We start from the raw sequence: 57,406 nt of genomic DNA, 5'->3' as shown, positions 1-57,406 counted from the left end.
GGCGCGGCCTCTTCCAGAACGCCGCCGCCGACCCCGCCAAGGCCGCGGCCGCGGTCGGCACCCCCGCGAACAAGGCCGTCGCGCGGGGCGTCGCCGAGCACGCGGTCACCCTCGTCCGCAACGACGGCGGCGTGCTGCCCCTCAAGGGCAGGAAGGTCGCCGTGTCCGGGCCTGACAGCGGCCGGCTCCAGGCGGCCCTGCGCCGCCAGGGCGTCGCGGTCACGGCGCCAGGCTCGGCCGACGTCACCGTGCTGACCACCGTGAACGCGGGGGCGGCGACCGCGTCCCGGATCCGGGCGCTCGGCTCCAGGCCGGTGGTCGTCGCCGCGCTCGGCCGCCCCTACGACCTCGACTCGGCGGGCGGCGCGAAGGCGGCGCTCGCCACCTACTCCTCCAGCCGGGTCTCGGTGGAGGCGCTGGCCAGGGTGCTGAGCGGAGCGGTGAAGCCCACCGGCAGGCTGCCGGTTCCGGCGGGCGGGAAGCCCGCCGGGCACGGGCTGGGCTACCGGTAGGGGCCGCCGCCCGGCACCGGCGAGGCGTTGGACGCGAGGACCGCTCTGCTGGGAGGATCGGGCCGCCTTCGCGCTTCCAGGAGGTCCCCGTGCGCGTCCGATCGTCCCTCGCCGCCCTGGCGCTGCTCCCGCTGCTGGCGGCCTGCGGGGGCGGCGGCGAGGTCACGATGCCGCCGCTCACCCCCGAGCCCGGCGACTCCCGGCCCGCCCAAGCCTCGACCGCCGCGCCTCCGCGGCAGACGCTCCCGGCGCGGCTGGCGCTCTACAAGTACCTGCGCGGGATCTCGGTGGGCGACGCCAGGGCGTGCGCGTACCTGGCGCCCGCCTACGAGCGGCGCGTGTTCGGCGGGCCCGGCCGGTGCCGTTCGGGGCTCGGCCGGGCCCGCGCGAAGCTGCGCCCGCAGGATCTCGCGGCGCTGCGCGGCGTGACCGTCCCGACCTGCGAGGCCGGGCCGGGCGCCGGGGAGTGCACCGTCCGGTTCGAGCACCTGCGGTGGAAGACCGCGCCCGCCCGTCCCGGCGGACTGCTCGCCGCGAGCTTCGTCCTGCGGGGACGCGGGAGCCGCTGGCTCGTGGCGGGCTGACCGCGGGTCAGAGCCCGAGGTCCGCCAGTCCGGGCAGGTGGGCGCGGGCCGCCTCCCTGGCCTGCTCGGCGGTGCGCGCGGCACGGGCCGCCGCGGCCGCCGCGCGGCACTCCTCCAGCGTGTGCCGCACGAGCGCCGCCCGCACCAGCGGGAGGGACGGCGCGCTCATCGACAGCGACGTCACGCCGAGGCCCACCAGCACGCAGGCCAGCGCCGGATCGCCGGCGGCCTCCCCGCACACGCCGCACGGGACGCCCGCGCCGGCCGCGGGGGCGACCAGGTCGAGGACGGCGGGCTGCCACGGGTCCTGGAGGTGCGCGAGGCCGCCGACCTGCCGGTCCGCCGCGCACGCGTACTGGGTGAGGTCGTTGGTGCCGATGCTGAAGAACTCCACCTGGGGCGCCAGGTCGCGGGCGCGCAGCGCGGCCGCGGGAACCTCGATCATGACGCCGGGATGCTCGACGCCGGCCTCCCGGCACGCGGCCGCGAAGAAGGCGGCCTCCTCCGCGTCCGTCACCATCGGCGCCATGACCTGCAGCTTGACGCTGAGACCCGCGGCGGCGCGGGTCAGCGCGGCGAGCTGCGAGGCCAGCACGTCCGGGTGGCGGCGCATCATCCGCAGGCCCCGCTCGCCGAGCGCCGGGTTCGGCTCCTCACCGGGGGCGGGCAGGAACGCCAGCGGCTTGTCGGCGCCGGCGTCGAGCGTCCGGACGACCACGCGGCCCTCCGGGAACGCCTCCAGCACCTTCCGGTACGCCTCCTCCTGCTCCCCGTCGGACGGCGGCGCCGCGCGGTCGAGGAACAGGAACTCCGTCCGGTACAGGCCGACGCCCTCGGCGCCGTTCGCCAGCGCCGCCTCCACGTCCTTGGGGCCGCCGACGTTGGCCAGCAGCGGGACCGGGTGCCCGTCCCTGGTCGCGCCCGGCCCGGTGGACTCCTCCAGCGCGGACGCGCGGGCCGCGGCGGTCGCCCGCGCCGCGGCCACCTCCGCCTCGGACGGGTCGGGGAGCACCGTCCCCGCGGCGCCGTCCACCAGGACGCGGGTCCCCTCGGCCAGCGAGGCGGCGCCGGGCAGCGCGACCACGGCCGGGACGCCCATCGTCCGCGCCAGGATCGCGGTGTGGCTGGTGGGGCCGCCCTCCTCCGTCACGAACGCCACGACCTGCGCCGGGTCGAGGACGGCCGTGTCCGCCGGGGCGAGGTCGCGGGCGACCAGCACGAACGGCTCGTCGGACTCGGGGACGCCCGGCATCGGGAGCCCGAGCAGCCGGGCGATCGCGCGGTCGCGGATGTCGTCGAGGTCGGTGACCCGCGCGGCCATGTACTCGCCGGCCCCGGCGAGCATCTCCCGGTAGACGCCGAACGCCTCGAACACGGCGCGGGCCGCCGACACCCCCTCGTCGATCTTGGCGCGGACGCCGTCGGCGAGCCCGGGGTCGCGGGCCATCATCGCCTGCGCGTTCAGCACGTCACGGCCGTCGGTGTTGCCGGCCGCGGCCGCGCGCTCCCCGCGCTCCTCCAGGTCGGCGGCGACGGCCTCCAGGGCGGCCAGCGCGGAGTCGCGCTCGACGCCGGCGTCGCCGCCGTGGCGGGACCCGGCGGGCGGCTCCGGCACGGCCCCCGCGATGGTGCGCACCGGCCCGGTCCCGACACCGGGGCTGACGCCCGCGCCCTGCATCACCTCGCCCACCTCAGGCCCCCTCGGGCTCCGGGGTGGACAGCAGCTTCTCCAGGCTGTCGAGCAGCTCGTCGGCCCCATCGCCCTCGGCGGACAGCACGATCTCCTCGCCGTGCCGCGCGTCCAGCCCGAGCACGGCGAGGATGCTCTTGGCGTTCACCGGGGAGCCGCCGCGCTTGGACACCGTCACGTCCATCGGGGCCTTGGCCGCGGTCTGGACGAACAGCGCGGCCGGCCGTGCGTGCAGCCCCACCCTGGACTCGATCTTGACGTTGCGCTCGGTCACCGCATTACTCCCAATCAGCTCGTTACCGTCCGGTGCACCCGCAGCGCGGGGCCCGGCACGACGTCCACTTCGATGAAATCGGCCACCAGATGGTCGGCCCTGGCCAGCGCGCCCACCGACTGCGTGGTGACAACGCCGACGCATGTCATTCCCGCGGCCTTGACGGCCGCGACCCCTGCCGGGGCGTCCTCGAACCCGACCGCCTCCTGCGGCGGGACGTCCAGGTCGCGCGCGGCGGCCAGGTATCCCTCCGGGTGCGGCTTGCCGGTGACGACGTCACCGGCGGTCACCACGAGGTCGAGCAGGCCGCGGATGCCCAGCAGGTCCAGCAGGCGCTCGGCGTAGGGCCGCTGCCCCGACGTCACCACCGCCAGCGGCACGCCCGCGTCCGCCAGCGACCGGACGAGGTCGACCGCGCCGGGAACGGGCGCCACGTCCGGCATCCCCGGCAGCGACTCGTAGGAGACCGCCTGCTCGAACAGCTCCTCGACCGTCCGGCCGGGGAACAGGTGCACGTGGTCCGCCAGCGCCTCGGTCCCCCGCCGCCCCGCGAACGAGCCGATCAGCGCCTCGTCCCAGGGGACGCGGTGGGCGTCGAACAGGCGCGACCACATCACGCGGTTGCGCGGCTCGGTGTCGATGAGGGTGCCGTCGAGATCGAAGACCGCCGCGCCGAGACCGATCACCGCCATGTGCTCAGCTCCATGTGAACAGCTCGGTCCCCTTCGCCACCTCGCCCGACTCGCGCACGTCCGACAGGGCGTCGGCGCCCGCGTCCAGCGCGACGACCGCGCAGATGGGCGAGCGGCCGCCCGCCTCGATCACCGCGGGGTCCCAGCCGACGAGCGGCTGCCCGGCGGTCACCTCATCGCCCTCGGCGGCCAGGAGCTCGAACCCCTGCCCCTTCAGCTTGACGGTGTCGATGCCGAGGTGCACCAGGACTCCGTGGCCCTCGGCGTCCACCACGACGTAGGCGTGCGGGTGCAGCTTGACGATCTTCCCGGTGACGGGCGCGATGGCGTGGCCGGGACCGCGCTCGGGGTCGACGGCCGTGCCCGGGCCGACCATGGCCTGGGCGAACACCGGGTCCGGGACGCCGGCGAGGCCGACGACCCGGCCGGCGACCGGGGACAGTACTCGGGTCATCAGAGGGGTTCCCTTGGTCGGTCGAGGAGGTCTGGTCAGTCGAGGAGGTCCTCGATGTCGCTGGCGATGGTGTCGGCCTCGGGCCCCACGACGACCTGGACGACGGAGCCGCTGCGCATGACGCCGAACGCGCCCGCCTTCTTGAGGGCCGGCTCGTCGACCTTTCCGGCGTCGGAGACCTCGGTGCGCAGCCGGGTCGCGCACGGCTCGATCTCCACGATGTTGTCGGCCCCGCCCAGGGCGGCGATGATGGCCTCGGCCTTGTCCATGCTCGTTCTCTCTTCTCGGGATCCGGGTGCTCAGTCGGTCTGGGTGACCTTGTTGAGGCCGCGCGGGACGTCGGGGTCGATCCCGAGCCGGCGGGCGAGGTTCTCGACCATGATCTGGCCGGGGACGATGAGGCCCAGCGGCGCCACCCACTCGGGGAGGCCGGGACCGGGCAGCGCGGCCGAGCACGCCTCCGCCAGCTCCGCTCCGCCGCCCACGCCGAACGCGCGGGCCCCCGCACCGCGCACCCGGTGGGCCAGGGCGACGGTGCCCGGCAGCGTCGGCCCGGAGTCGGCGGCGACCAGCAGCGCCGGGGTCTGCGCGTCGACGACCGCGATCGGGCCGTGCAGCAGGTCGGCGTAGGAAAGCCCCATGGCGTGCAGGTAGCACGCCTCCTTGATCTTCAGCGCCAGCTCCAGCGCGGTCCCGAACGCGATTCCACGTCCGGAGACCACCGTACCCGGGACCTTCGCCAGCTCCTCGACGATCTCCGGCAGCGCGGGCGAGGCCTCGGTCAGCGCGATCATCCGGGCGACCTCGTCGGGGACGCGGCGCAGGTCGTCCTCGGCGACCTGGGCGCCGAGCCCGAGGCCGAGCACCGACAGCGCGGCGAGCTGCGTCGTGTAGGTCTTGGTCGCCGGCACGGCGATCTCGGCGCCCGCCTGCGTGACCAGGGCGACCTCGGCGGCCTCGGCGAGCGGCGACCCGGCGCCGTTGGTGACCGCGACCGTCCGGGCGCCGCAGTCGCGCGCCCAGTCGAGCGTCTCGACGATCTCCTCGGTCTTGCCGGACTGGCTGATCGCCACGGCCAGCACGCCGGACAGGTCCAGCCGGCGGCGGTAGGCGGTCGCGATGGACGGCGCGGCGAGCGTGGCCAGCCGCCCGGCGTGCGCCTCCACCAGGTAGCGCCCGTACACCGCGGCGTTGTCGGACGACCCGCGCGCGATGAACAGCACCTGCCGCGTCTCCCGCGCCAGCGCCCCGACGTCGGCGACGCGCGGGAGGAGCGCGTCGATCGTCCGGCGCAGCGCGTCCGGCTGCTCACCGATCTCGGCGCGCATCTGACTGGTCATGATCCCCCTCCGAAGACTTCCTGCCCGTTGATCCAGGTCGCAAGCGCCCGGTGGTCCGGCCCCAGCCAGACCAGGTCGGCCGCGGCGCCGGGGGCGATCCGGCCGAGGTCCGGCCGGCCGGCGAGGTCGGCCGGGACCCGGGTCGCGGCGTCGACCGCGTCGGCCGGGTCGACGCCGAGCGCGATCGCGTTGCCGACCGCCTCGTCCAGCCGGAGGCCGGATCCGGCGATGGTGCCGTCGGCGCGCAGCGGCGGGCCCTGCTCGGGCATGGTGATGGGCTCGCCGCCGAGGTCGTAGGTGCCGGGCGGCATCCCGGCTGCCGAGGCCGCGTCGGTGACGAGCACGACCCGTCCCGCCGCGGCCCGCAGCACCAGCGTCGCCACCTCGGGGCCGACGTGGTGCAGGTCGAGGATGAGACCGGGGCTCAGCCGCTCGTCGATGAGGGCCTGCACGGCCACGCCCGGGTCGCGGTGGTGGACGCCGGTCTGCGCGTTGAAGATGTGGGTGACCTTGCGTGCGCCGGCGTCGGCCGCGGCGGCGACCTGCGCGGCGGTGGCGTCGCTGTGCCCGACGCTGACCAGCACGCCCGCCGCGGTCAGGGTGCGGATCGCCTCCAGGGCGCCGTCCCGCTCGGGGGCGAGGGTGACCAGCTTGACCAGGCCCGTCTCCAGCAGTGTCGCGATGTCGGCGGGCGCGGGGTCGGTGAGATGCGCGGCGTTGTGCGCGCCCTTGCGCTTCTCCGACAGGAACGGGCCTTCGAGGTGGACGCCGAGGACGCGGGCCCCGGGCGGCAGGTCCGGCAGCAGGTCGCGGGTGCGGAGGAGCGCCTCGGCCTGCGCGCGCACCGGGGCCGTGATGAAGGTGGGGAGGAACGCGGTCACGCCGGTCTCGGGCAGGCGGGAGACGACGGTGTGCCAGGCGGCGGCGTCGGCGTCCACCATGTCGTGCCCGAAGTACCCGTTCACCTGGAGGTCGACGAGGCCGGGCGCGAGGAGGCCCTCGGGGAGGTGGACGTCGGGCGCGCCCTCCGGACGCCCTTCCCCGGCCTCGACGATCACCCCGTCCGCGACGCGGACGTAGCCCGGGGACACGACGCGGTGCGGGCCGGCCGCCGGGGTGAGGACCATCTGTTCGGCCGTGATCAGCAGTGATGCCATGGGGGCGCGCTCTCTGTGACGCGATGATCGCGGGTGGGGTTCCTCCGGATAGCAACTGGTCTAGTCCGGACTAGACCAGTACGCACCATACTCCACGAATCGGAGGGAGATGAAGACGCGGGGCGAAACTTCGTCCGACGCGGGAGCGCCGCGGGAGTTCCGGCAGCCGGAACACGGGGAAGGGAGCCGGAAATGGTCAGGAACCGGGGTCGGAACCGGAGGCAGCGTCCGGCACGGGGTACCTGACCTGCGGTTTTGTCGATCTTGACGTCGCCGGCGCGTGATCGAGCCGTTACGGATTCGTGCATTGACATGTCTTTCGGAGCTGTGGTCTAGTCCGGCCTAGACCAGTACGAACCAAATCGAATACCGTCGAACGACCGACCAGCCCACCCATCCGTCGAAACCCGGCGAATCCCATCGATCCGGCCACCGGCCATCGAGGAAACCCCCGTGACGACCATCGACCCGCACAGTCCGGTACCGAAGTACTTCCAGCTCCGCGCGATCCTGCTCGACCTCATCGAGAGCGCGGAACTGCCCGTCGACGCCCCGATCCCCTCGGAGCGCGAGCTGTGCGTCCGGTACCGACTGTCCCGCATGACCGTCCGGCAGGGCGTCGACCAGCTGGTGTCCGAGGGGCGGCTCTACCGCGTCCCCGGCAAGGGCACCTTCGTCGCCCGGCCAAAGATCGAGATGCCGCTGCGGCTCGTCTCGTTCACCGAGGACATGCTGGCCCGGGGGCTGCGGCCCGGGGCCGTCGACCTGGACCGGCGCACGGTCCCGGCCGACGCGCGGCTCGCCCGGATCTTCGACGTCGAGCCGGGCACGCAGATCCACGTCATCGAGCGGCTGCGCACCGCCGACGGGGAACCCATGGCACTCGAACGCGCGCATATCCTGGCCTCGCTCGCGCCCGACCTGCTCGATCGCAGGCTCGCGGACCGCTCCCTCTACGGCGTCCTCGAAGCGGTCTACGGGCTCGTCTTCGACGCGGGCGACCAGACCATCGACGCCAGCCTGGCCGACGCCGCCGACGCCAGGCACCTGCAGATCGCCCGGGGCAGTGCCGTGCTGCTCCTGCAACGGCGCTCCTACACCGGAGGAGTGTGCGCCGAGCTGGGCGTGTCGACCTACAGGGCGGACCGCTACCAGATCCACACGGCGCTCGGAAATCCCCCGCCGCACTCCTGAAACCCCTGAGGAGGAACCTCGCGATGACTGCGACAACAGTGGACTCCGCGCCGCGCCGAGGGTCGAGCGCCCTCGCGGTGCTGCAGCGCATCGGCCGCAGCCTGATGCTGCCGATCGCCGTGCTGCCCGCCGCCGCGCTGCTGCTCCGGTTCGGCCAGCCCGACATGCTCGGCGCGGACGGCCTCGGCTGGGACCGCGTCGCCGAGGTCGTCGGCGGCGCGGGCCAGGCCCTGTTCAGCTACCTGCCGCTGCTGTTCGCGGTCGGCGTGGCGATCGGGTTCGCCCGCAAGTCCGACGGATCCACCGCGCTCGCCGCCGTGGTCGGATACCTGGTGTTCGACCAGGTCTCCAAGATCATGTTCTCGCACAGCGACGAGCTCAAGGGCAACGTGCTGATCACCAAGGTGGTGGACGGGGCGCCCAAGGAGGTCATCGACTTCGGGGCCAAGAACCCCACCGACGTGCTCGGCGGCATCCTCATCGGCGTCGTCGCCGCGCTGCTCTACCAGCGCTTCTACCGGGTGAAGCTGCCCACCTACCTGGCGTTCTTCGGCGGCCGCCGGTTCGTCCCGATCATCACGGCGGTCGCCGCCCTGGTGCTCGGCGTCCTGGTCGGCTTCATCTGGCCGGTGTTCGGCAGCTGGCTGACCGACTTCGGCAACTGGATCACCGGCGCGGGCGCCGCCGGCGCCGGCATCTACGGCGTCATCAACCGCCTGCTGCTGCCGTTCGGCCTGCACCACATCCCGAACTCGCTGATCTGGTTCGTGTTCGGCTCCTACAACGGCCCGGACGGCACCGTGCACGGCGAGATCAACCGGTACCTGGCCGGCGACCCGCACGCGGGCGGCTTCCTCGCCGGGTTCTTCCCCGTCCTGATGTTCGGCCTGCCCGGCGCGGCCCTCGCCATCTGGCGCGCCGCTCCCCCGCACCGCCGCCCCGCGGTCGGCGGCATCATGATCTCCGCCGCGCTCACCGCGTTCGTCACCGGCGTCACCGAGCCGATCGAGTTCGCGTTCATGTTCGTCGCGCCCGTCCTGTACGGGGTGCACGTCGTCCTCACCGGCATCTCGATGGCGGTCCTGGAGGCGGCCGGAGCCCAGCTCGGCTTCGGCTTCTCCGCGGGCGGCATCGACCTGCTGCTGAACGCCTCGAAGGACAACACCAAGGGCCTGTGGCTCATCCTCGGCATGGGCGTCCTGTACTTCTTCCTGTACTACTTCATCTTCAAGTTCCTGATCACGAAGTTCAACTTCGCGACCCCGGGCCGCGAACCCGAGGACGAGGAGTCGACGGCCGTCGACGCGGGCGCCGACCCCGAGCTCGCGGGCGGGAAGAAGAAGAGGAACCGCAAGGGCACCGCCGAGCCGCAGGACTCCGCGGCGGGCTGAGCCCTCCCCCCGAGTCCCGGGCCCCCGCACCCCGGGACTCGCTCCCGAAGGCGGCGGGACGCGCTTCGCGTCCCGCCGCCTTTCCCATTCCCGTTACGGGAGCGGCCGTAAGCGGTCAGGACGTATTTTCCACAAGCTTCGTGACTCCTGTTTCAAAAAGCGATTCAGGAGGTTTCATGGTGCGTCCGGTCAGAAGCGGGGCGGTTCGGTTCGTCAGTTATCGCCCGTCCCCCGCCGTGCACGGAGCGTTGGCGCTGCGCCCCGCGGCGGGGCCCGCGCCGCAGGGCCCGGGGCTGCGGCTGGTCCGTCCGGCGGCCGGGGAGGACGCGGAGGTCCAGGCCGTCGCGGAGGCGGCCGGTCGGCTCGCCGTGGAGGTCCTGGCGGGGACGCGGCCGCCGCACCAGCTGTCGCTCGTGGCCGTCCCGGCGGTCTGCCGGGAGATCGCCGCCCAGCTCGGCCCGGGGACGCGCCGGGGGCGGATCGTCCCGCCGAAGGTCCTGTCGACGCGCTCGCAGCGGCCGGCGCCCGACGTCGCCGAGGCGGTCGCCCTGGTCGTCGTGGCGGGACGCGTCCACGCGCTGGCGCTGCGGCTGGAGCACGCGAGGGGCCGGTGGCGCTGCACGGCGCTGGAGACGACCGCGCCCTGACGGCCGTGACGCGGCCTGGGACGCGTGGAGGGCCCTGACCACGCGCGAAGCGGCCCTGACATGCGGAAGCGGCCTCCCGAGGCTTCGGGAGGCCGCTTCCGCGCGTCCTGCTCGTGCTCGCCGGCGCCCTACTTGGCCTTGCTGCGCGGGTCGCCGTGGCAGCGCTTGAACTTCTTGCCGGAACCGCAGGGGCACGGGTCGTTGCGGTTGACGCCCGCGTACTCGTCCGCGGTCTCCTCGCTGTGGTGCTCGACGCCGCCCTCGCCGTCGACGGTCGGGGCCGAGTACTCCAGCTTCTTCGGGCGCTTGGGCTGGTCGAGGCCCTTCGCCTTGATCGAGACGGCCTCCTCGGCCTCCTCGACGTCGGCCTCCTCGGCCTTCTCCATGTCCACCGCGGGGGCGGACTCGGCGACCGCCACCGGCTCGGCGCCCACGACCGGGGTCTCCGGCTGCTCCTCCACCTCGACCTCGAGGTTGAAGAGGTAGCCGACCGACTCCTCCTTGATGCCGTCGAGCATCGCGTTGAACATGTCGTAGCCCTCGCGCTGGTACTCCACCAGCGGGTCGCGCTGCGCCATGGCCCGCAGGCCGATGCCCTCCTGGAGGTAGTCCATCTCGTAGAGGTGCTCGCGCCACTTGCGGTCCAGCACCGACAGCACGACGCGGCGCTCCAGCTCGCGCATGACCTCCGCGCCGAGCTCCTCCTCGCGCTTGTCGTAGGCCGCCAGGGCGTCCTCGCGGATCTTCTCGGCGAGGGTCTCGGCGTCCAGGCCGGAGATGTCGCCGCCGATGTCCTCGACCAGCTCGTCCACCGTCAGCGAGATCGGGTAGAGCTGCTTGAACGCCTTCCACAGCTTGTCGAGGTCCCACTCCTCGGCGAAGCCCTCGCCGGTGGCGCCCGCGACGTAGCCGGCGACGACCTCGTCGATCATCCGGCGGACCTGGTCGTGCAGGTCCTCGCCCTCCAGCACCTTGCGGCGCTCGGCGTAGATGACCTTGCGCTGCCGGTTCAGCACCTCGTCGTACTTCAAGACGTTCTTGCGCATCTCGAAGTTCTGCTGCTCGACCTGGCTCTGCGCCGACTTGATCGCGTTGGAGACGATCTTGGACTCGATCGGCACGTCGTCCGGGATGTTCAGCCGGGTCATGATCGACTCGACGCGGGCCGAGTTGAACAGCCGCATCAGGTCGTCCTCCAGGGAGAGGTAGAACCGGGACTCGCCCGGGTCTCCCTGCCGGCCGGAGCGCCCGCGCAGCTGGTTGTCGATGCGCCGGGACTCGTGCCGCTCGGTCGCCAGGACGTACAGGCCGCCGACGTCGACGACCTCCTCGTGCTCGCCCTTGACGTCCTCCTTGGCCTTCTCCAGCGCCTCGGGCCAGGCGGCCTCGTACTCCTCGGGCGTCTCCAGCGGCGACAGCCCGCGCTGGTGCAGCGCCAGGTCGGCGCGGAAGTCGGGGTTGCCGCCGAGCATGATGTCGGTGCCGCGGCCCGCCATGTTCGTCGCGACGGTGACGCCGCCCTTGCGGCCCGCCTCCGCGACGATCGCCGACTCCTGCTCGTGGTGCTTGGCGTTCAGCACCGCGTGCGGGATGCCGCGCCGCTTGAGCATCTTGCTCAGCCGCTCGGACTTCTCCACCGACGTCGTGCCGACCAGGACCGGCTGGCCCTTCTCGTGCCGCTCGGCGATGTCGTCGACCACGGCCTCGAACTTGGCCTGCTCGGTCTTGTAGACGACGTCCGCGACGTCCTGGCGGATCATCGGCTTGTTCGTCGGGATCGGCACCACGCCGATCTTGTACGTCTTGTTGAACTCCGCCGCCTCGGTGTCGGCGGTGCCGGTCATGCCGGACAGCTTGTTGTAGAGGCGGAAGTAGTTCTGCAGGGTGATCGTGGCGAGCGTCTGGTTCTCGTCCTTGATCGCCACGCCCTCCTTGGCCTCGATGGCCTGGTGCATGCCCTCGTTGTAGCGGCGGCCGTGGAGGATGCGGCCGGTGAACTCGTCCACGATCAGGACCTCGCCGTTCATGACGACGTAGTCCTTGTCGCGCTTGTAGAGCTCCTTGGCCTTCAGGGCGTTGTTGAGGAAGCTCACCAGCGGCGTGTTGACCGAGTCGTAGAGGTTGTCGATGCCGAGCCAGTCCTCGACCTTCTCCACGCCGGCCTCGGTGACGCCGACCGTCCGCTTCTTCTCGTTCACCTCGTAGTCGCCGGGCCCGTACTCGTCGACCTGCCCGGCCGTGCTGACCAGCTCGGCGCGCTTCAGCCGCGGGACGATCTTGGCGAACTCCGAGTACCACTTGGAGTTCTGCTCGGCCGGACCGGAGATGATCAGCGGCGTGCGGGCCTCGTCGATGAGGATCGAGTCGACCTCGTCCACGATCGCGAAGTTGTGGCCGCGCTGGACGCACTCCTCCAGGCTCCACGCCATGTTGTCGCGCAGGTAGTCGAACCCGAACTCGTTGTTCGTCCCGTAGGTGATGTCGGCGTTGTAGGCCGCCCGGCGCTCGTCCGGGGTCATCTGCGGGAGGATGACGCCGACCTCGAGGCCGAGGAACTGGTGGATGCGGCCCATCCACTCGGCGTCGCGCTTGGCCAGGTAGTCGTTCACCGTGACCACGTGGACGCCCTCACCCGACAGGGCGTTCAGGTAGGCGGGGAGCACACAGGTCAGGGTCTTGCCCTCACCCGTCTTCATCTCGGCGATGTTGCCGAGGTGCAGCGCCGCGCCGCCCATCACCTGGACGTCGTAGTGGCGCTGGCCGAGCACGCGCTTGGCGGCTTCGCGTGCGGTCGCGAACGCCTCGGGCAGCAGCTCGTCCAGGGACTCGCCGTCGGCGAGGCGCTCCCGGTACTTGTCGGTCAGCTCGCGCAACTCGGCGTCGCTCATCTCGAGGAAGTCCTCCTCGATCGAGTTGACCTGATCCGCGAGCTTCTTGAGCTTGCGCAGAGTTTTTCCCTCGCCCGCACGAAGGATCTTGTCGATGACTGGCGGCACTCTCGAAGGCTCCTTGCAGATCGTGGGTCACCGCTCCAGGCGGCGCGCACACCACACGTACGATGCCCATCGTAGGCGAGACCCAGAATGGTCTAGGTCACTCCGGAGCGCAATCCACAGAGCACCCCGTTTGACTTTCGGGGCCCCGGAGAAGATGTCTCACACCTCAGGAGGGAGCCGCTATGTCTGAAGAGTCGCACGGTTCGCACGCCGGCAGGCCGAGTTCGTGGATCGCCGTCGCCGTCATCTTCGCCGGTTTCGTGGTAGGCGGCGTCGGCCTCTGCCTGGGCCCCCTGTGGGTCATGTTCTGGGCCGGCGCGGGCATCGTTGTGCTCGGCATGCTCGTCAGCTGGGTCGTCCACCTGTTCTCCGACGTCGTCGTGGACGCGCCTCGCGTCATCCCCGAGATCGTCGACTACTCGCTGTTCGGATCCCACTCCGACAAGCGGCGCGGCGGCAAGTCCGGCGAGGTCCTGGACACCCCCGTGGCCACCGACACCCAGCAGGCCCCCCACGGCTGACCTCCCCGCCCCAGACCCCGAAAGCCGCCCCCGACCACAACCCGGCGGGCGGCTTCCTGCTTCCCTCCCCACCTTGAGCAGAAGGTGACAAACCGAGGCGGCAGGGCTCGGAAGACGACCACGAAGTCAAGGCGACCACCAGGTTCCCCAACGCACGGCCCGGCCCTCGTCCCCGAGCAGGGCCCCAGGCCACTTTGGCCGCAAGGCGGCTCTGAGGGTTAAGGCGACTCTCCGGATTTCCGTCGCTTTCGCCGTACTCCCACCCGCCCGGCGGAGACGGACACCCCAGGGGCAGGGCTCAGACGACGGCTGCGGACGCCTGGACGACCTCCCGTCCCAGCGCGCCACCGTCCTCCCGGAGCACCCCCGAGCAGCGATAAGCCACCCCACGGGGTGCTCAGGAGGTGGCTGCGGGTGCTTGGGCGGCTTCTCTTTGCAGGTGTGCCGCTGTTCCCGTGGAGGGGCTCTGAGCAGGGATTGAGCGGGCTCAGGGGGCCGCTCAGGAGGGGGCTGTCTCGGTCAGGGCGGTTTTGAGGAGGGTGGGGGGCAGGGTGGTGCGCTCTACGCGAACGTCGTCGCAGCCGACCCAGGACGCGGCGCGCCACAGGGCTGTGGCGAGGGCCGTCGTCGACGATTCCGTGCGGGCGGCGGTGCGGGTCGCCCACGGTTCCATGGACACCTGGCGGGCGATGAGCGTGCGGCCCTCCCTCGCGGGGTCGACGCGTCCGATGAGGCGCCCGCCGGCCAGGAGCGGCATCGCGAAGTAGCCGTGGACGCGCTTGGCCTTCGGGACGTACGCCTCCAGGCGGTGGTCGAAGCCGAAGACGCGTGAGGCGCGGGCGCGGTCCCAGACGAGGGAGTCGAAGGGCGAGAGCAGCGCGGTGGCGTGCCTGCCCTTGGGCGGTGAGGCCAGCGCGGCGGGGTCGGCCCAGGCGCGCTGGGTCCATCCGGCGACCTCGACGGGGACGAGCCCGGCCGCCTCGACCACGCGGTCGACCTGGTCCTGCTTGATCCGGTAGTAGTCGGCCAGGTCGCCGCGGGTGGCCACGCCGAGGGCCCGTCCCGCGCGGGCGACGAGGGCGGTCAAGCAGGTGTCGTCGTCGAGGTCCTGCGCGAGGAGGGCGGCGGGGACGGCCCGTTCGGCGAGGTCGTACACGCGGCGCCAGCCGACCCGCTCGACGCAGACGACCTCGCCGATGTCCAGCAGCCACTCGATGCCGATCTTGTGGTCGCTCCAGTCCCACCAGTCGGCGCTCGCCTTGGCGCCGCCGAGCTCCTTGGTGGTGAGGGGGCCGTCCGCGCCGAGCCGGGCGCGGATCTCCTCGCAGACGCCCTCGGGGACCTTGTGCCAGCGCCAGCCGCGGCGCAGGTACGCGCGGCGCCGGAACGCGAACAGCGGCCAGTCGGCCATGGGCAGGATGGAGGCGGCGTGCGCCCAGTACTCGAACGTCCCGCCGGTGGCGGAGCCGGGCTTCGCGGAGCGGCGGGAGCTGACGGCCTGCCCGCCCCAGTAGGCGGCCTCGATCTTGTCGCGCCCGACCGGGCCGAGGCGTGCGTAGGGCACCAGCTCGTGGGACCGTGCCAGCACCGAGATCGTGTCGAGCTGGACGGCGCCGAGCCGTTCCAGCATCGCCGGCACGCCCCCCTTCGGACGCGCCCCCAGGAAGCCCTGGGCGCGCAGCTGGAGCCGTCGTGCCTCGTCCGCGCTGAGTTCCACCACGGCGGCGATGCTACGACACAACACCGACAAACCCGGATTGCCGGTCGCCCCGGGTCAGGTGATCTCCAGGAGTTTCTCGCGGACGGCGTAGACGACGGCCTCCATGCGGGAGTGGAGCTGGAGCTTCTCCAGGATGTTGCGCACGTGGTTCTTCACCGTGTTCTCGGAGATGAACAGCTCCCGCGCGATCTCGCGGTTGCCCAGGCCGCGCGCGACGAGCCGCAGCACCTCCATCTCGCGCTCGGTGAGGCGGGGCGCGGGGACCTGCTGGGTGCGCTCCTCGCTGCGCTTGGCCAGCGAGGCGAACTCGGTGATGAGCTTGGACGCCATCGACGGGCTGATCAGCGACTGGCCGCCGTGCACGGCGCGGACGGCCTGCGGGACCTCGTCGATCGAGATCTCCTTGAGCAGGTAGCCGCTGGCGCCGGCCTTGATCGCCTCGAAGAGGTCCTCCTCCTCGTCGCTGATGGTCAGCATGACGATCTTCGCGCTGGGCGCGGCCTCCTTGATCGCGGTGCAGGCCTCGATGCCACTGCGGCGCGGCATCCGGATGTCCATGAGGACGACGTCGGGCAGCAGGTCGCCGGCCATCTCCACGGCCTGCTGGCCGTCGCCGCCCTCGCCGATGACCTCGATGTCGTCCTCGCCCTGGAGGACCATCTCCAGGCCGCGGCGGAAGAGCGCGTGGTCGTCGACGATGAGCACGCGGATGGGGTCTGCCGATCCGGACGGCGCTGCCGCCTCCCGGCCGGCGGGGGCGGTGCCGGCGCCTGCCTGACGGGGTACCGCCGCGGCGTCGCGAGGCTCGGGATTCTCGCTCACCAGAGTCGCGGCGTGGAGGAGACGCCGCTTCCCCCCTTCACTATTCAGCGATATGGAACTGCCGGAGGGTCGTTCTCCGACGGGTCGTCCTCGGGAACCTACGGGGTCCGGGGACGAACCCGGGGGATTTCGGACCGGGGTGTCTCCCGGTCAACCGCCGCGCGCCCCGGGAGGTTCCCGGGACGCGCCGCGTCGCGGATCGGCTGATGCGCCTTTTCAGATCATGACATGGTTCGGGCGGTGACGTGACGCGAGTGCCGCATCACTCTTCGACGAGCCTGATGACTCCGTAGTCCCAGCCTCGCCTCCGGTAGACGACCGAGGGGTGCCCCGTGGACTTGTCGCGGTACAGGAAGAAGTCGTGGCCGACGAGTTCCATCTCGAAAAGGGCCTGCTCGATGCCCATCGGCTCGGCCTGGTGGAACTTCTCGCGGACGACCAGGGGGCCGTCGCCGTCCATGGGGATGGGGACGAGGTTCTCCTCTTGCGAGACCGCCACGGTCTCGGCCTCCGCCTCGGCTTCCACGGGCGGTGCGGCCGGCGCGGCGGGCTCGGGCGCCACGGCGGGGAGCGCCTCGGGGAGCGTCTCCATCGTGGCGAGCTTGGCGCGGCCCTTGCCGCCGTGGTTCTTCGCGCCGTGGCCCTTGCGCCGCTCCGAGTCGCGGCGGAGCCGCGACTCCAGCTTGTCCAGCGCCAGGTCGAGGGCTCCGTAGCGGTCGTCGGCGGCGGCCTCGGCCCGGATCACCGGGCCGCGGGAGCGGATCGTGAGCTCCACTCGCTCGCGCTGGTCGGCAAGGCGCGGGTTGCGTTCCTCTGAGACCTCCACGTCCACGCGGATGACCTTCTGGTCGAGCCGCTCGATCTTGGCGAGTTTGCTGTCGACGTGCCGACGGAACCTGTCGTTGACGTCGGTGTGCCGGCCCCTCACGGTGATGTTCACGTGGGACCCCCCTTCTCCCGGTTGCGATTCATGCCCGTTCCGGGACCCCTGACAGCCCCGGACGGGTACCACAGGACGGTGGGTCGCACCCGCCCGGCCGACCTGGTCTTCGTCCCCACATCCGCCTGCTGAGGGGCTCGCGGCGCTTTCGCCACTACTGCCCTTCTCCCGTTACGGGGGATGTCGGATCCCACGACGGGGCAGGACTTACCTCTAAGGCGCACCGTGATCGGTCGACGAGAAGTCGCCTTACGTGGGCCGTTTCGCCTGCGCCTGGCATCGGCTAGCCGGATCGTCTGCCATGCCCCTGACGGGCACTGCGATCCAACGCAACCACGGACCCGGGCGGGTGCCATGTCAGGAACGCTAACCCCTTACGCCACGAATGTCAGGGGGGTGCGGCGAGGAAAAACTCACTGACCGTCATCGTTGACTGCCTCAGCGGGGTCTTCACCCGCCTCTCCGGGACCCCGTCACGGACGCGAAACCCTTGTGTGCGCGCCGTTCACGGGCCTGACGCCCGCCCAGGTCAGCCGGGACTGGCCCCTCGGTAAGTTTCCGAAATCTCTGCCGCCCCATGTCCTCATGTGACTCGATTAACTTCACACTGTCCCCCTACACCACACAGGTCCGACAACTCCCACTACACCGCGTCACCAGAGCCGGTGCCGGGGCGTCGCCGCGATGGTGGCCGCTCCGGTCACGTCGGCGCCGGCCTCCCGCAGGGCTCGCGCGGCCTCGGCCAGGGACGCGCCCGTCGTGACCACGTCGTCCACCAGGACGACGCGGCGCCCGGCGACCTCGGCGCGCGCCTCGATGGCTCCCGCGAGGTTGGCGGCCCGCTCCCTGGCCGAGAGCCCGGCCTGGTCGGCGACACGCCCCCGCTGCCGCAGGGCGCCGAGCGCGGTCACGGGGACACCGCTCGCGCGCAGCCGCCGCACCGCTACGTCCACCGCCCCCCGCAGGGGGTCATGGCCGCGCCGCCGCACGGCTCTGCGCCCCGACGGCACCCACACCACCACCGGCGGCCCGGGTCCGGACGGCAGGGCCGCATGGACGGCCGTCGCCAGAGCCTCCCCGAGAGGGACGGCGAGCGCCGCGCGGCCGCGCTCCTTGTAGGAGGCCAGGATCGTGCGGAGCGGCCCCTCATAGGCCGCCACGGTCCACGGAGGGGGCACCCCGGCGGGCGCCTGCCCCGCCGGACGCGCCTCCGCCCGCAGCGGACGCGCGCACGCGTCGCACAGCAACCCGGGCTGATGCCCGCACCCGGCACAGCGTTGCGGAAGCAGCAGGTCGATCAGATCAGCGAGAGCACTCATGCCCTCGACGATGCCGGGCCCGCCCGTCCGCCACCCCGCACTCCCCGAACTGTGGATAACTCTCAGTGACGACGAACGCCGCCAAACGATCAACACACCGCCCCTCCCTTCGGCGTGTCGCCCCTGCCCCCAAACCGGGCCCTGGGTGAGAGGGACGGCAAGCCTCGGCCGTCTCGTCCAGGCGCTCAGCGGGCGATTCGCGCTTGGTGGCGCGGTACGGCCCGGCCCGAGGCGGCCGCCTCGGCTAAGAAGGCGGGCAGTTCTTCGGCCGTCGCGTCCAGCGCTCGGCAGGACGATGCCTGCGGCCATCCAGGCAGGAGAGCGGGCAAGCCGTGGGGCGTTGCGTCCAGGCGCTCAGCGGGCGATTCGCGCCTCGTGGCGCGGTACCGCCCGGGTCGAGGCGGTCGGCCGGGCTGAGAGGGTGGGCAGTCTCTTCCAGGGGTCGGCGGGGTGGGGATGCCGCTTTGGTGGGGCCTGGGGTCAGCCTGGGTAGGAGGGGTCCTTGGCAGGTGTGGGGCAGATCCAGGGGCTGTAGGAGTTGCTCGGGGAGCGCTGGCGGCAGACCTGGTCCTTGCCGGACGAGCGGGTTCCGATGAGGATCGGGGCGCCGGGGGCGGCGGCGATCGTGCGGGGTTCGCCCAGGGAGCCGACGCCCAGGGACGTGATGGCGCTGCCGCTGATCGGCATCAGGAACGGGAGGGTCTGCGAGTCGCGCTTGGCGCGGCCCAGGACGGCGAGGGTGCCGTAGTCGCGCCAGGCGAGGTCGACGGCGTCCTGGAGCTCGGAGCTCACGGGCAGGAACGAGCCGACGTCCAGGGCACCCCCGGAGGACTGGACTATGCGCCCCACCTGGACCTGGGGGCGCCCGTCCACGCGGGCGATCACGGCGGCGCGGACGCCGTCGCGGGCCATGCGGAAGGCGAGGACCTCGCGGCCGCCCAGGCCCCAGTGGGCGGCGCGGACGGGCGGTTTGCCGCGCCGGCGCACCCAGAGCGAGGACTCGTTCTTCTTCGTCTCCACGACCCACAGGGTGCCGTCGTGGCTCCAGGTCGGCGCGGTGAACCGGGCCCCGGGGCGCGCGGTCAGCAGGACGCGGGGCGCGGGCTGGCCGGTGACGGGGGCGGCGACCAGTACCTGGCTCTCGTCGGCGCTCAGGCCGGCGAACTCCTGGTGGTCGGGGGCGACGGCGGGACGGGTGAGGCGGCCGGCGGCGCCGGTCACCACGGGCTGGGCGCGGTCGCTCTCCAGGGTGCCGAGGAAGCCGGAGGGGCCGACGACGTAGGCGCTCTGCTGGACTCCCTCGCTGGGCACCTGGCCGTCGGGCGAGTTGCCCTCCCACCCGTTCACGGGCTGCGTGGCGCCCGTGCCGTCGGGCGCGACGGTCCGGCCCTCGATCGACAGCCGCCACGACTTGATCTCAGAGAGCTGCCGCATCGTCCACGAGAGCTGCGCCGACATCCGCTCGACGTCGCCGCCGCGGGCCTGGCCCGTGAGGTCGACGGTCGCGACGTCCTTGTCGATCTGCACGCTGCGGCGGAGGCGGGTGCCCTCCGGGAAGGCGGTGTCGACCGCGCCGTTCAGCCAGGAGGTCGGGCCGGTCAGCAGGGCCTGGACGAGCTGGGTGGGCAGCGTCTGCCGGTTCACGACCGGCAGGAAGACGCCGTTCGGGACGAGGGTGCGCCGGTCGGGCGCGAAGAAGTACAGGTTGACGGTGCGCATGGCGCGCTCGACGTCGTCCTTGGTGAGCAGCAGGCCGGCCTTGTCGTCACCGGGCAGGCCGGCGATGCGCCAGACGCCCTGCGGCGTCCTGGTGAGCTGGAACGTGGCGTCGAGCGCCTTCGGGGAGGCGGTGTACTGGCCGTCGGCGGTGATCGTGCCGAGTTCCTCGCCGGTGACGCGGACGGTCGCCTGGTTCCCGGACGACTTGATCACGTGCGGGTCGGTGATGCGGCTCGCCAGCACGGTCACGAAGGGCCGCAGTCCGGGGTTCCAGGACGTCTGGCCGGACAGGTACTGCTTGGCGACCTTGTGGCCGTCGTCGAAGCTCGCGGACGCGGCGAGGAAGCCGGAGACGATCTGGGCGGGGCCCCACTCGGGCCGCGGCTTCACCGGGATCAGCCGGACGTAGGGGTCGTCGACGCGCTCGGCGCGCTCGGCGGGCTTGCCGGAGACGACCTGGCCGCCGCTCGGGACGTTCGCGCAGCCGGCGCCGCCGAGGACCAGCACGGCGACGGCGAGCAGGCACGTGAGCCGCCGGGTTCCGGCGCAGGGGCTCATTCGCCGGCCTCCAGCTCCGCGAACAGCGGGCGGGCGTCACCGGCCCCCGGAGGGACGAGCGGCAGCGGCGAGCCCCGCAGCTCTGCCCCGGCCACGCGCGGCAGCGAGAGGCGGAACTGGGAGCCCGCGCCGGGCTCTCCCCACGCCTGGAGCCAGCCGCCGTGCAGCTGCGCGTCCTCCCGGGAGATCGAGAGGCCGAGCCCGGTGCCGCCGGTGGTGCGGGCGCGGGCCGGGTCGGCGCGCCAGAAGCGGTCGAAGACCATCTGCCCCTCCCCCGGTTTCAACCCGACCCCGTGGTCGCGGACGGCGACGGCGACGGCGTCGCGGTCGGCGCCCACGGAGACGACGATGTCCTCGCCGTCGCCGTGCTCGACGGCGTTGACGAGCAGGTTGCGCAGGATGCGCTCGACGCGGCGGCGGTCGACCTCGGCCATGCAGGGCTCGCCCGGCAGCTGCAGGATGACCTTGCTGCCCTTGCGCTCGGCGAGGCCCTGGATGTCGCCGACGACGCGCAGCACGAGGTCGCGCATGTCGAGGGACTCGGCGTCGAGCGTCGCGGCGCCGGCGTCGTGGCGGCTGATCTCCAGCAGGTCGGCCAGGAGCGACTCGAACCGTTCCAGCTGGCTCTGCAGCAGCTCCGCGGACCGCCCGACGGACGGGTCGGAGAAGCCGTCGCGGTTCTCGTAGAGCATGTCGGCCGCGATCCTGATCGTGGTCAGGGGCGTGCGCAGCTCGTGGGAGACGTCCGAGACGAACTGGCGCTGCACCTGCGACAGGTCCTCCAGCTCGCCGATCTTCTCCTGGAGGTTGGCGGCCATGTCGTTGAAGGAGCGGGCGAGCCGGGCCAGGTCGTCCTCGCCGCGGACCCGCATGCGCTCTTCGAGGCGTCCGGCGGCGAGCCGCTGCGCGCCCTGGGCCGCGAGCCGCACCGGGATGACGACCTGCCGGGTGACCAGCGAGGCGATCGCGGCCAGAAGAAGCACCAGGACGATGCCCACTCCGGCGAGGGAGCGGCTGACGTTGGTGAGGGTCTGCTGCTCCTGCGTCAGCGGGAACAGGTAGTACAGCTCGAACTGGCCGGTCTTGCCGCCGACGATGAGGCCGCGCTCGTCCGAGCGGTCGCCGACGTAGGAGAGCTTGCCGTAGGTGTAGGCGCGGGACCCGGCGGGCGCGTTCTTCAACTCCTCGCGGAGCCGCTTGGGGACGCTCTCCTGGCGCAGCTCGTTGGTCGTGTAGCCGTCGAAGTACTGCTCGGTGGTGTCGCGGATGTAGACCTCGTAGAGCCCGGAGGGCCCGCTGCGGGCCTTGAGCCGGTCGATCGTCGAGTTCAGCCTGCTGCCGTCCCCCGTGGAGTTGCCCAGGTCGCGCTGGACCTGCGCCAGGCCGTCGTCCAGCTGGAGACGGGCCGCCTTGACCTTGCCGTCCATCAGCGCGGACGACACCTGCTGCATGAGGAAGGCGCCCAGGATCGCCACCACGATCGCCGAGATGAACAGGGTGGACGTGACGACGCGGACCTGGATCGACCGGCGCCAGCGCAGGTAGCCGGTGCGGACGGCGCCCTGCAGGACGCGGCGGACCGCGCCCAGCCCGCGCCGGACGAACCGCTTCGCCCTCCTCATGTCGACGTTCATGGGAGGTCCGCGAGGCGGCGCGGCGGTCTGGACGGGCGCGGGTCGGTCATGGGCGTGTCACGGCGGCGGGACGGCGTCAGGCCGGGCCGGCCTTGTAGCCGACCCCGCGCACGGTGACGACGATCTCGGGCCGTTCCGGGTCCTTCTCGATCTTGGCGCGGAGCCGCTGGACGTGCACGTTCACCAGCCGGGTGTCGGCGGCGTGCCGGTAGCCCCAGACCTGCTCCAGGAGCACCTCGCGGGTGAAGACCTGGCGGGGCTTGCGGGCGAGGGCGACCAGCAGGTCGAACTCCAGCGGCGTGAGCGGGATGTGCCGGTCGCCGCGCTTGACCGAGTGGCCGGCGACGTCGATGGTGATGTCGCCGATCTGCAGGGTCTCGGGCGCCGGCTCGTCGGTGCGGCGCAGGCGGGCGCGCACGCGCGCCACCAGCTCCTTGGGCTTGAACGGCTTGACGATGTAGTCGTCGGCGCCGGACTCCAGGCCGAGGACGACGTCCACGGTGTCGCTCTTGGCGGTCAGCATGACGATCGGCACGCCGGACTCGGCGCGGATCTGCCGGCACACGTCGATCCCGTCGGCCCCCGGCAGCATCAGGTCGAGCAGCACGAGGTCGGGCCGGGTCTCCCGGTACGCCTCGAGCGCCTTGTCGCCGTCGTGGACGAACGACGGCTCGAAGCCCTCGCCCCTCAGCACGATGCCGAGCATCTCGGCGAGCGCGAGATCGTCGTCGACGACCAGTACACGTCCTCTCATGGCCCTCATCGTCACAGGTCGGGGTTCGGTGGAGTGGGGCGCGCGACGCTCCGGCGCCACCTCGCCAGGGAGAGTTATGCCTTGGCGTGCAAGGTTACCCGCGTTTGCGCCGTACGGCGGTCCCCCGGATCGTCCGGGCGACCCGCCATGGTAGGCGCGAGTCCCGGAACCGGCGCAAGATGTGCGCCGCACCCGTGACAGGATGACCTGACCGGCGGCCGCTTAACGGTCCGGATCGGGCCAGATTGGGCCAGATCGGACGCACCGCCGACCCGCCGGAGAGCGCAGGGAGACGGGATGCCGGGACCGGACGGCTGGGACGACGACGCCGGCGCCACCGAGGTGGCGCGGGGCGTCCCGTTCCGACCCATGTCCATCTCGGAGATGCTGGACGGCGCGATCGCCGGGATCCGGCTCAGGCCGCGCGCCACGCTGGGCCTGTCGGTGGCGGTCAGCACGGTGATCCAGGTGACGAGCTCGGTCGCCGCCTCCTTCTTCATCGGCGACGAGGCCCGCGACGAGGTCACCCCCGACGTGCTGATGGAGTCGCTGGGCGCCCAGCTGACCCTGTCCCTGCTGGGGCTGGTGCTGTCGGCGTTCGGGATCCTGCTGCTGGCGGGGCTGGTGGCGCCGATCCTGGGGCGCGAGCTCCTCGGCATGCCGCTCGCGCCCAGGCAGGCGTGGCGGGACGCCCGGCCGCGGCTCGGACGGCTGGTCGCCACCGCGTCGGCCGTCATGGGCGTCTCGCTGGGCGCGCTGGTCCTGCCGCTCGCCCCGTGCCTCCTGCTGATCGCCGCCGGGGCGCGCCCGGCGTTCGCCGTGCTCGCGGGGATCTTCGGTTTCCCGGTCGGCGTCGGGCTGATGGTGTGGCTGTACATCCTGTTCGTGCAGGCGGTCCCCGCGGTCGTCCTGGAGCGGCGGACCGTCGGGGGCGCGCTGCGCCGCGCGACGACGCTCTCCAAGGGGCGCTGGCTCCGGACGTGCGGGACGCTCCTGCTGGCGCTGGTCGTGACCGTGTTCATGGGCTTCTTCGCCTTGCGGATCCCGTTCCTGTTCGCACAGCTGATCTTCTTCGGCGACTCCTCCGGCAGCGGGGCGACGATGGGCGCGCTCGCCGTGGACACCGTGGGCCGGATCGTGAGCTGGTCGGTGGTCATGCCGTTCGACGCGGGTGTGATCGCCCTGCTCTACATGGACCGGCGGATGCGCCGCGAAGGCTTCGACCTGGACCTGCGCACCCGGGGGCGTTCGGCCGCGGCCATCGCCGCCCGGGAGCGGGGAGCGGCGGCCGAGCAGGGGGCCGGTGAGCAGGGCGCCGGTGAGCAGGGCGCCGGTGAGCAGGGCGCCGATGAGCAGGACGAGGGGTTCATCGGCCTGTGGCGGACGGGTCCGGCGCCGGCCGGCCCGGCGCAGGGACGTCCGTGGACGGGGGCGGGCACGTGATTCTCGATCCGATCGGCCGCGACGAGGCCCGCGAGATGGCCCGCCGCGAGCTGGAGAAGCAGGTCTACCAGCGCGACAAGCCGTCCTGGCTGGAGCGGGCCTGGGACGACTTCGCCGAGTGGCTGGGCCATCTGTTCCAGAAGGCGCCCGCCCCGGAGTCGCAGGGCAGCGGCGGCGGGTGGACGTCCGTCGCCATCGTCGTCGCCATCGTGCTGGTCGCGGTCGCGCTGGTGGTGTGGCTGATGCGGGGACGCCGGAACCCCCGCTCCCGGAAGGACCCGCTGCTGGAGGACGCGCCGTCCACGGCGCTCGACCACCGGGAGGCGGCGGAGCGGCACGCCGAGGCCGGGCAGTGGGCCGAGGCGATCCGCGAGCGGCTGCGCGCCATCGCCCGCGATCTCGAAGAGCGGGCGGTGCTGTCGGCGCGGCCCGGCCGGACCGCCGACGAGCTGGCCGCCGAGGCGGGCGAGGCGGTGCCGGAGCTCGCCGGCGAGCTGGCCGCGGGCGTGCGGATCTTCGACGACGTCTGGTACGGGGACCGCCCCGGCACCCCCGAGGGGTACGCGCGGATGAAGGAGCTGGACGAGCGGCTGCGGGCGGCGCGGCCGAAGCCGCTGGAGACCGACGACCTCACCCTCGCCGGAAGCGGCGACGAAGGGGGGCCGCGATGGTGACGGCGTCCCCGCCGCGCGGGGGAGCCCCCGCAGCGGAGGCGTCCGCCCGGCAGGTCGCGGGGCGCCGCTGGCGGTCGGCGCGCGGCGTCGTCGCGGCGGTCCTGGCGATGATCGTGATCGCGGTGGCGCTGGCCGCGCTGCGTCCCTCCGCGGGGGCCGAGGCGCTCGACCCGGAGTCGCCGAAGCAGGACGGCAGCCGGGCGCTCGCGGAGATCCTGCGCCGGCACGGCACGCCGGTGACGGTGGCCCGGAGCACCGGCGACGCCATCGGCGCGGCCGGGCCCGGCGCGGTCCTGGTGGTGACCCGCACGGAGCGGCTCACCGAGGAGGACCTCGCCCGGCTGAGCGGCGTCCCGGCGGACGTGCTGCTCGTCCGGCCGACGTCGTTCGCGCTGGAGGCGTTCGCCCCGCAGGTGCGCAGGCGGGGCCCGTCGTTCGAGGAGACCGCCGAGCCGGGCTGCAATCTGCCCGTGGCGTCGCTCGCGGGGGCGGTCGACTTCCACGAGTCGGAGACCTACGAGGTCGCGGGCGCGGGCACGGCCTGCTACCGGACCGGCTCCGGGGACGCGAGGCTCGTCCAGGTCGGCACCGGCACGCACACCGTGACGGTGCTCGGCTCGACGGCCCCGCTGACGAACCGGCGGCTCACCGAGGAGGGCAACGCGGCCCTCGGCATGAACCTGGCCGGGGCGGGCGCCTCGGCGGTCTGGCTCGCCCCGGGCCTGCCGAAGGCGGGCTCCGGCGCGGGCCAGCGGTCGCTCGGCGATCTGCTGCCGTTCGGGGTGAAGCTGCTCGTCCTCCAGCTGCTCGTCGCGGTGCTGCTGGTGGCCCTGTGGCGGGCCCGCCGCCTCGGCCCGGTCGTGGCGGAGGCGCTGCCCGTCGTCGTCCGGTCCGCCGAGACCGTCGAGGGCCTCGCCCGCCTCTACCGCGCGGGCCGCGCCCGCGACCGGGCCTCGGACGCGCTGCGCTCCGGCGCCCGCGAACGGCTCGTCCCGCTCCTCGGACTCCCCCGCAGCAGCGCGCAGGATCCCTCCGCCGCGCGGGAGATCGTCACGGCGGTCGCCCGCCGCACGACGTACGACGAGGCGTACGTCGGAGCGGCCCTGTACGGTCCCGAACCCTTGGACGACGCCGGGCTGATCGCCCTCACCGACGTCCTCGACGACCTGGAAAGGCAGGTACGCCAGTCGTGAACCCCCCTGTAGAGCTCGGGAAGGACGACGTGCCCGGCGGCGCGGGGCCGGGCACGATCCCCGAGGACGCCCGGCGCCAGGCCGAGACGGCCCGCGCGGCGCTCACGGCCCTGCGCAGTGAGGTCGCCAAGACGGTCGTCGGCCAGGACTCCGTGGTGACCGGGCTGGTGATCGCGCTGCTCTGCCGCGGCCACGTGCTGCTGGAGGGCGTTCCCGGCACGGCCAAGACGCTGCTGATCAAGACGCTGTCGCGGGCCCTCGACCTGGACTTCAAGCGCGTCCAGTTCACCCCCGACCTGATGCCCGGCGACGTGACCGGCTCGCTGGTGTACGACAACCGGACGGCGGAGTTCGACTTCCGCGAGGGACCGGTCTTCACCAACCTCCTGCTCGCCGACGAGATCAACCGGACGCCCCCCAAGACGCAGGCCTCCCTCCTGGAGGCCATGGAGGAGCGCCAGGTCTCGGTGGAGGGCACCGCGCGCCCCCTGCCCGACCCGTTCGTGGTGTGCGCGACGCAGAACCCGATCGAGTACGAGGGGACCTATCCCCTGCCCGAGGCCCAGCTCGACCGGTTCCTGGTCAAGCTGACGGTGCCCGTCCCCACGCGGGACGAGGAGATCTCCATGCTCCAGCGGCACGCCTCCGGGTTCGACCCCCGCGACCTGTCCGAGGTGAAGCCCGTCGCGGGAGCGGCCGAGCTGGCCGCCGGGCAGGCCGCCGTGAGGACCGTGCACCTGGACCCCAAGGTCGCCGCCTACGTCGTGGACCTGTGCAGGGCCACCCGGCAGTCCCCGTCCCTCCAGCTCGGCGTGTCGCCGCGCGGTGCGACGGCGCTGCTGGCGACGTCCCGCGCGTGGGCGTGGCTGTCGGGCCGCGACTACGTCACGCCGGACGACGTGAAGGCGCTGGCCAGGCCCACGCTGCGGCACCGCGTCCAGCTGCGTCCCGAGGCGGAACTGGAGGGCGCGACCGCCGACGGCGTGCTGGAGGGCATCCTCGCCCACGTCCCCGCCCCGCGCTGATGGCGCTGACCGGGCGCCTCGGGCTGCTGGCCCTCCTCGGCGCGATCGTCCCGCTGTTCGCGCCGAGCTGGTGGACGCTCTTCGCGGTCTGGGGCGTCCTGCTGCTCGGCGTCGCCGCCGACCTCGCCCTGGCGGGGAACGTGCGGGCCCTGCGCTTCCACCGCGACGGCGACACCAACGTGCGCCTCGGCGAGACGGCCCAGGTGTCGCTGATCGTGGAGAACCTCGGCCGGCGGCGCCTCAAGGCCCGGCTGCGGGACGTGTGGCCGCCGAGCGCGGGCGCCACGCCCCGCATGGTGAAGGTGGACGTGCCCGCCGGGGAGCGGCGCCGCGTCGAGATGACGTTGACGCCGACCCGCCGCGGCGACCGGAAGGCCGTCACGGTCGCCGTCCGCTCGGTGGGGCCGCTCGGGCTGGCCGCGCGGCAGCTCTCGCGTTCCGCGCCCTGGACCGTCCGGGCGCTGCCCGCGTTCCCGTCCCGCCGCCACCTGCCCGCCAAGCTCGCCCGGCTGCGGGAGCTGACGGGCGCGCACGTCGCGCTGATCCGCGGGCAGGGCACCGAGTTCGACTCCCTGCGCGAGTACGTGGACGGCGACGACGTCCGGTCCATCGACTGGCGCGCCACGGCGCGGCGCGGCGACGTGGTCGTGCGGACCTGGCGCCCCGAACGCGACCGCCGCATCTACCTCGTCCTCGACACCGGCCGCACGTCCGCGGGCCGCGTCGGCGACGTCCCCCGGCTCGACTGCTCGATGGACGCTGCGCTGCTGCTCGGCGCCCTGGCGTCCCGCGCCGGCGACCGCGTCGACCTGCTCGCCTACGACCGCCGGGTCCGCGCCCGCGTCGAGGGCGCGTCCCGCACCGACCTGCTGCCCGCGATGGTGCACGCCCTCGCGCCGCTGGACCCCGAGCTGCTCGAATGCGACGCCGCCGGGATGGTGTCCACGCTGATGGCGCGCGTCCGGCAGCGGTGCCTCGTGGTGCTACTCACCGAGCTGAACACTGCCGCGATCGAGGAGGGCCTGCTGCCGCTGCTGCCGCAGCTCACCGCCCGGCACCTCGTCATGATCGCCGCGGTGTCGGACCCGCGGGTGGCGGAGATGGCGGAGGGCCGCGGCGACCTCGCGACCGTCTACGACGCCGCCGCCGCCGAACGCGCGAGAGCCGAACGCCGCCGCCTGACCGCCGAGCTGAGAGGCCACGGCGTGGAGGTGGTGGACGCCCCGCCCGCGGAGATAGCCCCGGCCCTGGCCGACGCCTACCTGGCCCTGAAAGCCGCAGGAAGGCTGTAGAGCGTTCTGTGTCCGGTCAACCGGACACAGGAACGAGGTCGGGGTGGAGGTCGGTGTCGCCGGTTTCGCCTTGGCGGACGGCGCGGCGGCCCAGGACGATCACGTAGGTGAGGAAGGCGGCCTCGGCGATGACGCCGATGGTGATGCGCAGCCACGTGATGTGCACCCAGCCGGTCACGAAGCCCTCGATGAGGCCGGACACGAGGAGCACCGCGATGAGGCCGAGGGCGATGCTGACTGCGGCGCGGCCCTCCTCGGCCAGGGCCTGGCCGCGGCGGCGCGGGCCCGGGTCGACGATCGTCCAGCCGAGCTTGAGGCCGCCGGCGCAGGCGAGGTAGACGGCGGTGAGCTCCAGCAGGCCGTGCGGGAGGATCAGCCCGAAGAACACGTCGCCCTTGCCGTAGGCGAACATGAGGCCGCCGCTGATTCCGAGGTTGACCTGGTTCAGCAGCAGGACGTACACGGTCGGGACGCCGAGGAGGATCCCGAAGATGAGCGCGGTCGCCGACACCCAGGCGTTGTTGACCCACACCTTGAACGCGAACGAGGCCGCGGAGTGCTCGGTGTAGTAGTTGGCGAAGTCGTGCTCGACGAGTTCGCGGATCTCGTCGGGCGTCCCGATGGTCGCCTGGACGTCGGGGCTGTGCACGACCCAGATGGCCAGGGCGAGCGACAGCAGGTTGCCGAGGACGGCGCCGCCGAGCCACCACCACCGCATCCGGTACGCGGCCGCCGGGAACGACACGGTCGCGAAGCGGGTGACGTCGCGCCAGAGAGGCGCCTGGGCGCCGCCCACCGCGGCCCTGCCGCGCGCCACGAGCGACGACAGCCGTCCCACGAGCTGCGGGTCGGGCGAGCTGGAGCGGACGACCGACAGGTGCGTCGCCGTGCGCTGGTAGAGATCGACCAGTTCGTCGGCTTCCGCGCCGGTCAGCCTGCGGCCGCGGTTGATGAGCCGTTCGAGGCGCAGCCATTCGGCGTTGTGCGCGGCCACGTAGGCGTCGACGTCCACCCGGCGAGACTAACGCCTCGGCCCGCCGAACCGGCACAATGGGCAATCCGCCCGCATCGGAGGACAGGACATGGCCGATCTCGTCACCGGCGAGGCCGTCGCGCTCGACATCCGGGTCGCGCGGCTGGCCAGCCGTGCCTGCGCCGTCCTTCTCGACCTGCTCCTGCAGCTGGTGCTGCTGAACATCGTCGTCTACGTCACGGCGATGACCTCGCTGGTGGCCGACGACGCCTGGACGGTGGGGCTGACGCTGCTCGGCGTCGTCGCGGTGATCGTCGGTTATCCGTGCGCGTTCGAGACGCTGTCGCGGGGGCGGACGCTGGGCAAGATGGCCGTCGGGCTCCGCGTCGTCGGCGACGACGGCGGGCCGGTGCGGTTCCGGCAGGCGCTGGTGCGGGCGCTGGCCGGGTTCGTCGAGTTCTGGGTGTTCTACGGCTCGCCCGCGCTGATCACGTCGTTCTGCAACCGGCGCGGCAAGCGGCTCGGCGACCTGTTCGCCGGGACGATCGTCATCCAGGAGCGGGTGCCCGCGTCGGCCCTGCTGGGGCCCGTCGCGGTGATGCCGCCGCAGCTCGCCTGGTGGGCGCGGAACCTGGAGCTGTCCATGCTGTCGGACGAGCTGGCGATGACGGCCCGGCAGTACCTGTCGCGGTTCTGGGAGCTGCTCCCGGAGGTCCGCGACTCGCTGGGGCAGCGGATCGCCTCGCAGGTCGTCGCGGTGGTGAGCCCGCCACCGCCGCCGGGGGTGCGGCCCGAGATCCTGCTGTCGGCCGTTCTCGCGGAGCGCCGCCACCGCGAGGAGCTACGGCTCGCCGAGCGCCGGGCGCGCCGGATGCGCCGGCTCGGGCTTCCCGCGTGGGGCACCGCGCCCGCGCCCGTGCCCGTTCCGGCGATGGCGATGGCGGGGCCCGCGCCGTACGGCCCGCCGCCGCAGGGGCCTCCCGCGCCGCCGCCGTTCAGCGCCCCTCAGCCGGGGCAGCCGCGGTTCCTCCCGCCGAACGACTACGGCGCCGGGCCGTACCAGAACGTGCTGAACGCGCCCCGGCCGCCCGCGCCGTATCCGGCGGGGCCCGGCGGGCCGCCGCCGCAGGGCCCGCATCCGGGCTACTGACAAGATTGTCAATAGCGGCTCCGGCTCCTAGAATCCGAAGAAATTTCAGATTCAGGAGGCGGCATGCGCGTCCGTACTGCCCTCGGCCGGGTCGCCCTCGCGGCGCTCACCCTGACCCCGCCGGCGCTGGCCGCGGCGCCCGCGCGCGCGGAGACGGCGCCGCTTCCCGCCATCACCGACGACCGGGGCAGGACGCTCCTCCTGCACGGCCTCAACACCGCGGGCAGCGCCAAGGGGCCGGGCGGGCTGCCGTGGGTGAAGCGGGAGGACGTCGTCCGGGAGGCTCGCGAGCTTGGCACGAACTCCGTCCGGTACCTGGTCCAGTGGAAGAACGTGGAGCCGGAACCCGGTCGCTACGACGACGCGTACCTGGACGACGTCGCCGAACGTGTCGCCTGGTACGGCGACCAGGGCATGCACGTCGTCCTCGACATGCACCAGGACATCTACGGGCCGTCCGCTTGCGCGGGCTCCGGTAACGGCGCCCCCGCCTGGGCCACCTTCACCGACGGGCTGCCCTGCACGCCGCAGGACCCATGGGTGCTGACGTATCTCCAGCCCGGCATCCTTCGCGCCTACGACAACTTCTGGAACAACACCGGCAAGCACCCGGAACTGATGCGGCGCTACACCGCGATGTGGCAGCACGTCGCGCGACGCTTCTCACGCGTCCCGGCCGTCCTGGGCTACGACCTGATGAACGAGCCCTTCGGCGGGACGCGCCAGTTCGGCTTCTTCGAGGGCCCGATCCTGACGCCCTTCTACCAGGGCATCGTCAATGCGATCCGCAGGGTGGACGGCGACAACTGGGTGTTCGTCGAGCCGCAGGCGCTCGGCCCGAACGAAGGCGCGGAAACCTCCCTGGACACTGTCCGGGACCCGCGCCCCGGCGACCCCCGGATCGTTCTGGCGCCGCACTTCTATCCGGGTGGCGTCGACCTGGGCGGCTCCTACGACGGCGTGGCGAAGATGCTCGTCCAGGCGCAGTTCACGCTCTGGAAGCGGAACATGCCCGCCGCCGCACGGCGCATGAACGCGCCGATGTGGCTGGGCGAGGTCGGCGGCATGGGCCAGGACGCTCCAGGCGCCGCCGACTTCACCGGCGACTGGCTCTCGATGGCCGACGAACTCGGCATCGGCTGGGCGTACTGGTCGAACGACCCCGGCTCGTCTGGAATCACCGACGGCGAAGGCAAGCCGACCCTCTTCGCGAGGCTGCTCGCCCGGCCCTACCCGCGCGCGGTCGCCGGCACCCTCACGAAGGTCGCCCATGCATCGGGCACGCTCACCGTGACGTGGCGGAACAAGACCGGCGTGTCGGGCCCCACGGAGATCTGGTTCCCGTCCGCCCCGAAGGTCACCTCGTCCGACCCGGACGGGACGTGGCGGACCTCCTGGGACGCGACGCGCCACGTCCTGTCGGTGTGGGCCGACCCCGGCACGCCGTCCCACACCGTCACGGTGAGGCCCTAGCCCGGAAGCGAGCGCAGCTTCTCGGTCAGCGTCGGGCGCAGCTTCTTCAGGCACAGCACCGGCCGGAAGGCGCCCTCGCTGGTCATGTAGCTGGTGGCCTCGGCCGGGCACTCCTTCGTCGTGGCCACCCTGCCGACGACCTTCGCTATGGCGTCGCTGGACTCGCACTGGGCCTTGTCCAGGTCACCGATGTTGAACGAGGGGTCCTTGATGCAGTCGCCCGGGGACAGCACGCCGCCGCCCGCGCCCAGGCACAGCACCGGGTCGGCCGCGTTCCCGCCGCCGAAGGACCGCAGCTTCATCGTCTCCAGCGTCTTCGCCGGGCACGCGCTCTCCGCGCCGACGCGCGCGATCACCTTGCCGTACCAGTCCGGCTTGGAGCAGGGCTGCTCCTTGCCGAAGCCGATGGAGCCGCTGCTCACGCAGTCGCCCGCCGCGAGGAACGCCCCGCCCGCGCCCGGGTCGCCGGGATGCGAGCCCTTGAGGTTGCGCACGCAGGCCTCGTAGTAGGTCTTCTCTTCCTTCTTCTCGCGGACGTTCGTGAAGCCGTCCGTGCCGCTCGGGCAGTCGGGCTCGGCACGCGAGCCGAACTGGAAGGCCGACGCCTCCTTCTTGCCGACGACCTTCAGCACCTTGGCCTTCGCCTTGGCGTCGTCGCAGCTCACCCGGAGGCTCGGCGGGATCCTCTTGCCGTCGTCCAGTCCGAACCCGGTGTCCACGCACTGCTCGGCCTTCACCGGGCCGGTCGGCGCGCCCGTCCCGTGGAGCGCCAGGAAGGCCACGCCCGCCAGCACGACCACGCCGGCGACCGCCACGGCCGCCCACACGATCGGCGAGGGGCGCTTCGCCGGCGGCGGCCCCGGCGGCCCCGCGGGCGGGAACGGGCCGCCCATCGGCGGGCCCGGCATCGGCGGCCGGCCCGGCCCCTGCCCTTGCGTCGGCCCCTGCCCCTGGCCCTGCCCCTCCGGAACCTGCCCGTACACGCCGCAACCCCCCATACCTGATCTTGTCGGACGAGTACGAGAAGATACCGCACGCCAGGTCAGGGCAGGTTAGGCGGGGATTCCAGGGCGGTGAGCTCGATCCCGGGCGCGGCCAGCACGACGTCCCCGGCAAGGTGCACCGCTTCGACCTCGCCCGTGGACAGATCGGTGACCTCGTACTCCGACACGGGCAGCGGCTCGGTCTCCGTCTCGTAAGAGGACGTCCCCACCAGCCGCCAGCGCCACGGCGCCGTCAGCGCCGACAGCGACGCCCCGCTCAACCGGACGAGGCGGACGTCGGTCTGCGCGCCCTCGTCCAACTCCAGGGAACGGGCGACCGCGACCAGGAAACCCGGCGACTCGTGAAGGAATCCCGACGCCCGCTCGCTGTGCTCGGCGCCCGTCTCACCGGCCGCGCGCACCCAGGCCAGCCCGCGGCCGGTCACGCCGCCGCGCACCCACCAGCCAGGCGTGACGACCTCGACGCGGATCTGGCGCCAGCGCGCGTCCACGACGAGGTCCACGCGGACGCCGTCGGAGCGCGTGGAGGCGTACCGCCACCCGACGGGCCCGGGCGCGCACTGGAAGCGCTCCTCAAGCCCCCCGTCGAGGTGCAGGTACGTCCCGGCGGGCACGGGTCACGACCCGATACGCCAGGAGTGCAGGTAGTCCTCCTGGTCCGGGGTCAGCAGGTCGATGGAGACCGACATCGAGGCCAGCTTGAGCCGCGCGACCTCCGTGTCGATCTCCTTCGGCACATCGTGGACGGCCGGGGACAGCGACGCGTGGGACGTGGCGAGCCACGCGCACGTGAGGGCCTGGTCGGCGAACGACATGTCCATCACGGCCGCCGGATGCCCCTCCGCGGCGGCCAGATTGACCAGACGGCCCTCCGCGAGCAGCACCAGGCGCCGCCCGTCGGCCAGCACGTACTCGTCCGTCTGCGGCCGGACCCCGCGGTGCACCTCCACGGCCATGTCGCTGAGGGCCCGCACGTCGATCTCGACGTCGAAGTGCCCGGAGTTCGCGAGGATGGCCCCGTCCTTCATCACGGCGAGGTGGCCGGCGTTCACGACGTCGCGGTTCCCGGTGACCGTGATGAAGACGTCGCCCTCCACGGCCGCCTCGGCCATCGGCCGGACGGCGAACCCCTGCATGGTCGCGTCCAGCGCCTTCACCGGATCGATCTCGGTGACGACGACGCGCGCCCCGAGGCCCCGCGCCCGCTCGGCGAGGCCGCGGCCGCAGTAGCCGAAGCCCGCGACGACCACGGTCTTGCCGGCCAGCAGCGTGTTGGTCGCGCGCACGATCCCGTCGAGCGTCGACTGGCCCGTCCCGTACCGGTTGTCGAACATGTGCTTGGTGTCGGTGTCGTTCACCGCCACGACGGGGAACCTCAACGCGCCCTCGCGGGCCATCTGGTGCAGCCGGATGACGCCCGTCGTCGTCTGCTCGCACCCCGCCTTCACGGTGCCGAGCAGATCCGTCCGGTCGGTGTGCAGGGTGTTGACCAGGTCGCACCCGTCGTCCAGGACGAAGTCGGGTTCGGTCTCCAGTGCCTGGTGGATGTGCGCGTAGTACCCCTCGCGGTCGGTGCCCGCGCGCGCGAACACCTCGGCCCCGTACTCCTCCACGAGGGCCGCGGCGGTGTCGTCCTGCGTCGACAGCGGATTGGACGCCGCCAGCGCCACGCTCGCACCGCCCGCCTGGAGGGTGCGGATGAGCCCGGCGGTCTCGGTCGTGATGTGCATGCACGCCGCGACCTTCACCCCGTCCAGCGGCCGCTCGGCGGCGAACCGCTCCCGGATCTGCCGCAGCACCGGCATGCTCCGATCCGCCCACTCGATCCGCTTGACGCCCTCAAACGCCAACGACCGATCCGCAATATCGCTCATCAACACCCTCTAGAAGTAACTGCCGGACGGGATCCCCCGCCCGGCAGCGTCAAGCACGTCCACTTCCCTCCGGTGCCCAGCGATCGCCATGTCACGACGACCTCAGCCACCACCGCCACCCCGCGACGACCTCAATGGTTGCGATCGCGTCCGAAGGCAGGTCCGAGCGGAGCGAGAACCTGATCGCGCAGCGAGCCGCAAGGCGAGACGGAGCGATGCCAGCGATCGCCCGCGTTTATCGACGATGGAGGGCCGCCAGGCCCGAAGGAGGAGAGAAACGCAATCAGTAACGGTAGTGGTCGGGCTTGTAGGGGCCTTCGACGTGGACGCCGATGTAGGCGGCCTGCTCCTTGGTGAGCTCGGTGAGCTTGACGCCGAGGGCGTCGAGGTGGAGGCGGGCGACCTTCTCGTCCAGGTGCTTGGGCAGGACGTAGACGCCGATCGGGTACTCGTCGGTCTTGGTGAAGAGCTCGATCTGCGCGATGACCTGGTTCGTGAAGGAGTTGGACATCACGAAGGACGGGTGGCCGGTGGCGCAGCCGAGGTTCATCAGGCGGCCCTCGGCGAGGACGATGATGGAGTGGCCGTCGGCGAAGCGCCACTCGTGCACCTGCGGCTTGATCTCGATCTTCTCGATGCCCGGGGTCTTGGCGAGCCCGGCCATGTCGATCTCGTTGTCGAAGTGCCCGATGTTGGACACGATCGCCTGGTGCTTCATCCGGCCCATGTGCTCGGCCGTGATGATGTTGAAGTTGCCGGTGGTGGTGACGAAGATGTCGGCGATGTCGACCACGTCGTCCAGGGTGGTGACCTGGAACCCGTCCATCGCGGCCTGCAGCGCGCAGATGGGGTCGATCTCGGTGACGATGACGCGGGCGCCCTGGCCGCGCAGCGCGTCGGCGCAGCCCTTGCCCACGTCGCCGTAGCCGCAGACGACGGCGACCTTGCCGCCGATCAGCACGTCGGTGGCGCGGTTGAGGCCGTCGATGACCGAGTGGCGGCAGCCGTACTTGTTGTCGAACTTCGACTTGGTGACCGAGTCGTTGACGTTGATCGCCGGGAACGCGAGGGTGCCGGCCTTCGCCATCTCGTAGAGGCGGTGGACGCCGGTGGTGGTCTCCTCGGTGACGCCCTTGATCGCGGCGGCGGCCTCGGTCCAGCGGCCGGGCTTCTCGGCGATCGTGCGGCGGAGGGTGTCGAGGATGATGCCCCACTCCTCGGGGTCGTCCTCGGTGGCGGCCGGCACGGCGCCCGCCTTCTCGTACTCGGCGCCCTTGTGGACGAGGAGCGTCGCGTCGCCGCCGTCGTCGAGGATCATGTTGGGGCCGGTGCCGTCCGGCCACTGCAGGGCCTGGTCGGTGCACCACCAGTACTCTTCGAGCGTCTCGCCCTTCCACGCGAACACCGGGACGCCCTTCGGGTCGTCGACGGTGCCCTCCTTGCCGACGACGACCGCGGCGGCGGCGTGGTCCTGCGTGGAGAAGATGTTGCAGGACACCCAGCGGACGTCGGCGCCGAGCTCGACCAGCGTCTCGATCAGCACGGCCGTCTGGATCGTCATGTGCAGCGAGCCCATGATCTTGGCGCCGCGCAGCGGCTTGGCGGCGGAGTACTCCTCGCGCACCGCCATCAGGCCCGGCATCTCGTGCTCGGCGAGCCGGATCTCCCGGCGCCCGAAGTCGGCCAGCGACAGGTCGGCGACCTTGTAGTCCATGCTTTCGTTGCTCCCTTGGTCATGTGCGCGCCGTCGGGTACGCGAGGTCGTGACGGGCGAGTGCACGGCCGCGTCAACGGGGGCGAGTCTACGGGCGGCGACCGCCCGAAGGCACGGTCGAGGGCGACTTCCTGACACTGATTTGTCAGAATTGGCCCATGCGTATCACGGAGGCCGCCCGGCGGCTCGGCACCTCGCCCCGGATGCTCCGCTACCGCGAGGCCCTCGGCCTGCTGCCCGTCACCCGCGAGACCGCCCTCACCAGGTCCGGGGGCGGCCACCGCCGCTTCGGGGACGCCGAACTGCGCGCGGTCGCGCTGGCGCTGGCCCTGGAGAAGCGCTACGACATCGGCCCCACCGAACTGGCCTTCGGCCTCAGAGTCCTGGCCGAACCCCAGGTCCAGGCCCACGTCCGCGAACTGGGCGAACGCATAGGCCGCCTCTCCGCCCCGCCCACCCGAGCCCTGGACTTCGAAAAGGAAAAGGCCCTACGCCTCCTCCGCCGCCGCTAGTTCATTGCGTTCCTCTCCTCCTTCGGGCCTGGCGGCCCTCCATCGTCGAGAAACGCGGGCGATCGCCAGCATCGCTCCGACTCGCCCAGAGGCTCACTGCGCGATCAGGTTCTCGCGAGCTCGAACCTGCCTTCGGACGCGATCGCGACCTTGAGGTCGTTGCGTGGTTGCTGGGAAGGGGAGTCAGCTCCCGCCTTCTCCCGGGACTACTACGCCGGATTCGTAGGCGAGCATGACCGCCTGGGCGCGGTCGCGGAGGCCGAGTTTGGTGAAGACGCGCGCCACGTGCGTCTTCACCGTGTGCTCGCTGACGAAGAGGCGCTGTGCGATCTCGCCGTTGGAGAGCCCGCCCGCGATGAGGACGAGCACCTCGCTCTCGCGGGCGGTCAGCGTCGACAGCTCCGACGGCGCCTGCGGGCGGTTGCGCCGCTGCTTGGTGAACTCGCGGATGAGCCGTCCCGTGACCTGCGGGGCCAGCAGGGAGTCGCCGCGCGCCACCACCCGGACCGCCGAGACCAGCTCCTCCGCGGTCGCGTCCTTCAGCAGGAAGCCGCTGGCGCCGACGGCGAGCGCGTCGTAGACGTACTCGTCCACGTCGAACGTGGTGAGCACCAGGACCCGGACGTCCTCCGAGCCGGGCAGCGCGAGGATGCGGCGGGTGGCCTCGATGCCGTCCATGCCGGGCATCCGGATGTCCATCACGACGACGTCCGGGCGGCGGCGCTCGGCGAGCGCGACGGCCTCGCGGCCGTCGCCGGCCTCGCCGATCACGGTGATGTCGTCCTGGGCGGCGAGCAGGGCGGCGAACCCGGCCCGCACGATCGTCTGGTCGTCGACGATCATCACGTTGATCACAGCGGCCGTCCCTGGGGCGGGGGGACGACAGGGTCAGGAGCGGCCGGGCGGCGCCTGCGAACCGTGTCCACGGATGGAATTCCCCTCACTCGTCACCGGAAGCTCGGCCTCCACCAGGAACCCGCCCTGCGTGGCCGGGCCGGCGGAGAACCGCCCGCCCAGCATGGTCGCACGTTCCCGCATCCCCACGAGGCCGTGTCCGCCAGCTGATCCGGACGTCTCCAGGCGAGTGCGCCCGGGGTCCGCCGGGGCCGGGCCCGCGGGGCCCGCCTCACCTGTACGGGGGCCGGGATCGCGGGGGTTCAGGACCTGGGTGGCCGCGGAGGCGCCGCTGTCCTGGACGCGGACCGCGAGCCGGTCGGGCAGGAACGTCAGGTCGACGCGGACGCCGGCGCCGGGCGCGTGCCGCCGCGCGTTGGTCAGCGCCTCCTGGACGATCCGGTACGCCGACAGCTCCACCGTGGTGGACAGGGCGCGCGGGTCGCCGTGCACGTTGAGGTCGACGTGGCCGCCGGCGCCGCGGTGCTGGTCGATCAGGTCGGGGAGCCGGTCGAGGCGCGGCTGCGGGGAGTTCGCCGCCTCCGGTTCGGGGGTGGCGTCGGCGCGCAGCACGCTGAGCAGCCGCCGCATCTCCACCAGCGCCTCCCGGGCCGTCTTGGCGATCTCGGTGTAGCCGGCGCGGGCCTCGGGCGAGAGGCTGTCCATCGTGTACGGGGCCGTCTCCGCCTGCACAGCGATCATGGAGACGGAGTGCGCGACGACGTCGTGCAGCTCCCGGGCGATGCGGGCGCGCTCCCGCATGACGGCCTGCTCCCGCTGGACGGCGGTGAGCCGGGTGAGGGTCTCGTTGGTGCGCTCGGCGGCCTCGGCCTCCGTCCGGCCCGCGGACTCCACGACGCGCCGCGCGTCCCCGAGCCCGATGGCGGCGAGGACCGCGACGATCGGCGCCGGCCAGGGGATGTCGTCGAGCGTGCCGGTCGCGAGGTAGACGACCCCGAGGGCGGCGACGCTGCCGACCGCGAGGACGCCGGTGGACTGGCGGGGCAGCCGCCGTCCCAGCGCGTACAGCGTGTAGAGGGCCGCGAAGCTGGTCGTGACCAGCAGGATCTGCCCGGTGAGCAGGCTCGCGGCGACCGCGCTGAGCACGACCGCGGCGACGGCGCGCAGGTTCTCCCGGCGCCACACCAGCGGGAACGTCGCCGCGACCGCGAACCCGCCCGCCAGGCTGAGCGGGGAGTCGACGCGCGGCGCCAGCTCCGCCAGCGCCGCGATCGTCAGCGCGAGGCCGGTCAGCGGCGCGAAGTACCAGGCCGACACGACCTCCCGCCACGTGTTGATCCAGCGGGGCAGCGGCGCCGTGTGCCCGGGCGCGGCGCCGGGACCGCCCCCCGCGCCGCCGTTCAGCCGGGCGCCGAGCCTGACCGCGAGCGGCCGCAGGAGCGTGCCGACGCCGGTGAGGATCCACAGCAGCAGTTGCCCGACCCCCGCAACGATGCGGCCGGACAGCCGCCACGCGTGGTGCGCGACGGCTGGGCCGAACCCCGCGGGGTCGGGTCCGGTCCGGGCCTTGTCATCGGTGGTCACCCCTCAATACTGACCGCTGAGGCGGGCCACGGCCTCACCGTGCGGGTGTATGCCGATCGCGGGAGTCCGCCTGGAGTACCAGCCGCGTTCCCTCCTTGAGGGGGACGTGCGGAGGAGTGCCGCGAACGTAGTGTCTTAACCGTGACCGCGACGGTGGCGTCGCCGACGTAGGGGGTTCGGCGGGGCCGCCGCGGTCACACCAGAACCGCCCGGTTTCAGGGGTCCGGGCGGGGAGGCATGGGAAAGCACCTCGCCGGACGGACGCGGCTCGCCTCCTCGGAGGCACTCGCCGGTCTCGCCTGGGCTGGGGTTCGGCCGGCGCCTGCGGCGGCCGCCCGGCGAGGAGTCCCGTGCCCGGCGCGGCCCGTGGAGCGGGCCGCGCGGAGCGTCGAGATCAGGACGACGCGGGCGTCTCCGGCTGAGCCTCCGCCGCGTGCGCGCGGGACGGCTCGTCCAGCGCCGGCTCCAGGTAGATGAGCTTCGCCTCCGGGATCTGCGCCCGGACCCTCGCCTCCGCCGCGTCGATCCCGCGGGCCACGTCGGCCGCCGTGTCGTCGTGGTTGACGGCGATCTTCGCGGCGATGAGCAGCTCGTCCGGGCCCATGTACTCGGTCCTGATGTGGATGAGGTGGTCGACCTCGTCCACCGACTCCAGCGCCTCGATGATCCGCCGCTCGGTCTGCGGGTCGACGCCCTCGCCGATCAGCAGGCTCTTGGTCTCGATCGCCAGGATCGTCGCGACCGCGCCGAGCAGCAGCCCGATCGCCACGGTGCCGACGCCGTCCCAGACGCCGTCGCCGGTGGCCACGGCCATGGAGACGCCGAGCAGGGCGAGGATCAGGCCGACGAGGGCGGCGAGGTCCTCCAGCAGCACCACCGGCAGCTCGGGGGCCTTGGCGCGGCGGATGAACGCCCACCAGGACTGCTCGCCGCGGACCTCGTTCGACTCCTTGATCGCCGTGCGGAACGAGAACGACTCCAGCACGATCGCGATGATCAGCACCGCGAACGCCCAGATCGGGGACTTGACCTCCTCCGGGTGGGAGATCTTGTGGTAGCCCTCGTAGAGCGAGAAGGCGGAGCCGACGGTGAACAGGACGACCGCGACCACGAACGCGTAGAAGTAGCGTTCGCGCCCGTACCCGAAGGGGTGCTGGGGGGTCCGGTCGCGTTCGGACCGCTTGCGGCCGAGCAGCAGCAGCCCCTGGTTCCCGGAGTCGGCCACCGAGTGGATCGACTCGGCCAGCATCGACGACGAACCCGTGAACGCGAACGCGACGGCCTTCGACGCCGCGATCCCGAGGTTGGCGGCCAACGCGGCGACGATGGCCTTCGTTCCACCCTCAGCACTCATCTACGCAATCCTCGCTCTGAGCTCTTGAACGGCAGGCTCGGACGCGGGGTCCACGCCGAGCGCGATAGCCAAGTAAACCGTGACATAGTCGGCCAGCGCGATCAGCGACGCGATCCTCTCCAGCGGATGGTCGCCCTCCGCCCGCATCTCGGTGACCGCCACGCCCCTGTCGCGGGCCAGCGCGGCGGCCGCCTCGGCCCGCCCGCGCGCCCGCGGGTGCTCCCCCGCGTCCCGCAGGGAGACCAGGTGCAGGCCGTGCTCCGGTTCGTCCAGCCGGTCGCGGAAGAAGTCGTCGGTGTCGGCCGGGGAGCCGGCCCGCGCGAAGAAGCCGTCGAACACCGCGACCTGGTTCCGGCCGGCCTCCGGGAGCTCCCCGAAGATCGCCGGGTACTTGGCGTTCTCGTTGAGCTGGCAGCACATCCGGTACGCCGCCGCGACGGACGGCTCGGACGCGCCCCACACGAGCGGCACGTCGCCCGCCAGGTCGAGCGCGAGGCGCTTGGCGGGGTTGACGAACGGCTCGCTGGACGGGCGGCACCGGTGCGCGACGTCCTCCAGGAGCGACGCCGTGGACTCCAGCACCGCGTCGGGGACGTCGGCCAGCCGCAGCGCCCGCGCCGCCAGGAGCAGGGGGACCGTCAGGCCCCACAGCGTGGAGCGCGGCCGCCCGGCGGACCGGACGGGGACGAAGACGCCGCGGCTCCTGCCGGCCAGGTCCGCCAGCGGCGAGTCCTCCCCGCCGACGGCCAGCAGGCGGCAGCCGCGCCGGGCGGCCTCCGCGGCGACCTCCAGGGTCTCGTCGTCGGTTCCCGAGGACGAGACCGCGACGACCAGGTCGGCGGCGCCCACCCAGCCGGGCAGCCGGGGGCCGCGCACCGTCGAGATCGGGACGGCGCAGCCCGTGCCGCACACCGCCGCGAGCACGTCGCCCGGGACCGCGCCGGAGCCGGTGCCGACGACCACGACCGCGCGGGGCCGGCCGTCCTCGCCCAGCCCGGCGACGCCGGCCTCCTCCGCGGCCCGCCGCGCCTCCCGCACCTGGGCCGCCGACGAGGCGACCTGCCGGAGCATGCCGCCGGGATCCGCCGCCTCGGCCGCCTCCGTGCTCTCCAGCCGCGAGGGGTCGAGGGAGGCGCTCACGGGGCGGGGGTCCGGGCCTCGTCCACCAGGAGGACGGGGATGTCGTCGCGCACCGGGTAGGCGTAGCCGCAGGAGCCGGTGCACACGAGCTCGTCGGCCTCCTCGTCGGCGCGCAGGTCGCCGCCGCAGTTGGGGCAGGCCAGGATCTCCAGGAGCCAGGAGTCCAGCTTCATCGTCATGGCAGCGTCACATCTCCCTTGCAGTCACTTTTCCCTGACCGGTCACTTCTCTCTGACCAGGGCCAGGACCTCGTCGCGGATCGCCGCCATGGTGTCCTCGTCGCCGGCCTCGGCGTTCAGGCGCAGCAGCGGTTCGGTGTTGGACGGCCGCAGGTTGAACCACCATCCGGCGGCGTCGTCGCGGACGGTCAGCCCGTCGAGCTCGTCGACCTCGACGCCGGGCCGCCCGGCGAAGGCGTCCTTGACCTTCGCGGCGGCCGCGGCCTGGTCGTCGACCTCGCTGTTGATCTCACCGGACGCGACGTAGCGGGTGTACTCGCGGAGCAGATCCGACAGCGGCCCGTCCTGCTGCCCGAGGGCGGCGAGGACGTGCATCGCCGCCAGCATGCCGGAGTCGGCGAACCAGAAGTCGCGGAAGTAGAAGTGCGCCGAGTGCTCGCCGCCGAACACCGCGCCGGTCTCGGCCATCGTCTGCTTGATGAACGAGTGCCCGACCCGCGTCCGGACGGGCGTCCCGCCGTGCTCGGCGATGATCTCCGGGACGGCCCGGGAGGTGATCAGGTTGTGCACGATCGAGGAGCCCGGGTGCTTGGCCAGCTCCCTCGTCGCCACCAGGGCGGTGATCGCGGACGGGGAGACGATCTCGCCTCGCTCGTCCACCACGAAGCAGCGGTCGGCGTCGCCGTCGAAGGCGAGGCCGATGTCGGCGCCGGTCTCGCGGACCTTGGCCTGCAGGTCGCGCAGGTTCTCGGGCTCGATCGGGTTGGCCTCGTGGTTGGGGAAGGTGCCGTCCAGCTCGAAGTACAGCGGGACCAGGTCGATCGGCAGGCCCTCGAACACCGACGGGACGGTGTGGCCGCCCATGCCGTTGCCCGCGTCCACGACGACCTTGAGCGGGCGGATGGACGACAGGTCGACCAGCGTCTTGAGGTGGTCGGCGTAGCCCTTGAGGATGTCGCGCCGCGTCACGGCGCCCGGCTCGCCGTCGAAGGCGGGGACCCCGTTCTCGATCATCTGGCGGATCTCGCCGAGGCCGGTGTCGCGGCCGACCGGCCGCGCTCCGGCGCGGCACAGCTTCAGCCCGTTGTACCTGGCCGGGTTGTGGCTGGCGGTGAACATGGCGCCCGGCAGGTCGAGGCTGCCGCTGGCGTAGTAGAGCATGTCCGTGGAGCCGAGCCCGGCCTCGACGACGTCCGCGCCCTGGGACGTGGCGCCGCTCGCGAAGGCCTCGGCCAGCGGCACCGACGACTCCCGCATGTCGTGGGCGGTGACGATCGCGCGGGCCCCGGTGACGCGGACGAACGCCGCGCCGGCCGCCTCGGCGGTCGCGGGGTCGAGCTCGTCCGGCACCACGCCGCGGATGTCGTACGCCTTGAAGATCTTGGCGAGGTCGCCCACTCCTGCTCCCTGTCCGAAGAACCGTGCGCGGAAAACGGCAGGCTCACGAGCCTACCGGGAAGGGCGGGCGCGACCCGCCGCGGCGTCGGACCGGGGACCGGGGCGGAAGGATCGGGACGGGGCGGGAGCCCGCGTTCACTCCTGGCCGGGCTGCGTCCCGGCGGGTTCGGAGCGCAGGACGCGCAGGTGGCCGCGGCGGCCGACCTCGGTGCCCTGGCCGACCGGCTCGTGGCCGGACCCGGGCGCGGGCTTGGCGGCCTCGCGGACCGCGTCGGCGAGGGCCTCCAGGTCGTCGGCGCTGGGCTCGGACTCCTCCTCGACGGGGAGCCGCACCAGCTCCCACCCCATGGGGGCGGTGAGCCGTTCGGAATGCTCGGCGCACAGGTCGTAGCAGTGCGGCTCGGCGTACGTTGCGAGCGGCCCCAGGACCGCGGTGGAGTCGCGGTAGACGTACGTGAGCGTGAACACTGCGGGCGCCTTGCAGGCGGTGCGGGAGCAAGTGCGGACGGGGCTCACGATGGCTGACCGTACCTCCCCCCACCCGGCTCCGCCACCACCCCGGCGCACGTGTCGCCGTTACCGGGCGATTTCCTTGGTAACAACTACATTCCGTGATGACTCCCTGCACGGACCGTGCCGGACGGGGCGTGCGTGAGGGCCGCCGCGCCGGCGGAGGTACTCTTGGGGCGTGCGTTCCCGTGTGGCAGGCGTACGGCGCCGCGATCGGCACGGTCGTGGCCTCCGTGGCCCTCTGACGCCCTCGCAGGCGCCGATCTCACGTACCCGCGCGGAACGGTTCGCCGACCTCGTCGACGACGAGGTCAGGCGGCTGGGCGCGCGCTGGGGTCGCGAGCTGGCCCGGGTCGAGTTCGCGGTCGAGGACGTCCCGGGAGTCGACCCGCTGTTCGACGGGCCCGTCCCGCTCGGCCAGACCCTTCCCGGCGACGGCGACCGGCCCGTGCGCATCGTCGTCTACCGGCGCCCCGTCGAGGCCCGCGCCGCCGGCGACGCCGAGCTCTCCCAGATGATCCGCGACCTGCTCGTCGAGGAGGTCGCCGACCTGCTCGGCCTCTCCCCCGAGTCCGTCGACCCGAGCTACGACACCCCCGACGACTAGATCCGGGATCAGTTCGGGGTCAGGGCCGTCTGGGAGTCGGCGGTGGCCGGGAGGCGCAGGGTCGTGGGCGCCGGGACGATCGGCAGCACGGTGAACAGGTGGTCGCCGCCCTTGCCGGTGGCGAGCATGCGGGACGCGTAGACGGGCGCGGAGCCGGGCCTCGGCGTGATCACCACGCCGAAGGAGGCGTCCGCTCCGCCGCCGGGCGCGGTGAGCTCGGTCTCCACGGTCCGTCCGGCGGGGATCTCGACCTGCCGGGGGGAGCCGGCGCCCTGCGCGTTCAGGGTCGTGACCTGGACGCTCGCCGCGCCGGACGGGGCGGTCAGGGACAGGGACGCGTCGAAGCGGTTGTCGGCGACGACGCCGGGCGACGACGCGCTGAGCGGCGGTGTGGCGGCGCCGTAGGCGACGTCGGCGCCCCGGTCGGCGGCGAAGCCCGCCAGGATCGGGCGGTCGGCGACGAGCCGGACGGCGGCGGCCCTGCCGGACAGGGCGCCGTCGAGGGGGACGGAGGTCACGGTCTTGCCGGGGGCGTCCAGGACGTCCTGGCCCTGCGGGGCGAACGCCCCGGCCGAGGTGATCACCTGGACCCTGATCCGGGCGTCGGCCTCGCCGGGGACCGCGACCAGCAGGCGGCGCCCGCCGGAGCCGCCCGGCACGCCGGGGACGAGGGCGGAGGCGGCGGGCGGGGCCGACCGCGGCAGCCACTCGACGCCCTTCTTCTTCCCGATCCGGACGCGCAGGGACGCGGCGACGCGGCCGCTGGTGGTGCGCACGCGCAGGGCGAGGTCGGCGGCGGTCTTCACGATGTCGCCGAGGCCTTCGGGCGACCCGCCGATCCTCACGACGCGGGTGGTGTAGGGCTCGACGGGCGTGCCGCGCCCCTCGGTGGTGTCGAGGGGGCCCTCGCCGGACAGGGCGGAGACGTCGACGGACGCGGGCTGCGCGTCCGTCGACGTTGGTCAGGTAGAGGTCGAGTTCGTCGGCGGCGACCGGCCCGGGGCCCAGGAACCACAGGTCGGTGCCGGGAGCGGCGCAGCGTGTCGCGGCGAGGCCGCGGTCGTCGCCGCCGTCCTCGTAGGCGGTCTGCTCCGCCTCCAGCCCGCCGGCGATGGGCCCCGTGGCGCGCAGGGTGGAGGAGTCGCCGCCCGGCTCGGTGTCCTTGCTCCAGCCCTGGCCGGGCGACGTCACGGACCCGAGCGGGGTTCCGCCCTTCGTCGGCGTCAGGTCGACGCGTCCTCCGCCGCTCTTCCGGGCGAGGGTCTGGACGGCGAGGCGGCCGCCCTCGTGTCCGGGGCAGACCGCCAGGGCGTGCGTGACGGGCGTCTCGCGGCCCTTCTCGGACGCCTCGCCCGGACGGGAGAACGTCGCGGCGCCGTAGAGGGCGGCGACGGCGACGAGCATGAGGGCGGCGATGGCGTAGCGCATGCCGAGGAGGCGCAGGACCTTGTCCATCAGGACACCTCCTCCGTGCTGGGCTCCTCCACCGGCTCCGGCGCCTGGGGAGGCTCCGGCGGCTTCGCGGGCTCCGCGGGCTCGGCGGGCGGCAGTGCGCGCTGGGCGCGGGCTCTGGGCGCGCGGCGCCGTCCGCGCCGTCCACGACGGCGGCGCTCCCGCTCCCCGGCGGGCGTCAGCGTGTCGGTCTGCGCGCCCGGCAGCGCCAGGACGGCCACGAGCAGGACGGCGATCCCCTGGACGGCGACCCAGATGTGCCGCGTCGTCATCGACCGGGTCAGGTCGAACTCGCCTCCTGCGGTGGGGATGTCGTATCCCTGCGCCCAGCCGTCCACCGTTCGTGCCTTGACGTCGCGGCCGTTGAGAGCGGCCCGCCACCCGCCGTCGGCGGGCTCGACCAGGAGGAGCGTGCGCGGGCCTGTGCCAGGCGGGATCTGAACGCGCGCGTCGACGCGTCCGGCAGGCAGGGGCGTGACGGTCGAGCCTTGCAGGAGCATCATCCGGGCGGACGTCGCCTGGAGCCGCCACACCGCGAACGTGCCCGTGCGGCTGAGGCGCGTCAGTTCTGGCGACGCGTCCAGGACCTTGGTGAGCGGGTCCTTCGCGGGGTGCGGCACCAGCAGGTACTGGACGCCCATCCGCGTCAGCGCGGGCCCGTCGTCGCCCTCGCGGCCGGCGGCCAGACCGGCGACGAGGTCGTCCATGCGGTCATGGGCCCGGCCCTTGACGGTGACCTCCGCTTCGCCCAGACGGGGCCGCGCGCCCCTGAGCACCGTGTAGGAGACCCGTCCGGTCGGCTCCTGATGCAGGACGAGCGTCCGGACGCCACCCGTTCCCTGGACGAACTGGGGAACCGTGTCGGGGTCGACTCTCCCGACCGGGCCGGCCGCGCCGCCGGCCACCCAGAGCGCGGCCGCGAGGACGGGGGCAGTGAGCGCGGCGACCAGCACGGCCGCCCCGCCGGCCTTGTAGATCAGGTGGCTTCCTGCGAGGACCTCGGTGGCGCGCTGGACGGCGGCGGTCGCGGCGAGCAGTACCCCGGCGCCCGCGAACACCAGCGCCAGACCCGGCCACACCGGCGCCTCGTCCGCCCCTTTGGTGACGGTGGCGGCGCTGGTCAGCACCGCGACGAGCAGCCCGAAGACGGCCAGCAGCCAGCCGGCGAGGACGTGGCCCCGGCGGCCGCGGAGCGGCAGCGCGCACACGGCGACCGCGAGCAGCCCGGCGAGCGCCCACCGCGCGGGCGTGCCCGGCCCGCCCGGGTCGAGCGCCAGCAGGTCGGCCGGGGCGGCGGGGGCGAACCGCCGGTGCAGCCCCGCCTCCGTCAGGAAGCGGGACGGGTGGAGCAGCAGGCCGGCGGTCCACGGCAGCGTCAGCAGCGGCGGCACGCCGAGCGCGATGGCCAGGCCGCGCAGGCCCTGGCGCCCCGGCCGGTCCAGCAGCGCCCGCACCATCCCGGCGGCCAGCAGGGCGATCGGCCAGACCAGCGGCACGAAGGACATCGCGACGGTGAGGAGCAGCGCGACCGTCCAGGCGGCCCGGCCCGCGCGCTTGCGGCGCGTCCGGGCGTCCATCCCGGCGGCCTGCGACCGGGGGAAGCCGTAGAAGCGGGCCGCGTGCACGGCGATCAGCGGCAGGAGGACGAGGACGACGCAGGTCCCGATCCGCCCGCCCGCGACGGCGCCGGTCGCGGCGGGGAGCAGCGCGTAGACGGCGGCGAACCAGGCGCGGACGGCCGACACCGGGACGCGGCGGCCGGTCGCGCGGGCGCGCCGCCCCGTCCGCGGCGCCTCCACCACCAGCAGCCGCGACGCGCGGTAGGCGGCGAGCCCGGCCAGCGGGACGCTGCCGAGCAGCAGGACCGACACCGCGAGCCATGGCTTGCCGAACGCCGCAGTGGACAGCACGGCCAGAACCCCGACGTACGGGGGGCTGCCCGCGTCGGTGCCGAGCCCCACCGGATGCCAGCCGGACAGGTACTGCGCCCACAGGTCGCTCGCACCGCCCCACGCGGGGACGAGCGCGCCGCCGCCGAGCCGTCCGGCGGCCGTCGGCAGGGAGCGTTCGGCCGCGACCGCGACGGCGGTCAGGCCGAGCAGGAGCAGCACGCCGGGACGGGCGAGGAACCGGCGGATCGGGCCGGGCTCGTCGGCCGTGAGGTCGTCGTCCCGGTCCTCGCGTTCGCGCTCGTGGACGGCGAAGTACTCCGAGACCGCCTCGCCGGCCCGGCGCAGCACGACCCAGCGGGTCCGGAACCGCCGGACGCTGCGCCGCGCGCGCGTGCGGCCCTCGGCGCGAGCGGCCCGCGCCCGCCGGAGCCGTCCGGGCGAGCGCAGCACGTCGCCGAGCGCGCGCAGCTCCTCGCGGGCCATGCCCGGCCGTTTGGTCGCCACCAGGACGAGGGCGTGCGCGAGCGACGCCCACACGTTGCGGACGAGGGCCCGCGCCATCGCCCCGAGCGGCTGGTTGGCGAGCAGCGTGAGCAGCGCGTTGCGGCGGTCGCGGCGGGCGGGGTGCTCGGCGGTCATGCCGATCTCGCGGAGCCCGCGCCGGGACGCCTCGGCGTGGTAGACGACGGCGTCGCTCGCGGTGACGACCCGGTGCCCGGCGGCGTGGACCCGCCAGCAGAAGTCGAGGTCGTCGCGGAAGATGCCGTACTCGACGTCGAAGCCGCCCAGCTTCTCCCACACGTCGCGGCGGACCAGCATCCCGGCGCTGCCGACCGACAGGACGTCGCGGACGCCGTCGTGCTGGCCCTGGTCGAACTCGCGCCGGTCGAGGCCGGTGTGGCGGCGCCCGGCGGCGTCGACGGTGACGCCGAGCTCGCGCAGGACTCGCCGGTCGTCCCAGTCGCGGACCTTGGGGCCGAGGACCGCCACGTTGGGGTCGGCGTCGGCCGTCCGCAGCAGCCGGTCGAGCGCGTCGCGGTCGGGCGCGCAGTCGTCGTGCAGCAGCCAGATCCATTCGGTGCGGGGCTTGGGCGGCCCCTGGGCCTGGTCGGCGTGGTGGGCGGGGGCGGACTCGTCCTCCGGGACGGGCGCGGACGCGGCGTCCTGCCGCAGCGCCTCGGCGACGGCCTCGCCGTAGCCGGTGGTGCGGGGCAGCGTGAGGACCGCGTCCTCGCCGACCACCTCCGCGAGGACGGCGGGGCCGCGGTCGGCGCTCCCGGTGTCGACGGTCACGAGGCGCTGCACGGGGCGCGACTGCGTGAGCAGCGCCTTCAGCGCCTCCGGCAGCCACCGCGCGCCGTCGTGCGCGACGAGGACTGCGGTGACGACATGGCGATCGAGGGTGGGGGCCAAGGGTCGCTCGATCTGTGGGACGGACGGTGTCGGTGCCGGTCGGACGGGCCGTGCGCGGCGTGCACGCGGTCCCGAACGGACAGCAGCCGTGCCGGCCCTGGGGCCGACACGGCTGATAACTGTACGCGTGGCCGCGCCGGGCACGCTCCGGATCCACCGATCCGGGACGCGGCCCGCGAGTCAGACGGCCTGCCGCTTCAGCTTCCGGCGTTCCCGCTCGGAGAGCCCTCCCCAGATGCCGAACCGCTCGTCGTGCTGCAGCGCGTACTCAAGGCACTCCGTACGCACCTCGCATGCCCGGCACACCTTCTTGGCCTCGCGAGTGGAGCCGCCCTTCTCCGGAAAAAAAGCCTCCGGGTCCGTCTGCGCGCACAGGGCGCGCTCCTGCCAGCCCAACTCTTCGCCGTCTGTGCCGTGCGCCAGCGGGATGACCACCTCGCTCACAGCGCACCTCCCTGCCCGTGGAACCCCCTGGTCAATGCCCTCCCACGAGTTCCTTCCCCCGAGACGGCATTGAAACTACACCGACGAAATTACACGCGTGTAGCAGTGGCCCCGTCAAGCCGGAAGACATTCCCGGGCGACATAGCGGGTTTTGCCGGGATGTGAATGCCGACCTTTGGATGAAGATCAGTTAATCGGGCGGTCACCGCCGGGACGGCGGCCTCACTGCGGGGGCGGGGGGCGGTTGTCCCGGTACCAGTCGCCGCCCTCCTGGTCGCCCGCGGGCGGCGCGGGCTGCGTGCCCTGCGGGTCCTGGCCGGAGCCTCCGCCGCCGCCGTAGGCACGGGTCCACTCGCCCATGTCCTCCTCCTCGGCGGGCGGCTGGCCCTGCTGGCCGCCCTGCTGGCCGCCCTGGTAGCCGCCCTGCTGCCCGTACTGCTGGTACTCCTGCGGCTGGCCGTACTGCTGCTCGTAGCCGGGCTGGCCCTGCTGGCCGGGCTGGCCGTACTGCTGCTGTCCGTACTGCTGCTGGCCGTACCCCTGGGCGGGCTGCTGTGGCTGCCCTTCGCCGTACTGCTGGTACTGCTGGTACTGCTGCTGGCCGTACTGCTGGTCGTAGCCGGGCTGGGCGGGCTGGCCGGGCTGCTGCCCGTACTGCTGCTGGCCCGGCTGGCCCTGCTGGTAGCCGAAGTCGGGGTAGCCGCCCTGCTGCTGCATCTGCGGCTGCGGACGGGGCGGCTGCATCCCCTTGAAGACCGTGAAGGCGAACCAGCCGCCGACGCCGACCACGGCCAGGTCGCCGGCACCGACCAGGAAGGTCGTGAGCTTGGTCACCGCGCCCGCGTAGTCCGAGTCGGCGAGCATCCCGCTCAGCCACGAGATCACGCCGAACAGCCCGATTCCGCCGAGGACGCCGAGCGCGCCCATGGTGATCGTCCGGGCCTGCGGGGTCGGGGTCGCGCCCCAGGTCGTCAGCATGATCGCCAGGACGACGAGGCCGACCATCGCGACCTGCAGGAAGGTCCCGTCGTTGGTCTGGCCGAGGGCGCGCAGCGTGAAGCTGCCGTCGCCGCCGAGAAGCGAGATGATGCCCGCGAGAAGGTGGACGCCCGCCGCGGCGAGCAGGACCCAGGCGGCCGGTTCGCGCAGGCGCTGGACGGCTTCCTTGTTCACGGTGGCATCTCCAGACTCGGGGCCGGGTGTTCTCCGATAGCACGCAAAGCTTTGCATAGTGTCGCCCGGAGCGGCGACCCCTCTGCTCTCCTCGGGGATCACCGTAGGGTTGAGGTCATGAAGATCGTGGCGTTGGCGGGCGGGATCGGCGGCGCCCGTTTCCTGCGCGGGCTCCTGGCGGCCGCCCCGGAGGCGGAGATCACCGTCATCGGCAACACCGGGGACGACATCTCCCTGTTCGGGCTGCGGGTCTGCCCCGACCTGGACACCGTGATGTACACGCTCGGCGGCGGCATCAACGAGGAGCAGGGCTGGGGACGGGCGGAGGAGACCTTCACCGTCAAGGAGGAACTGGCCGCCTACGGGGTGGGGCCGGGCTGGTTCGGGCTCGGCGACCGCGATTTCGCGACGCACATCGTCCGGACGCAGATGCTGGCGGCCGGATACCGGCTGTCCGCGGTGACCGAGGCGCTGTGCGACCGGTGGCGCCCGGGGGTGCGGCTGCTGCCGATGACCGACGACCAGGTCGAGACGCACGTGGTGGTCGAGGACGAGCAGGGGCGGCGCGCGATCCACTTCCAGGAGTGGTGGGTGCGGATGCGCGCCTCGGTCCCGGCGCTGTCGATCGCCGCGGTGGGCGCCGCGGAGTCCGCGCCGGCGCCGGGCGTGCTGGCGGCGATCGAGGCGGCCGACGTGGTGCTGTTCCCGCCGTCCAATCCGGTGGTGAGCATCGGGACGATCCTGGCGGTTCCCGGCATCCGGGACGCGGTCGCGGCCAAGACCGTGGTGGGCGTGTCGCCCATCGTCGGCGGGGCCCCCGTGCGCGGGATGGCCGACGCGTGCCTGACCGCGATCGGGGTGGAGACGTCGGCGCGCGCGGTCGCCGAGCACTACGGCCTCGGGCTGCTGGACGGCTGGCTCGTGGACGAGGCCGACGCGGACGTGCGGGTGGAGGGCATCGACGTGCGCTCCCGGCCGCTGCTGATGCGCGACACCGAGTCGACCGCCGCGATCGCGCGGGCGGCCCTGGACCTGGCGGTGGAGCTGAAGCGGGCGGGGGTCGCCGAATGAGCGCGGGGCCGGGCGGAGCGGGCCGGGAAACCGTCCCCGCGCAGAGCATCGAGGTCTTCGGCGTGCCGGGGATGCCGGAGGTCGCCGAGGGGGCCGACATCGCCGCGCTGATCCCGGACGGGACGGTCGAGGACGGCGACGTGCTCGTCGTCACCTCCAAGATCGTCAGCAAGGCGGAGGGGCGGGTCCTGGTCGCCGCCGACCGGGAGAAGGCCATCGACGCCGAGACCGTGCGGGTGGTGGCGCGGCGGACGCACGCGCGCGGGGAGACCCGGATCGTGGAGACGCGGCAGGGGCTGGTGCTGGCCGCGGCCGGGGTCGACGCGTCCAACACCCGGCCCGGCACGGTGCTGCTGCTGCCCGAGGACCCGGACGCCTCGGCCCGGCGCCTCCGCGCCGGGGTGCGGGAGCGGACCGGGGCCGACGTGGCCGTGATCGTGTCGGACACGCTCGGCCGGCCCTGGCGCAACGGGCTGACGGACGCGGCGATCGGCGTCGCCGGCCTGGCCCCGCTCAGCGACCTGCGCGGGCGCGACGACGCCTACGGCAACCGCCTGGAGGCCACGATCACGGCGGTCGCCGACGAGATCGCGGCGGCCGGCGAGCTGGTCAAGGGCAAGCTGGAGGGCGTGCCGATCGCGGTCGTGCGCGGGCTCTCCGGCCTGGTCACCCCGGAGGACGGGCCGGGCGCGCGGGCGCTGGTGCGCCCGCCGGAGGAGGACATGTTCCGGTTCGGATCGGCGGACGTGCTGGGCGCGCGGCGCACGATCCGCGAGTTCACCGCCGAGCCGGTGGACCCGGCGGCGGTGCGGCGGGCGGTCGGGGCCGCGATCACCGCGCCGGCCCCGCACCACACCACGCCGTGGCGGTTCGTCCTGCTGGAGTCGGCGGAGTCGCGGACGCGGCTGCTGGACGCGATGCGCGACGCGTGGGAGGCCGACCTGCGCCGCGACGGCTTCTCCGACGCGTCGGTCGCCAAGCGGCTGCGGCGCGGCGAGGTGCTGCGCCGGGCCCCCTACCTCGTCGTCCCGTGCCTGGTCATGGACGGGTCGCACGACTATCCGGACGAGCGGCGGTCGCGCGCCGAACGCGAGATGTTCGTGGTGGCGGCCGGGGCCGGCGTGGAGAACCTGCTGGTCGCGCTGGCCGTGGAGGGGCTCGGCTCGTGCTGGGTGTCGAGCACGATGTTCTGCCGCGACGTGGTGCGCGACGTCCTCGACCTGCCGGACGAATGGGACCCGATGGGCGCCGTCGGGGTGGGCCACGCGGCCGCGCCCCCGCGCGAGCGGCCGCCGCGCGCCCCGGACGCCTTCATCGAGGTCAGATGAGGGGAACGTCAGGTAAGCGGAACAGAGTGAACGCGCGGGAATAGATCCGGGCGGGCCCCGGCTTCTACGGCCGGGGCCATTCCTTTTGTCCGTTCTTTCGGACCCCGGCGCGGCGCGGAATATGACGATTGGCATAGAGTGCCCGCATGGACGCCACGAGCTCCGCTCTTCGCCGGGCCCTGGCCCGCGCGCGCGACGGCAAGACACTGGACCGATCCGAGGCCGCCACACTGCTGCAGGCGCGGGGTGCGCGGCTCGACGACCTGCTCGCCCACGCGGCGCGCACCCGGGACGCCGGCCTGGAGGCCGCGGGCCGTCCCGGCGTCATCACCTACAGCCGCAAGGTCTTCATCCCGCTGACCCGGCTCTGCCGGGACCGCTGCGGGTACTGCACGTTCGCGACCGTCCCCCACCGGCTCGACTCGCCCTACCTCAGCCCCGACGAGGTGCTGGAGATCGCGCGGCGCGGAGCGGAGATGGGCTGCAAGGAGGCCCTGTTCACGCTCGGGGACCGTCCCGAGGACCGGTGGCGCCCGGCCCGCGAGTGGCTGGACGCACACGGCTACGACGACACGCTCTCGTACGTGCGCGCGATGGCGATCCGGGTGCTGGAGGAGACCGGTCTTCTGCCGCACCTGAACCCCGGGGTGCTGACCTGGCGCGACTTCCAGCGGCTCAAGCCGGTCGCGCCGTCCATGGGGATGATGCTGGAGACGACCGCGACGCGGCTGTTCAGCGAGCGCGGCGGCCCCCACTTCGGGTCGCCCGACAAGGACCCGGCCGTCCGGCTGCGGGTGCTGGAGGACGCGGGCCGCACGAACGTGCCGTTCACGACCGGCATCCTCATCGGGATCGGCGAGACGGTCGAGGAGCGCGCGGACGCGATCTTCGAGATCCGGCGGACGATGCGCGAGTACGGGGCGATCCAGGAGGTGATCGTCCAGAACTTCCGCGCCAAGCCCGACACCAGGATGCGCAACACTCCGGACGCCGAACTGGAGGAGCTCGCCGCGACGATCGCGGTGACGCGCCTCGTCCTCGGCCCGAAGGCGCGCGTGCAGGCGCCGCCGAACCTGGTCGCCGAGCAGTTCGCGCTGATGCTGCGCGCCGGGATCGACGACTGGGGCGGGGTGTCGCCGCTGACGCCCGACCACGTGAACCCGGAGCGGCCGTGGCCGCAGATCGACGAGCTGGCCGCCAGGACCGCCGGGGCGGGCTTCGAGCTGCGCGAGCGGCTCACGATCTACCCCGAGTACGTGCGGCGCGGCGAGCCCTGGCTGGACCCGCGCCTCACCGCGCACGTCGCCGCGCTCGCCGACCCCGCGACGGGGCTGGCGCGGGAGGGCGCCGTCCCCGAGGGGCGTCCCTGGCAGGAGCCCGACGGCGGGTTCGCGGCGTTCGGCCGGACCGACCTGCACACCGAGATCGACACGACGGGCCGCACCGCGGACCGGCGCGACGACTTCGACGAGGTGTACGGCGACTGGGACGCCCTGCGCGACCGCATGGCCGCGCCCCAGCGGTTCGACGCGGACGTCAAGACCGCTTTGGCGCGCGCGGAACGCGACCCCGCCGGCCTGTCCGACGACGAGGCGCTGGCCCTCCTGCACGCCGAGGGCCCCGAACTGGACGCGCTCGCCGCGCTGGCGGACGGCCTGCGGCGCGACGCCGTCGGCGACGAGGTCACCTACGTCGTCACCCGGAACATCAACTTCACCAACGTCTGCTACACCGGCTGCCGGTTCTGCGCGTTCGCGCAGCGCCGCACGGACGCCGACGCCTACACGCTGTCCCTGGAGCAGGTCGGGGACCGCGTGGACGAGGCGTGGGAGGCGGGCGCCACCGAGGTCTGCATGCAGGGCGGCATCCACCCGGACCTGCCCGGGACCGCGTACTTCGACCTCGCCCGCGAGGTGAAGCGCCGCGCGCCCGGCATCCACCTGCACTCCTACAGCCCCATGGAGGTCGTGAACGGCGCGTCCCGGACGGACCTGTCGATCCGGGAGTGGCTGGAGGCCGCGAAGGAGGCGGGCGTCGACTCGCTGCCCGGGACGGCCGCCGAGATCCTCGACGACGACGTCCGGTGGGTGCTGACCAAGGGGAAGCTCCCCACGGACCAGTGGGTCGAGGTCGTCACGACCGCGCACGAGATCGGCATCCCGACGACGTCCACCATGATGTACGGGCACGTGGACACCCCCGCGCACTGGGTCGCGCACATCAAGCTGCTGCGGTCCCTCCAGGAGCGGACGGGCGGGTTCAGCGAGTTCGTGCTGCTTCCGTTCGTCCACCACAACTCGCCCATCTACCTCGCGGGGCTGGCGCGGCCGGGGCCGACCGCGCGGGAGAACGTCGCCGTCCACGCCCTGGCGCGCATCCTGCTGCACGGCGCGATCCCCAACATCCAGACGTCCTGGGTGAAGCTCGGGGACGAACTGTGCACGCGCGTCCTCCAGGGAGGGGTGAACGACCTCGGCGGGACCCTCATGGAGGAGACCATCAGCCGGATGGCCGGCTCGGAGAACGGATCGTTCAAGCCCATCAGCGAGCTGGAGGCGATCGCGGCGCGCGCGGGCCGCCCCGCCCGGCAGCGCACCACCCTGTACGGGGACGTTCCCGCCGAGCGCCTGGAGGCGTCCCGCCGCACGGACGGCATCGGGCATTTCGGACGGCAGGCCCTCACCCTGACCCCGGTGTCCCGGCCCGTGTGAGCGTCGCCGCCGCGGCGGGCCCGGTCAGGGCGCGCCGCGGCGGCAGCTCGGACGGCGTTCGACCAGCAGGTCCGCCGAGCGGCGCAGCTCGCGCAGGACGGCCTCGACCGACGGCCGCACCTGCGCGCCGACGCGCGTCCACATGACCATCCGGCGCTCCACGGGGGCGTCGGCGACGTCCCGCACGACGATGCCCTCCTCCCGCTCGGCGAGCGCGAGGTCGGGCACCAGGCACACGGCGCCGCCCTGGGCGACCATCGCGAAGATCACCATGAGGTCGTTGGACCTGAAGCGGACGTCGGGCCGGAAGCCGCCCAGCTCCACGCACGTCCGTTCGAGCAGGTCGGCGTGGTTGGTGCCGACGTGCCCGGTGGCCCACGGGCACCCGGCCAGGTCGGCCATCCGGACCGGGCCGCCCGGCCCGGCGAGCGGGTGGCCCTCCGGCATCCCGACCCGCATGATCTCGGTGACGAGCACCTCGGAGGTCAGCTCCGGCCTGCGCGGCCGCGGCAGGTGCGAGTACTCGTCGTTCAGCACGACGTCGATCTCCTGGAGCACCAGCGCCTGGAGCACCCGGTGGAACTCCTCGTCCAGCACGTCCACGACGAGGTCGGGATAGGTATCCGCCAGCCGCGGCAGCGCGGGCGCGAGGACGTGCAGCAGCGCCGTCTGGAAGCCGACGACCCGCACCGCGCCCGCGACGCGCCCGCTCGCGGCGAGCGCCGCCTCCTCGGCCCGCTTCGCCCGCTCCAGGAGCGCCTCGGCGTGCTCGACGAGCACCTCGCCCGCCTCGGTCAGCCGCAGCCGCCGCCCGGCGCGCTCGACCACCGGCACGCCGACGTCCCGCTGGAGCTGCGCGAGCTGCTGCGACACCGCGGACGGCGTGTAGCCGAGGGCGTCCGCGACGGCCGCGAGCGTCCCGCGCAGCTTGAGCTCGCGCAGCACCCGCAGACGTCCGAGATCCAACATGGTGAAGAGATTCTTACACAATCCCTACAGAAAGCCTCGCTGGACCTGAATGTTGGACTGAGTCAAACTGTAGGTGCGACG

General features: G+C 73.2%; 49 protein-coding genes and 2 pseudogenes (1 of these 51 running past the window's edge). 18 read left to right on the top strand and 33 right to left on the bottom strand.

Annotated features, from left to right (window positions below):
- Positions 1 to 512, top strand: partial view of a glycoside hydrolase family 3 N-terminal domain-containing protein gene (locus AB0C87_RS10520; RefSeq protein WP_360577190.1) — the 3' end only. Its footprint begins 1,129 nt before the window's first position; 512 of the gene's 1,641 nt are visible here — the last part of the coding sequence; its start codon lies beyond the left edge, outside the window; the stop codon is at positions 510 to 512.
- Between the two features lie 89 nt (positions 513 to 601).
- Positions 602 to 1,096 (top strand): hypothetical protein, encoded by a 495-nt coding sequence (locus AB0C87_RS10515; RefSeq protein ID WP_353832105.1) that lies wholly within the window; start codon positions 602 to 604, stop codon positions 1,094 to 1,096.
- A gap of 7 nt (positions 1,097 to 1,103) precedes the next feature.
- Here the strand turns inward: AB0C87_RS10515 and ptsP are convergent, their stop codons facing one another.
- The 7 genes from ptsP to nagA are packed head-to-tail and all read right to left on the bottom strand — an operon-like array spanning position 1,104 to position 6,703.
- Positions 1,104 to 2,774, bottom strand: coding sequence for a phosphoenolpyruvate--protein phosphotransferase (ptsP, locus tag AB0C87_RS10510; RefSeq protein WP_360577322.1), 1,671 nt, complete (start codon positions 2,772 to 2,774; stop codon positions 1,104 to 1,106).
- A gap of 13 nt (positions 2,775 to 2,787) precedes the next feature.
- Positions 2,788 to 3,060, bottom strand: coding sequence for an HPr family phosphocarrier protein (locus tag AB0C87_RS10505; protein ID WP_345177796.1), 273 nt, complete (start codon positions 3,058 to 3,060; stop codon positions 2,788 to 2,790).
- 14 nt (positions 3,061 to 3,074) lie between these two features.
- Complete coding sequence (locus AB0C87_RS10500; RefSeq protein ID WP_345177794.1) at positions 3,075 to 3,752, bottom strand: HAD family phosphatase; 678 nt, start codon at positions 3,750 to 3,752, stop codon at positions 3,075 to 3,077.
- A gap of 4 nt (positions 3,753 to 3,756) precedes the next feature.
- Complete coding sequence (locus tag AB0C87_RS10495) at positions 3,757 to 4,206, bottom strand: PTS glucose transporter subunit IIA (protein WP_089315944.1); 450 nt, start codon at positions 4,204 to 4,206, stop codon at positions 3,757 to 3,759.
- Between the two features lie 35 nt (positions 4,207 to 4,241).
- Positions 4,242 to 4,475: a glucose PTS transporter subunit EIIB gene (locus AB0C87_RS10490; RefSeq protein ID WP_345177791.1), complete on the bottom strand. Its 234-nt coding sequence runs from the start codon at positions 4,473 to 4,475 to the stop codon at positions 4,242 to 4,244.
- Positions 4,476 to 4,505: 30 nt separating this feature from the next.
- The gene (locus tag AB0C87_RS10485) at positions 4,506 to 5,546 is read right to left on the bottom strand and encodes an SIS domain-containing protein (RefSeq protein WP_345177790.1); all 1,041 of its coding nucleotides are present in this window, start codon (positions 5,544 to 5,546) and stop codon (positions 4,506 to 4,508) included.
- A complete protein-coding gene (gene nagA, locus AB0C87_RS10480) occupies positions 5,543 to 6,703 on the bottom strand; it encodes an N-acetylglucosamine-6-phosphate deacetylase (RefSeq protein ID WP_353832107.1) in 1,161 nt (386 codons plus the stop codon). The genes AB0C87_RS10485 and nagA overlap by 4 nt, the downstream gene beginning before the upstream one ends.
- 453 nt (positions 6,704 to 7,156) lie before the next feature.
- Between nagA and AB0C87_RS10475 the strand changes: the two genes are divergently transcribed.
- The 3 genes from AB0C87_RS10475 (at position 7,157) to AB0C87_RS10465 (ending at position 9,935) form a co-directional block, all read left to right on the top strand.
- Positions 7,157 to 7,897, top strand: coding sequence for a GntR family transcriptional regulator (locus AB0C87_RS10475; RefSeq protein WP_141581197.1), 741 nt, complete (start codon positions 7,157 to 7,159; stop codon positions 7,895 to 7,897).
- A 23-nt stretch (positions 7,898 to 7,920) separates the two neighbouring features.
- Positions 7,921 to 9,288, top strand: coding sequence for a PTS transporter subunit EIIC (locus AB0C87_RS10470; RefSeq protein WP_345177785.1), 1,368 nt, complete (start codon positions 7,921 to 7,923; stop codon positions 9,286 to 9,288).
- 176 nt (positions 9,289 to 9,464) lie between these two features.
- Entirely contained in the window at positions 9,465 to 9,935 is a 471-nt protein-coding gene (locus tag AB0C87_RS10465; protein ID WP_360577189.1) for an Rv3235 family protein, read from the top strand.
- A 128-nt stretch (positions 9,936 to 10,063) separates the two neighbouring features.
- On the opposite strand, the gene secA is transcribed toward AB0C87_RS10465, so the two are convergent.
- Positions 10,064 to 12,931 carry a preprotein translocase subunit SecA gene (gene secA, locus AB0C87_RS10460; RefSeq protein WP_345177781.1) on the bottom strand — a complete coding sequence of 956 codons (2,868 nt, stop codon included), beginning with the start codon at positions 12,929 to 12,931 and terminating at the stop codon, positions 10,064 to 10,066.
- Between the two features lie 182 nt (positions 12,932 to 13,113).
- On the opposite strand from secA, the gene AB0C87_RS10455 reads away from it, so the two are divergent.
- A complete protein-coding gene (locus AB0C87_RS10455; RefSeq protein ID WP_345177780.1) occupies positions 13,114 to 13,452 on the top strand; it encodes an HGxxPAAW family protein in 339 nt (112 codons plus the stop codon).
- A gap of 499 nt (positions 13,453 to 13,951) precedes the next feature.
- Here AB0C87_RS10455 and AB0C87_RS10450 read toward each other — a convergent pair whose 3' ends face one another.
- From AB0C87_RS10450 to mtrA, 7 genes are all read right to left on the bottom strand, one after another.
- Entirely contained in the window at positions 13,952 to 15,172 is a 1,221-nt protein-coding gene (locus tag AB0C87_RS10450) for a crosslink repair DNA glycosylase YcaQ family protein (RefSeq protein WP_360577188.1), read from the bottom strand.
- Positions 15,173 to 15,226: 54 nt separating this feature from the next.
- Positions 15,227 to 15,883, bottom strand: coding sequence for a response regulator transcription factor (locus tag AB0C87_RS10445; RefSeq protein WP_230298685.1), 657 nt, complete (start codon positions 15,881 to 15,883; stop codon positions 15,227 to 15,229).
- Positions 15,884 to 16,256: 373 nt separating this feature from the next.
- Positions 16,257 to 16,934 carry a ribosome-associated translation inhibitor RaiA gene (gene raiA, locus AB0C87_RS10440; protein WP_353832110.1) on the bottom strand — a complete coding sequence of 226 codons (678 nt, stop codon included), beginning with the start codon at positions 16,932 to 16,934 and terminating at the stop codon, positions 16,257 to 16,259.
- 653 nt (positions 16,935 to 17,587) lie between these two features.
- On the bottom strand, positions 17,588 to 18,253 hold the full coding sequence (locus AB0C87_RS10435) for a phosphoribosyltransferase family protein (RefSeq protein WP_360577187.1): 666 nt from the start codon (positions 18,251 to 18,253) through the stop codon (positions 17,588 to 17,590).
- Between the two features lie 480 nt (positions 18,254 to 18,733).
- Complete coding sequence (locus AB0C87_RS10430; RefSeq protein ID WP_353832112.1) at positions 18,734 to 20,530, bottom strand: LpqB family beta-propeller domain-containing protein; 1,797 nt, start codon at positions 20,528 to 20,530, stop codon at positions 18,734 to 18,736.
- Positions 20,527 to 22,164 carry an MtrAB system histidine kinase MtrB gene (gene mtrB / locus AB0C87_RS10425; protein ID WP_360577186.1) on the bottom strand — a complete coding sequence of 546 codons (1,638 nt, stop codon included), beginning with the start codon at positions 22,162 to 22,164 and terminating at the stop codon, positions 20,527 to 20,529. The genes AB0C87_RS10430 and mtrB overlap by 4 nt, the downstream gene beginning before the upstream one ends.
- Before the next feature lie 76 nt (positions 22,165 to 22,240).
- On the bottom strand, positions 22,241 to 22,918 hold the full coding sequence (gene mtrA, locus AB0C87_RS10420; protein ID WP_360577185.1) for an MtrAB system response regulator MtrA: 678 nt from the start codon (positions 22,916 to 22,918) through the stop codon (positions 22,241 to 22,243).
- Between the two features lie 297 nt (positions 22,919 to 23,215).
- Between mtrA and AB0C87_RS10415 the strand changes: the two genes are divergently transcribed.
- The 5 genes from AB0C87_RS10415 to AB0C87_RS10395 are packed head-to-tail and all read left to right on the top strand — an operon-like array spanning position 23,216 to position 28,545.
- A complete protein-coding gene (locus tag AB0C87_RS10415) occupies positions 23,216 to 24,361 on the top strand; it encodes a hypothetical protein (RefSeq protein WP_360577184.1) in 1,146 nt (381 codons plus the stop codon).
- Positions 24,358 to 25,035 (top strand): DUF4129 domain-containing protein, encoded by a 678-nt coding sequence (locus tag AB0C87_RS10410; protein WP_345177763.1) that lies wholly within the window; start codon positions 24,358 to 24,360, stop codon positions 25,033 to 25,035. The genes AB0C87_RS10415 and AB0C87_RS10410 overlap by 4 nt, the downstream gene beginning before the upstream one ends.
- Positions 25,029 to 26,228: a DUF4350 domain-containing protein gene (locus tag AB0C87_RS10405; protein WP_360577183.1), complete on the top strand. Its 1,200-nt coding sequence runs from the start codon at positions 25,029 to 25,031 to the stop codon at positions 26,226 to 26,228. Before AB0C87_RS10410 ends, AB0C87_RS10405 begins: the two co-directional genes overlap by 7 nt.
- Positions 26,229 to 26,284: 56 nt before the next feature.
- Entirely contained in the window at positions 26,285 to 27,253 is a 969-nt protein-coding gene (locus AB0C87_RS10400; protein ID WP_360577320.1) for a MoxR family ATPase, read from the top strand.
- Positions 27,253 to 28,545 carry a DUF58 domain-containing protein gene (locus tag AB0C87_RS10395; RefSeq protein WP_345177758.1) on the top strand — a complete coding sequence of 431 codons (1,293 nt, stop codon included), beginning with the start codon at positions 27,253 to 27,255 and terminating at the stop codon, positions 28,543 to 28,545. Before AB0C87_RS10400 ends, AB0C87_RS10395 begins: the two co-directional genes overlap by 1 nt.
- 16 nt (positions 28,546 to 28,561) lie before the next feature.
- Here the strand turns inward: AB0C87_RS10395 and AB0C87_RS10390 are convergent, their stop codons facing one another.
- Complete coding sequence (locus tag AB0C87_RS10390; RefSeq protein ID WP_360577182.1) at positions 28,562 to 29,557, bottom strand: stage II sporulation protein M; 996 nt, start codon at positions 29,555 to 29,557, stop codon at positions 28,562 to 28,564.
- 70 nt (positions 29,558 to 29,627) lie between these two features.
- Between AB0C87_RS10390 and AB0C87_RS10385 the strand changes: the two genes are divergently transcribed.
- Positions 29,628 to 30,668: an RDD family protein gene (locus AB0C87_RS10385; RefSeq protein ID WP_360577181.1), complete on the top strand. Its 1,041-nt coding sequence runs from the start codon at positions 29,628 to 29,630 to the stop codon at positions 30,666 to 30,668.
- 63 nt (positions 30,669 to 30,731) lie between these two features.
- Positions 30,732 to 32,141 (top strand): cellulase family glycosylhydrolase, encoded by a 1,410-nt coding sequence (locus AB0C87_RS10380; RefSeq protein WP_360577180.1) that lies wholly within the window; start codon positions 30,732 to 30,734, stop codon positions 32,139 to 32,141.
- Here the strand turns inward: AB0C87_RS10380 and AB0C87_RS10375 are convergent.
- The 4 genes from AB0C87_RS10375 to ahcY (AB0C87_RS10360) form a co-directional block, all read right to left on the bottom strand.
- Positions 32,138 to 33,124: a hypothetical protein gene (locus AB0C87_RS10375; RefSeq protein ID WP_360577179.1), complete on the bottom strand. Its 987-nt coding sequence runs from the start codon at positions 33,122 to 33,124 to the stop codon at positions 32,138 to 32,140. The genes AB0C87_RS10380 and AB0C87_RS10375 overlap by 4 nt on opposite strands.
- Positions 33,125 to 33,183: 59 nt before the next feature.
- The gene (locus tag AB0C87_RS10370; protein WP_360577178.1) at positions 33,184 to 33,759 is read right to left on the bottom strand and encodes a hypothetical protein; all 576 of its coding nucleotides are present in this window, start codon (positions 33,757 to 33,759) and stop codon (positions 33,184 to 33,186) included.
- A gap of 3 nt (positions 33,760 to 33,762) precedes the next feature.
- Entirely contained in the window at positions 33,763 to 35,019 is a 1,257-nt protein-coding gene (ahcY, locus tag AB0C87_RS10365; protein ID WP_345177745.1) for an adenosylhomocysteinase, read from the bottom strand.
- 283 nt (positions 35,020 to 35,302) lie between these two features.
- Positions 35,303 to 36,733, bottom strand: coding sequence for an adenosylhomocysteinase (gene ahcY, locus AB0C87_RS10360; RefSeq protein ID WP_360577177.1), 1,431 nt, complete (start codon positions 36,731 to 36,733; stop codon positions 35,303 to 35,305).
- Between the two features lie 158 nt (positions 36,734 to 36,891).
- Between ahcY (AB0C87_RS10360) and AB0C87_RS10355 the strand changes: the two genes are divergently transcribed.
- The gene (locus tag AB0C87_RS10355) at positions 36,892 to 37,245 is read left to right on the top strand and encodes a MerR family transcriptional regulator (RefSeq protein WP_360577176.1); all 354 of its coding nucleotides are present in this window, start codon (positions 36,892 to 36,894) and stop codon (positions 37,243 to 37,245) included.
- 183 nt (positions 37,246 to 37,428) lie between these two features.
- Here the strand turns inward: AB0C87_RS10355 and AB0C87_RS10350 are convergent, their stop codons facing one another.
- The 7 genes from AB0C87_RS10350 to AB0C87_RS10320 all read right to left on the bottom strand — a co-directional run bounded on the left by AB0C87_RS10350 (position 37,429) and on the right by AB0C87_RS10320 (position 44,271).
- Positions 37,429 to 38,100: a response regulator transcription factor gene (locus tag AB0C87_RS10350; protein WP_360577175.1), complete on the bottom strand. Its 672-nt coding sequence runs from the start codon at positions 38,098 to 38,100 to the stop codon at positions 37,429 to 37,431.
- A 33-nt stretch (positions 38,101 to 38,133) separates the two neighbouring features.
- Positions 38,134 to 39,684: a histidine kinase gene (locus tag AB0C87_RS10345; protein ID WP_360577174.1), complete on the bottom strand. Its 1,551-nt coding sequence runs from the start codon at positions 39,682 to 39,684 to the stop codon at positions 38,134 to 38,136.
- Positions 39,685 to 40,078: 394 nt separating this feature from the next.
- Positions 40,079 to 41,038 (bottom strand): cation diffusion facilitator family transporter, encoded by a 960-nt coding sequence (locus tag AB0C87_RS10340; RefSeq protein WP_345177734.1) that lies wholly within the window; start codon positions 41,036 to 41,038, stop codon positions 40,079 to 40,081.
- Entirely contained in the window at positions 41,039 to 42,178 is a 1,140-nt protein-coding gene (locus AB0C87_RS10335; RefSeq protein WP_360577173.1) for an SIS domain-containing protein, read from the bottom strand.
- Complete coding sequence (locus AB0C87_RS10330; protein WP_089315918.1) at positions 42,175 to 42,357, bottom strand: Trm112 family protein; 183 nt, start codon at positions 42,355 to 42,357, stop codon at positions 42,175 to 42,177. The genes AB0C87_RS10335 and AB0C87_RS10330 overlap by 4 nt, the downstream gene beginning before the upstream one ends.
- A 42-nt stretch (positions 42,358 to 42,399) precedes the next feature.
- A complete protein-coding gene (locus tag AB0C87_RS10325) occupies positions 42,400 to 43,755 on the bottom strand; it encodes a phosphomannomutase/phosphoglucomutase (protein ID WP_360577172.1) in 1,356 nt (451 codons plus the stop codon).
- Positions 43,756 to 43,890: 135 nt separating this feature from the next.
- On the bottom strand, positions 43,891 to 44,271 hold the full coding sequence (locus AB0C87_RS10320; protein ID WP_179846169.1) for a DUF3499 domain-containing protein: 381 nt from the start codon (positions 44,269 to 44,271) through the stop codon (positions 43,891 to 43,893).
- Between the two features lie 172 nt (positions 44,272 to 44,443).
- Between AB0C87_RS10320 and AB0C87_RS10315 the strand changes: the two genes are divergently transcribed.
- A complete protein-coding gene (locus AB0C87_RS10315) occupies positions 44,444 to 44,872 on the top strand; it encodes a metallopeptidase family protein (RefSeq protein WP_345177726.1) in 429 nt (142 codons plus the stop codon).
- An 8-nt stretch (positions 44,873 to 44,880) separates the two neighbouring features.
- On the opposite strand, the pseudogene AB0C87_RS10310 reads toward AB0C87_RS10315, so the two are convergent.
- From AB0C87_RS10310 to AB0C87_RS10290, 5 genes and pseudogenes are all read right to left on the bottom strand, one after another.
- A pseudogene (locus tag AB0C87_RS10310) lies at positions 44,881 to 45,813 on the bottom strand (DUF5719 family protein); the annotation flags it as partial.
- 28 nt (positions 45,814 to 45,841) lie between these two features.
- Positions 45,842 to 46,276, bottom strand: a pseudogene (locus AB0C87_RS10305) (DUF5719 family protein); the annotation flags it as partial.
- A gap of 50 nt (positions 46,277 to 46,326) precedes the next feature.
- The gene (locus AB0C87_RS10300; protein WP_360577171.1) at positions 46,327 to 49,629 is read right to left on the bottom strand and encodes a glycosyltransferase family 2 protein; all 3,303 of its coding nucleotides are present in this window, start codon (positions 49,627 to 49,629) and stop codon (positions 46,327 to 46,329) included.
- A 180-nt stretch (positions 49,630 to 49,809) separates the two neighbouring features.
- The gene (locus tag AB0C87_RS10295; RefSeq protein WP_021594342.1) at positions 49,810 to 50,073 is read right to left on the bottom strand and encodes a WhiB family transcriptional regulator; all 264 of its coding nucleotides are present in this window, start codon (positions 50,071 to 50,073) and stop codon (positions 49,810 to 49,812) included.
- Between the two features lie 222 nt (positions 50,074 to 50,295).
- Positions 50,296 to 51,246, bottom strand: coding sequence for a hypothetical protein (locus AB0C87_RS10290; RefSeq protein WP_345177720.1), 951 nt, complete (start codon positions 51,244 to 51,246; stop codon positions 50,296 to 50,298).
- Positions 51,247 to 51,363: 117 nt separating this feature from the next.
- Here AB0C87_RS10290 and cofD point away from each other — a divergent pair, with 117 nt between their 5' ends.
- The 3 genes from cofD to AB0C87_RS10275 all read left to right on the top strand — a co-directional run bounded on the left by cofD (position 51,364) and on the right by AB0C87_RS10275 (position 56,356).
- Entirely contained in the window at positions 51,364 to 52,317 is a 954-nt protein-coding gene (gene cofD / locus AB0C87_RS10285) for a 2-phospho-L-lactate transferase (RefSeq protein ID WP_360577170.1), read from the top strand.
- Positions 52,314 to 53,645, top strand: a complete 1,332-nt coding sequence (locus AB0C87_RS10280; protein ID WP_360577169.1) for a coenzyme F420-0:L-glutamate ligase — start codon at positions 52,314 to 52,316, stop codon at positions 53,643 to 53,645. The genes cofD and AB0C87_RS10280 overlap by 4 nt, the downstream gene beginning before the upstream one ends.
- Before the next feature lie 146 nt (positions 53,646 to 53,791).
- A complete protein-coding gene (locus tag AB0C87_RS10275) occupies positions 53,792 to 56,356 on the top strand; it encodes a bifunctional FO biosynthesis protein CofGH (RefSeq protein WP_360577168.1) in 2,565 nt (854 codons plus the stop codon).
- Between the two features lie 24 nt (positions 56,357 to 56,380).
- Here AB0C87_RS10275 and AB0C87_RS10270 read toward each other — a convergent pair whose 3' ends face one another.
- Positions 56,381 to 57,325, bottom strand: a complete 945-nt coding sequence (locus AB0C87_RS10270) for a LysR family transcriptional regulator (protein ID WP_345177710.1) — start codon at positions 57,323 to 57,325, stop codon at positions 56,381 to 56,383.
- Between the last annotated feature and the right edge of the window lie 81 nt (positions 57,326 to 57,406).

It is taken from the genome of Actinomadura sp. NPDC048021 (assembly GCF_040653135.1).
Lineage (GTDB): Bacteria > Actinomycetota > Actinomycetes > Streptosporangiales > Streptosporangiaceae > Spirillospora > Spirillospora verrucosospora.
Note: the sequence above shows the minus strand (reverse complement) of the source record. Positions and strands in the feature narration are given on the sequence as shown.

Bases quoted from the DNA above. Each gene is read 5' to 3' on its own strand.
- AB0C87_RS10415 (WP_360577184.1), top strand. From the start codon at position 23,216: ATGCCGGGACCGGACGGCTGGGACGACGACGCCGGCGCCACCGAGGTG.
- mtrA (WP_360577185.1), bottom strand. From the start codon at position 22,918: ATGAGAGGACGTGTACTGGTCGTCGACGACGATCTCGCGCTCGCCGAG.
- AB0C87_RS10270 (WP_345177710.1), bottom strand. From the start codon at position 57,325: ATGTTGGATCTCGGACGTCTGCGGGTGCTGCGCGAGCTCAAGCTGCGC.
- AB0C87_RS10490 (WP_345177791.1), bottom strand. From the start codon at position 4,475: ATGGACAAGGCCGAGGCCATCATCGCCGCCCTGGGCGGGGCCGACAAC.
- AB0C87_RS10355 (WP_360577176.1), top strand. From the start codon at position 36,892: ATGCGTATCACGGAGGCCGCCCGGCGGCTCGGCACCTCGCCCCGGATG.
- AB0C87_RS10395 (WP_345177758.1), top strand. From the start codon at position 27,253: ATGGCGCTGACCGGGCGCCTCGGGCTGCTGGCCCTCCTCGGCGCGATC.
- AB0C87_RS10455 (WP_345177780.1), top strand. From the start codon at position 13,114: ATGTCTGAAGAGTCGCACGGTTCGCACGCCGGCAGGCCGAGTTCGTGG.
- mtrB (WP_360577186.1), bottom strand. From the start codon at position 22,164: ATGAACGTCGACATGAGGAGGGCGAAGCGGTTCGTCCGGCGCGGGCTG.
- ahcY (WP_345177745.1), bottom strand. From the start codon at position 35,019: ATGAGCGATATTGCGGATCGGTCGTTGGCGTTTGAGGGCGTCAAGCGG.
- ahcY (WP_360577177.1), bottom strand. From the start codon at position 36,733: ATGGACTACAAGGTCGCCGACCTGTCGCTGGCCGACTTCGGGCGCCGG.
- AB0C87_RS10380 (WP_360577180.1), top strand. From the start codon at position 30,732: ATGCGCGTCCGTACTGCCCTCGGCCGGGTCGCCCTCGCGGCGCTCACC.
- AB0C87_RS10340 (WP_345177734.1), bottom strand. From the start codon at position 41,038: ATGAGTGCTGAGGGTGGAACGAAGGCCATCGTCGCCGCGTTGGCCGCC.
- AB0C87_RS10330 (WP_089315918.1), bottom strand. From the start codon at position 42,357: ATGACGATGAAGCTGGACTCCTGGCTCCTGGAGATCCTGGCCTGCCCC.
- AB0C87_RS10470 (WP_345177785.1), top strand. From the start codon at position 7,921: ATGACTGCGACAACAGTGGACTCCGCGCCGCGCCGAGGGTCGAGCGCC.
- AB0C87_RS10280 (WP_360577169.1), top strand. From the start codon at position 52,314: ATGAGCGCGGGGCCGGGCGGAGCGGGCCGGGAAACCGTCCCCGCGCAG.
- ptsP (WP_360577322.1), bottom strand. From the start codon at position 2,774: ATGCAGGGCGCGGGCGTCAGCCCCGGTGTCGGGACCGGGCCGGTGCGC.
- cofD (WP_360577170.1), top strand. From the start codon at position 51,364: ATGAAGATCGTGGCGTTGGCGGGCGGGATCGGCGGCGCCCGTTTCCTG.
- AB0C87_RS10435 (WP_360577187.1), bottom strand. From the start codon at position 18,253: ATGAGTGCTCTCGCTGATCTGATCGACCTGCTGCTTCCGCAACGCTGT.
- AB0C87_RS10275 (WP_360577168.1), top strand. From the start codon at position 53,792: ATGGACGCCACGAGCTCCGCTCTTCGCCGGGCCCTGGCCCGCGCGCGC.
- nagA (WP_353832107.1), bottom strand. From the start codon at position 6,703: ATGGCATCACTGCTGATCACGGCCGAACAGATGGTCCTCACCCCGGCG.
- AB0C87_RS10495 (WP_089315944.1), bottom strand. From the start codon at position 4,206: ATGACCCGAGTACTGTCCCCGGTCGCCGGCCGGGTCGTCGGCCTCGCC.
- AB0C87_RS10430 (WP_353832112.1), bottom strand. From the start codon at position 20,530: ATGAGCCCCTGCGCCGGAACCCGGCGGCTCACGTGCCTGCTCGCCGTC.
- AB0C87_RS10500 (WP_345177794.1), bottom strand. From the start codon at position 3,752: ATGGCGGTGATCGGTCTCGGCGCGGCGGTCTTCGATCTCGACGGCACC.
- AB0C87_RS10485 (WP_345177790.1), bottom strand. From the start codon at position 5,546: ATGACCAGTCAGATGCGCGCCGAGATCGGTGAGCAGCCGGACGCGCTG.
- AB0C87_RS10465 (WP_360577189.1), top strand. From the start codon at position 9,465: ATGGTGCGTCCGGTCAGAAGCGGGGCGGTTCGGTTCGTCAGTTATCGC.
- AB0C87_RS10405 (WP_360577183.1), top strand. From the start codon at position 25,029: ATGGTGACGGCGTCCCCGCCGCGCGGGGGAGCCCCCGCAGCGGAGGCG.
- AB0C87_RS10385 (WP_360577181.1), top strand. From the start codon at position 29,628: ATGGCCGATCTCGTCACCGGCGAGGCCGTCGCGCTCGACATCCGGGTC.